Here is a 57671-nt window from a genome sequence, read left to right on the forward strand (position 1 = left end):
ACCGTCGTCATGGTCACCCACGACCCCGCCGCCGCCACCTGGGCCGACCGCGTCCTCTTCCTCGCCGACGGCACCTTCGCCGGCTCCCTGGAACATGGCTCGGCGCAGCAGATCGCGGCACGCATGGCCGCTCTTGCCTCCCGTACCGCCCACGTGGGCACCCTGGCAGGTGCGGCGGTATGAACCTCCCCAACGGTCTGGCCCGCGCGGCCGTCCGCTTCAAGCCCGCGTCGTTCGCCGGCACCTTCGTCGCGCTGATGATGTCCGCGCTGATCGTCACGGCGTGCGGCATCCTGCTCGAGACCAGCCTGCGCGCCTCGGTGCCGCCCGAGCGGTATGCGAAGGCGCCGGTCGTCGCGGCGGCGGACCAGTACGAGTACGTCGTGACAGGCAGCGGTGAGGACCGCGAGGAGGAGGCGGTCCCGCTGCCCGACACCGCACGGGTGGACGCCGGGCTGGCGGCCAAGGCCGCCGGCGCACCGGGCGCGGCCACCGCCGTCGCGGACTTCACCTTCCCGGTGCGCGCGGCACACGACCCCGCGGGCGCTGCCACCCGTGAACCGGCCGTTCCGGGCGGTGTCCTCACCGGGCACGGATGGGGCTCGCACACCTTCACAGGAACCGCCCTGACCACCGGCTCCGCACCCCACCGCGGCGAGGTCGTGCTCGACGCAGCTACCGCCCACGCCGCGAAGGCCGCCGTAGGCGACACCGTCGCGCTGCAGACCCTCGCCGGACAGCGAGACTTCCGCGTCGCGGGCATCGCCGAAGCCGGACCCGGGGACACCGCCCGGAACACAGGTGCCACAGACGCCATCGCCTGGTTCGCAGACACCCAGGCCCCCGCACTCGCCGGGCATCCCGGCAAGGCCGACGCCATCGCCGTCCTGGCGAAGCACGGCACAGATGCCGACACCCTCGCCGGCTCCGTGGCGAAGGCCCTGGCGGGCTCCGGCGCCCTGGTGCACACGGGCGACGACCGCGGAGCTGTCGAGGACCCGGGCCTCGGCTACGCCAAGGAGACGCTCTTCGGGATCGGCGGCTCCTTCGGCGGCATCGCCACCATCGTCGCGGTCTTCACCGCGGCCGGGACCGTGTCCCTGTCCGTCTCCCAGCGGGCCCGCGAATTCGCGCTGCTGCGCGCCATCGGCGCCACCCCGCGGCAGATCCGCCGCGCGGTCGCCTCCGAAGCACTGCTCGTCGCGCCGCTCGCCGGCATCATCGGCTGCCTGCCCGGCATCGGGCTCGCGCACTGGTGGTTCGGGCAGTTGCAGGACCGCGGCGCGGTCCCGGACGCGGTGCAGCTGAACGTCTCAGGGCTTCCCCTCCTCGCGGCCGTCGGCACCGGGCTGCTCACGGCGCTCGGCGCCGGCTGGACGGCCGGGCGCAGGCCCGCGAAAACCAAGCCGGGGCAGGCGCTGTCGGAGGCGTCGGTGGAGCGGCTGCGGCCCGGCGTGATCCGTACCGTGCTGGGCCTCGGTGCCCTTGTCGGTGGCGCGTTCCTCACCGGTGTGTCCGCCAACTCCGCGGGGGATGACGCGGCCGGCGCCGCCCTCGGCGTCGTCATGCTGTTCATGCTCGCAGTCGCCCTGCTCGGCCCACTGGTGGCGCGACTGTGTGCGGGCCTGTTCGGCCTCCCGCTGCGCGGCGCGGGACCGGCCGCCGGGCTGGCGGCCGCCAACTCCCGTACGAATGCCCGCCGGCTCGCCTCCGCGATCACCCCGATCGTGCTCGCCATGGCCTTCGCCTCGACGCTCGTCTTCATGCACACGAGCGAGAACCACATCGCCGACAAGCAGTTGCGCGCGGGCATCACCGCAGACCACGTCGTAACGGACCCTGCCGGGCTCCCGGTGGACGCAGCGGCGCAGGCCGCACGTGCGCCGGGCGTGGACACGGCCGTCGGCCTGCTGAACACGCAGGTGCTGGTGCCGGTCGGTTCGGGGGAGTTCAAGGCGCTGCAGGGCGCGGCGACCCAGGGTGTGACCGGCTCCGGCGCCGAGCTCGCGAGAGTGCAGGACCTGGACGTACGCGAAGGAAGCCTCGACCGGCTGGGCAAGGGGCGCATCGCCATCGACACGACCCTGGCGACGTCGGCGGACGCCGGAGTCGGCGACAGGCTCTCCCTCTACCTCCCGGACGGGACGAAGGCCCGCCCCGCGATCGTCGCGGTCTACGGCCGCGGCCTCGGCCTCGCCACAGTGACCATGGACCGGGCCTCCCTGGCCGGGCACGTCACCGCGGGCTTCGACAGCATGCTGCTGGTAGGCGGCGGCTCGGCGAAGTCGCTCACCGCTCTGGGCACGGTCACCGACGCCTCCGGCTACGCCACCGAGCAGAGCCTCGACGCGAAGCTGGGGGCCTGGTCCAACTACATGATGGCCGCGGTCCTAGGCGGCTTCGCCGCCATCGCCGCAGTCAACACCCTGGTGATGACGGTCCTCGACCGCCGCCGAGAGCTGGGCGCCCTGCGACTCGTCGGCGCCACCCGGCATCAGGTGATGCAGATGCTCCGGTGGGAGGGCCTGCTGGTCTCCGTGGCGGGCGTGGTCCTCGGCTCCGCGATCGCCGCGGCCACGCTGATTCCGATGATGCGCGGCATGACCGGCGAGGCGCCGTATGTGCCTTGGCTGGTGTACGGATCCTTCGCAGCGGCTGCCGGCGCACTGGCCCTGCTCGCGGTCACGGTGCCTGCGCGAGCGGCGCTGCGCCGCTGGTCGTAGTGACGCATACGGGGGCGGGGGCCGGCATCACACCGGCCCTCGCCCCTACGACCGCGCTGACCGAGGGCCTCGGTCAGCGCGTGCATCCTCCTCGGCCCGGGTGCAGCGTTCGGGAAGGGGAAGGAGACCGGGAGTACCACGGTGCCGGCGACATTTCTTTCCCGTGCTTCAACACACGGGGCGGGGCCTGCGTATCCCCTGATGAACGTTGTCTCCGGAGATGGGGAGCACCATGGAAGTCAGGCGCGGAAGGCATGCGAGGGGGCGTGACGGTGAGCGGTAGTCCTCTGCGATGGTTTCGCGGGCGGACTGCGGCGAACAGTCCGGAACCTGCCGGGCTGCGGAACGAGCGTCAGATGCAGGCTGCGTACGATCTCTATGGCGGTGAACTCTTCGGGTTCGCGTTCAAAGCGCTGGAAGACCGGCAGCTCGCCGAGGACGTGGTGCAGGAGACCTTCATCCGCGCCTGGCGGTCGCCTCGCGGCTTCGATCCGGATCAGGGAAGCCTGCGGACCTGGTTGTTCGCCATCGCCCGGAACGGGGTGGTCGACGCCGTGCGGCGTCGCAGGGTCCGGGAGGGGCCAGGCTTTTCGTCATGGGATGCGGTGTCCGAGTCGTCCTCGGCGCTCGATGGCGTTGACCAGCTTCTTGACCGGATCCAGCTCGGCGAGGCACTGGAGCGGTTGAGCCCGCAGCACCGGGAGGCGGTGGTCGAGGTGTATTTCGGCGGTCGAACCTGCGCCGAACTGGGTGCGGAGCAGGGTATTTCGGCGTCCACCATGCGCAGCCGCCTGTACTACGGCGTGCGATCGTTGCGGCTGGTCCTGGAGGAGAACGGGTGGCTGGCACCATGAACAAGAACTGCGTCCCCTTCCGCCCCCTCCTGACCGAGCATCTTCTGCTCGGAACGCCGCTTCCGGAGGAACTGTCCCGGCACCTCGGCCAGTGCCCGGACTGCACCCGCGAGGCTTCCGAAACCGATGACGTGGTCCGGACACTGCAGCGGGTGAACCCGCTCGCCGACTGGGCCCAACCACGAGCCTCGGAAACGCACGCATGGCCGTCGAACGATCTGGGCGACCGGATTCGCAGGGACATGGCCGGAGCGAAGACCGTCCGGACCGGTCGCGGGCGGCGGATCGTTGTGGGCGTCGCCGCTTCCCTCGTCACGGCAGCCGCAGTGATCATCCCCCTCAACATGGCGGACCGGAGCCAGCCACTCGGAACAGCCGTCGTGCTGGTACGCCAAGGTCAGATGGTTGATCAGGCATGGGGGACCGAGGTCCCGGTGGCCCTGTCGGGCATGGAGGCGGGGGAGACGTACCGCGTGATGGCCGTCAACGCCGATGGCACCCGCCTGTCCGGCGGCAGCGTACGGGCCGGCAGCGGCCAGCAGATCTCCTTCCGCATGGTGACAGCGATGCGGAAGAACACCATCACCGCTCTGATCGTGGAAGACGAGGAAGGGCGCGTCGTGAGCCGCGTTCCTGTGCGGCCCTCTCCGGCCTGAAAGCCGGGACCAGAACTTCCTGACGCCGGCTTCTTCGGCGCTCAGGCGATCCGTCACACCCAAAACACACTCTGGAGACAAGCATGCCTTCTGCACGTCGTGCCACATGGATGCTGGTTGCCACGCTGGGGGTGGGAGCCGGTGGGCTGGCTGCCACGTCCATGGCGCAGGCCGAGCCGGCCGCCATGACCGGCACCGTTCAAGCGGACGACGCGGCCCGGCACCGTCCGATTCCGGTCTCGGGCCGGGACCGCCTCTACACCGCCGATCAGTCGTCCAACACGGTGTCGGTGATCGACCCTTCCACGAACAGGACGCTGGGGACGATCGCGCTGGGCGACCAGCGGGTCGGCAGCGCCTTCAGCCCGCAGTACGGCGGCGACTCGGGGGTGCACGGGCTGGCGATCTCGCCGGACCAGCGGCGCCTGGCCGTGGTGAGCGTGTCGAGCAACACCGTCCACATGATCGACACGAGGACCAACAAGGTCCTCAGCACCACCGACGTCGGCCGGGCCGCGCATGAGGGCAGCTTCAGCGCCGACGGCAAGCAGTTCTGGGTCGCGAACCGTGGCCGGGACACGGTTTCGGTCGTCGACGCCGTGCACGGCGGTGTTGTCGCCGATGTGCGCGTGGGCGAGGGCCCGTCGAAGGTGCTCATGAGCCCGGACGGCAGGACGGCGTACGTCAACCACACCAGCAAGTCCGAGATCACTGTGATCGATGTGCGCTCCCGCAAGGTCGGCAAGCCCATCACAGGGCTCGGTGCCACGTTCTCCTCCGATCAGGCGATCTCCCCCGACGGCAAGCGGATCTGGGTCTCGCACAAGCGTGACGGCAAGACCACCGTGGTGGACCTGGACCGGAAGGAGGTCGTCACAGTCCTCCGTACCGGCCCCGACACCAATCACCCGCAGTTCGTCGACAACCGCCAGGGGAAGTTCGTCTACCTGACCATGGGCGGGCTGGACCAGACCTGGGTCTACAAGCGGACCGCCGGCGCCCCGGAGCTCGTCACCAAGGTCAGGAACGGTGGCCACGCACCGCACGGTGCCTGGGCCAGTGGTGACGGGTCGCGCCTGTACATCGGTCTGGAGAAGTCCGACGCGGTGGACGTCATCGACACGGCCACCCACACGGTCGTCGACACCATCGCGACGGGGCAGGAGCCCCAGGCCATCGTCTACGCCACCCGTGTCGCACACCCCGGCAGCGCATCCAACCTCGGCCGTCAGGGCCTTGGCCAGCAGGCACACAACGTTCCCACCCTCCTGCCGGACGGCACGGCCGGAGACACCCTCGACCCGGTCAAGGGCCGCGTCCTGGAAGCCACCGTCCGCCCGGTGAGCGGGCTCGACATGATTCAGCTGCAAGCACGCGGGCTGAAGCCGGACACCGTCTACCAGGCGTACGCCGTGACCGCCGACGGGGAGAAGACGCCCGTGCGCTCGTTCCCCACCGACAAGAACGGCACGACCCCCATGGCGCTCTCCTTCAGTGCCTTCGAAGGCGACAGCATCTCCATCGAGGTCAAGGGCGAGGCGACCCCGGTCCAGAAGGCTGCTTTCGCCGCTCAGGGGAGCATGCACGGTCACGATGTGAAGACCGCGGACCTCCTGTACTGCGACTGCTGCTGACCCCGACACCAAGTGAAAGGACTTTCCCATGCTCCGTCGCACTCGACGGCACATCTCCCCTCTGGCTACTGTCGCCGCCGGTGCGGCGGGCGCAGTCCTGCTCGCGGCCGGGACAGCCGCGGCGCATGTCAGGGTCATCGGCGATGTCATCCCCGGAAGGCCGGCCACCCTCCAGTTCCGTGTCCCCAGCGAGATGGCCGACGCCACCACGGTCCGTATCGCCGTCGCCGTCCCGCCGGATCTCACGGTCACGTCGGTGCCGGTACTCGACGGATGGACGGAGAAGACCGTCGCAGGGCCCGCCGGCCAGGGGGCTCACGTGGTGTGGACGGCAGAGTCGGGCCACGCGATCAAGCCGGCCGCCAGCCGGACGTTCACGGTGAAGGTCGGACCCGTACCGGACCGGTACTCCCTGAGCTTCGACACGGAGCAGACCTACTCCAACGGGACGAGTGTCGCGTGGAACGAGGAGCAGACCGGCTCCGAGGAGGTGGAGTTCCCCACGCCCGTACTCGTCATCAACCCCAGTGCCAGTTCCTCGCCCGCTGTCGCCGGTGACTCCCCGCGACCCACCGGGCCGACCGCTCCCGAGCCCTCCGTCGCAGCGAAGCCCGCCGCCTCGGCCGAAACCCAGGAGACGAAGTCATCCCTCAGCCTGTGGGCGACGATCGGTGCGGGACTCGTGGTCGCCGCGATCCTCGGAGCCGGGTTCCAGCGGCGCAGGAACAACGCAGCGTCACACTCATGACACTCGCTCCGGTGCCCTGTGCCCACGGACGGTCCGATACGGCGGTCCTGCTTGCCCTCGTCGGTGAAACCTGCCGCGCATCGACGTCATGGGCTTCGGGAGGCCGAACAGTGCCAGACATCCAAGAGCCCTAGGGTCTCTCGCTCGGCTCAGGCCGGACCGCCCGGATCGCCCGGTCCTCGCAGGTCGGTGCGAGGACCGGGCATGGCGCTGCGGAGAACTCCGGCGGCGCGGGCGTCGGCCAGCCAGCTGGGGAAATCACCCAGCAACTGGTCGTAGAGGGCCGTGTCGGAGAGAGCGCGCGGGTCGTGTCCCGCATGGAAGAAGCCCGCGTTGTCCACCACGCGCTTGCCGGGAACTGCGAGGTCATCAAGTTTGCGAAGGAAGGTGAACTCGTCGTGGTCCGGGTCGCCGAACCCCACGAACTGCCAGAACAGCGGGAGCTTCGCAGCCTTGCAGACGTAGCGTTCGGCAGCGAGCCGGCTCGTCGGCCCACCATCCGTCTGAAAGATCACCAACGCCGGGTCGCGACTGCCGGATGCCTGATAGTGGTCGATGACCTCATCCATGGCCCAGTGGTAGTTCGTACGTCCCATGTGGCCCAGGTTCTGGTGGAGCTTCTCGATCCGGCCCTCGTACCGGGCCAGACTCACGTCACTGATGCCGTCGACGTCGGTGGAGAAGAACACCACCGGTACGACACCGTCGTCGTCCAGATGAGCGGACAGCCCCAGTACGTGCTCCGCCAGGTGCTGTACGGTCCCGTCCCTGTAGTAGGGGCGCATCGAACCCGACCGGTCCAGCACCAGATACACCGCAGCCCGCACCCCTTCCAGGGCACGCTTCCGCAGACTCGCCGCCGCGCTCTTGTACAGGCTGACTATCCCGGGAGCCGTCGCCTCCACCTTGGCCAAGCTGATCGCGGAGCGGGACTCCGGCGCCGTACCCGTACCCGTACCCGATCTGCTCATTCGTGTCCCCTCAGTTCGGTGCGGGGTCCCGAGTGCCGCAGACACAGGACACCTAGGACGAGATCCCCTCTACCGCCGCGCCACCCGTTCACGCCGGCCCTGCCGTCTCGTCGTTGACGGCGATCCCCAGTTCGACGGCGACGGTGGTGAGGGCCGGTCCCAGAGGAAGCGCGATGCGGGCGACGGCGTGCCGGTCGCCCCGGGTCAGGTCCCGGTTCACAATCAGTACGGGCTTTCCGGCCTGGGCCGCGTAGCGGACGAAACGGAGCCCGGACATCACTGTCAGTGAGGAACCCAGAACCAGCAGCGAGACCGCGTCATGCACCAGTTCGCGGCAGTGCTGGACTCGCTCCGGGGGCACAGCCTCGCCGAAGAACACCACGTCCGGCTTGAGGATGCCGCCACAGACCGCGCAGGACACCACGTGGAAGTCGCCGACCTGCTCGTCCGTGAGATCGGCGTCACCGTCCGGGTTGATCGCGGCAGCCGCCGGCTCGAAGCCCGCATTGGCCTCTTCCAGTCGCCGAGCGAGTTCACGGCGCAGGCTGAGGGTGCCGCAGGAAAGGCAGACGACCCGTTCCAGGCCTCCGTGGAGTTCCACGACGTCCTCGCTGCCCGCGGCCTGGTGCAGACCGTCGACGTTCTGGGTGATCACACCCGAGAGCAGACCGTGCCGCTCGAACGCGGCCACGGCCCGGTGCCCGGCGTTGGGGCGGGCCCGTCCGAAGGTGCGCCAGCCGAGGTGGCTGCGCGCCCAGTACCTGCGACGGGCCTGGGCGTCGGCGGTGAAGTCCTGGTATGTCATCGGGGTGTGCCGGCTCAGGCTCCCGCCCTCGCCCCGGTAGTCGGGAATGCCGGACTCCGTGGAGATACCCGCCCCGCTGAGCACCAGCACGCCCCCGGTGCTCAAGGCATCGGCGACCGGCTCCAGATCCGTGATGGCGGGGGGAAGCTCCTCGGTGGGGGCCCAGCTGAGAGTGGGGCGCATGCGCATGCCTCCAGAGTACGGAACAGGTGGCCGTCACCCGCCCGCAGCCAGGCCCCGAAATCCGGGCCCGGACGCGGCGCGCCTCGGCCGCGGCGGCGGCCGCAGGTGGAGGATCGGTGGGGCGGTGGCCTCAGGACCGGCCGCCCGGCACAGCCCACCGCGTGGAAGAGGCCTGGTCATGAAACCGTTGAGCGACCCGCTGTTCCAGTCCCTCGCCGCCCGGGCGCCGGGACCCGTCAACGAGGACGTGCTCGGCGTTGCACCGGGTGCGGCGTGACCGCCGCTCCGCCCGGGGGCGCGCCCGGCGACGGCCGATACGGCCAGGCGTACTTCCGTCCCGAACAGGCGGGGGAGGGCGAGCGCATCGACTTCGGGGCCCTCGCCTACGACGACATCACCCTGGCACGGCTGCGGGAAATCGGTGCGGGCCCGGGCTGGCGCTGCCTCGACGTCGGTGCCGGCACCGGCACGGTCTCCTGTCGGCTGCTGGACGAGGCCGGGGTGGCGAGCGTGCTCGCCGTGGACCGCGACGTTCGGTTTCTCGCAGAGCGGTGCCTGCCCAGGCTCGACGTGCTGGAGGCCGACATCACCGCTCCCGGCTTCGTCTCCGGCCGCTTCCAGCTCGTCCACGCGCGCTTCGTCCTGATGCACCTGCCCGAGCGTGCCCGCCTGATCACGGCATTGGCCGAACGTGTGGCACCGGGCGGAGTGCTGGTGCTGAGCGACGCGGTCGACCTGACGAGCGACCAAGCGCCCAGCACGCCGTACACCGAGGTGATGCGGGCGATGTGGCAGGGGCTGCGGATCGCGATCGGCACCGATGTCTCCTGGGTGCCGTCGTATCCGCAACTGCTGCGCGGGGCGGGGCTCAAGTCCGTCGCCGCCGAGATCCACGTGCCGCCGCTGCTGCCGGGCAGCGCCATCAGCCGATTCTGGGCGGACACGTGGGAGCGCAGCAGAGCAGCGATGCTCGCCACCGGGCTGGTCGACGATGCGGCCATCGACATGGCGCTCCGGTATCTGGGGTCCGACGAATGCGCCGCGTTGTCGGCCGGCATGCTCACAGCGTGGGGACGGAAACCTGAGGAGCGTGCGGGATGAGCAGCCCCGACCGCGCCCGTCGCGTTCATCGGCCAGGGCCCGGGTGTGCTGCCCTTGGGCGCGGGTAGGCGAAACGACGTCCGGAGCCCAGATGCCCTGAAACAGGAGGATGGTCATGGCGGTGCCGAAGACGAGCGTGCTGGTGCTGGACAGTGCGGAGCCGAAGGAACTGGCTGACTTCTACGCCGTGTTGCTCAACGCGGAAGTCCATGTCGGCGACGAGCCCGATATCGTCGAGGTCGTCGGCCACAGAGGAGTGCATCTCGCGATCCGCCGGGACCACGGTTACGCGCCGCCGAGTTGGCCGCGACCCGATGACTCCCAACAGGCTCATCTGCACATTCTGGTGGCGCGTGAGGATATCGACGAGGCGGAGCGCGAGGCGGTCGGTCTGGGCGCGCGTCCTCTCGACACGAAGGACAACGGGGGCATCCGTGACGCGCGCCTCTATGCCGACCCCGCCGGACACCCCTTCACGTTGGCCACACCTGGCTGATCCGCCGGACAGGCCGTACCGGTTGGCGGATGCCAGGTACGGCAGGTGCCGACCGCCCGTCCGACGACCGTCATCGGGCGTCGGGCCGTCGGCACCCACCGCAGGCCCTAGTCCACCGCCGTCGGCCGGCGGGAGAGGCTCGTCGCGTTCCGCACGTCGGTGAGTGGACGCAGCCGGAACGTGTACGCGTAGTCCCGGTCGGCGAGCAGCTTGTACGCGTCGTGTGTATGCGCGCCCCAGCTGTTGTCGCCGCCGACGCCCATCTGCCGGTGGTTGACCCGCAGGATCACCTCGTCACGGGGGGTGAGCTGGTAGTCGTGGCGGGCCCCCAGGGACAAGTCCTCCGGTGTGAAGTGGGAGGCGTTCACTTCCAGGAGTCCGTCGCCGCTGACGAGCAGGCCGCGACCGTGCCGGTCCGTGAGCGCTGCCCAGCGTACGTCGGTCTTGTTCCCGTTCTCCTGCGGCCGCAGGTACGGGCTCCACTGCTCAGCAACGGTCCCGGACCAACGTCCCACGTCCGTACCGTCATTGCGGTCCCAGTGATTCTCCTCGGGGCCGCGGCCGTAGTAGTCGAGCCGCGCCAGGGCGGCGGGAAGGCGCAGGATCGTGCCGATCTCGGGGATGTAGGGGAGGGTCGCCGCGCCCGGAGAGAGGGTGTTGTCCACCTTGATCTCACCGTTGCCGAAGACGGTGAAGGTCGTGGTGTACGCCGAGGCGGTGCTCGTCGGCAGCGTCCCCTTGACCTCGACCTCGACCGCATGCCCGTCGAGCCCGCGCACCGACACACCGGTCACCGTGCGCCGTGAACCCGCGTCCCGCCAGGTCTGGTTGCGGGTGTGCTGGCCGTTGCCGTGGTCGTTGTCGGTCGGGGCACGCCAGAAGTTGGGGGCCGGACCTGAGACGAGGAGCTTCGTGCCGGCCGCCTCGTACGAGGTGATGAGCCCGGTCGACTTGTCGATGACGACCTCGAAGCCGGCGCCGGTGACGACGATTTCCGAGGAACCGCTCCGGTACGACACCTTCGGCACCTCGGCCGACGGAACCGGGGCGATCTCGGGGCTGCCCCCGTCGAGGGGCAGTTGCACCCGCGCCACCTCGAAGCCTTCGTCGGCCCACGGCGTGCGTTCCTTCGTGGTGAAGGAGAGCTGGAGGAAGTATTCAGTGCCGGGTGCGGCATGGGCGGGCAGTGCCACGGGCAGCGTGATGGTTCTGTCCGTCAGTGGTGCCACGTCCAGTTGATCGCGGCGGATCCTGCCGCGCCGCACCGTCTCACCGTCGGCGGAGAGTTCCCAGCTGCCGTCGTACGTACGCAGGTTGGTGAAGAGGTTCTCGTTCGTGAGGGTGATCTCGCCCGGCGCGGCGCCGTTTGCGCGGGTCGCCCGGATCGATTGGTAGATCCGTTTGACCTCGGCCGCCTTGCCGGTGTGGCGGCGGTCGGGAAGGACGATTCCGTCGCCGGCGAACGCGCCGTCGTTGGGGTTGTCACCCCAGTCGCCACCGTAGGCGTGGAAGGTCCTCGCTCGGGCCTTCTTCTGCTCGTACCGAGCTGTCCGTGCGTCGAACCAGAAGCGCACGCCGTCGTCGCCCGGGCTGCGCCCCTCGTCGGCGAGTTCGGCGGACTTCAGAGCGCGCGCGTACACCCGGGCCTGACGGATGGTGCCGCTGAACTCCCGAGTCGGGTTCTCGACCTCTCCAGCGAGTGACAGCGGCGCGGTGCTGCTGCTGGGCCTCTGGACGGTGCTCTTCGTGGCCTTGGCCTCGCCGTCGACGTACAGGGTCAGCGTTCCCGCGTCCGCGTCGAAGACTCCTGCGACGTGATGTTCCTCGCCGGTCCAGCCCTCGTCCGGGGTCGCCCAGGAGGCTGCGATCCACTGCCCGTTCGCGTAGATGTAGAACTCCAGGCCCTTGTCGGCCTGCTTCAGTGCGTAGTGCGTGTCGCCCTTCGCCAGGATCGGCTGGTGGAAGCCGCGGACGTGCGGGGTCAGCCAGGCCTCGAGGGTGAGCGACCCGGTCAGGTCGAGCCGGTCGTCACGCGCGAAGACGGTCGCGCCGCTCACGCCGTGCTCGTGGCTGAACGACCCCGACGGGTTGATGACCTCGCCCGTCAGGCCGACGGGTCCGGTCTCGGTGAGCAGCTTGCGCGTCGGTACCGGCCAGGTGAGCGCCTGGTCGACGAAGTCCCAGATCCAGCCGCCCTGCAGGACGTCGTAGCGGCGGATGACGTCCCAGTACTCCTTGAAGTTGCCGGTCGAGTTCCCCATCGAGTGGGCGTACTCGATCATCACGTAGGGCCGGGTGTCGGAGGTGTCTTTCGCGCGCGCCTCCACCCGGCTCGGCGACTCGTACATCCTGGACCGGATGTCGCTGGTGGCGGGGCCGTCGTCGCCCTCGTACTGGATGACGCGGGTCGGATCGTAGGAGCGGATCCAGTCGTGCATGGCGCGGAAGGAAGAACCGGAGCCGGCCTCGTTGCCCAGCGACCAGATGACGACTGCGGCGTGGTTCTTGTCGCGGTGGACCATGTTCTGGGCACGGTCCACGCACGCCTCCGTCCAGTCGGCGCGGTCGGTCGGGTACTGGTCGCGGATGCCGTGCGTCTCCAGATTGGTCTCGCCGACGAGATAGAGACCGTACTCGTCGGCGAGTTCGAGCCAGAGCGGGTTGTTGGGGTAGTGCGAGGTGCGGACCGAGTTGATGTTCAGCCGCTTGATGAGTGTGATGTCGTCGACCAGGTCGGCGCGGCTGAGAGCCGATCCACGTTCCGGGTGCATCTCGTGACGGTTGGTGCCGCGGAAGGTGACCGGCTGCCCGTTGATCCGCATCAGCCCGTCCTTGAGCGCGAACTCGCGCAGACCGACCCGGTGCGAGAGCACCTCCACGACCTTGCCCGAGGGGTCGCGGAGCTGGAGGACGGCGGTGTACAGATACGGGTCCTCGGCGGACCACAGGCGCGGAGAGGGAACGGACCTGGCGCCCTTGACGGTCACCTCACCGCCCGCAGGTGAAGCGTGTTGAGCCAGTGGTCGCGCCCACACCGCGTGCCCGTCGGCGTCGTACAGCTGGGTCTCGACCGTGTAGGCCGCTCCGTCGGTGTCGCCCGCGTAGTCACGTACCTGCGCGGTGACCGACAGTTCGGCAGTGGTGAATCCGTCGCCGAGCGGGGTTTCGAGCTTGAAGTCCCGCACGTGAACGCCGGGCGTCGCGTACAGGTACACCGACCGGAAGATGCCGCTCAGCCGGATCATGTCCTGGTCCTGGAGCCAGTCGCCGTCGGAGTAGCGGTAGACCTCGACGGCGATCTGGTTGGTGCCGTCCTTCAGGAACGGGGTGATGTCGTACTCGGCCGGAGTGTACGAGTCCTCGTGGTAGCCGGCCAAGTGGCCGTTGATCCATACGTAGTGGGCGGCCTTGACACCCTCGAAGTGCAGGAACGTGCGCCGGTCCGCCCAGCCCTTCGGCACGGTGAAGGTGCGCCGGTACTGGCCGACGGGGTTGTACAGGGTCGGTGCGGCCGGCGGCTGGGCGTCCTCCCCGAGGCCGTTGGGCCCCCACCACGGGTAGGTGATGTTGACGTAGATCGGGTAGTCGTGGCCGTGCAGCTGCCAGGCGGAGGGGACCGGGGTGTTCTCCCAGCCGGAGTCGTCGAGGTTGGTGCGGTAGAAGTCCGCCTTCTTGTCAGCGGGCCGGTCCACGTACGCGAACTTCCATGTCCCGTCGAGGCTCTGACGCCATGGGGACGTGGTGCGGTCGGCGGCGAGAGCCTGCTTGAGGTTCCCGTACGGCATCAGAGTCGTGTGCGGCGGCTCGGTGCCGAGCCGGAAGAGATCGATGTGCCCGTTCCACTCGTCGCCGCCGGCCGGGACGGCGCCGTCGGCGCCGAAGGCGCGGGATACCTGTGGGGCGCCGGACAGGACGAGGCCGCCGAGCACGGCGGCGCTCGCCTCGAGGAGACGGCGGCGGCTCACGTAGCCGCGATGAGCGTGCGAGTGGGGGGACGAGTTCGGGTGGGCCATGGCAGGGGCCTTCCTAGTGCGCCAGGATGTGCAACTGGTGTGGCGAGTGACACCTGTTGAGACGCGCCCACCCTAGAAAGGGAACACAACCGACACAATGATGACGTCAGATTCTGTTGCTTTCTGGCGGCGGATTTGGGCAAAACGGTCTAAGCGGGGATCCGGTCGAAGCGCACCTCCGGTGGGGCCTGGGTCAGGGCGATCGCGACGAGGCCGGGCCCACGGATCGCAACGATCCTCGGGGTCGGGCTACCCGGGCAGTGGCCTGTCCTGGACGTTCTTCATGACGAGGGTGGAGGCCAGGCAGTACGCCCCGGCCGCATCCCGGTTGCCGGGGTCGTAGCAAAGAAGACGCTGCCCAGGTCGCCCGCTCGGCCGGGGCATCGGCATAGAACACTTCCACGGCCGCTGCGGATTCCACGTGGGTCGGGCCGGCCCCGTCGCGTTCAGCTCCGGGCAATGGGCCGGCACGGCCTTGAGCCGCATCTGTTCGCTCTCTGCGAGGTTTTCGGCGGGTCGCAGAATCCATCCGGAGACTGTCCCAGCGGTCGGTGGCTGGGCAGAGACCGGTCCTGGTTGCTCGATTCCGTTCCCCGGCCGCGGGCGAGCTGTGAGGGGAACGCGCCAGGGTTCAGCGCCGGGCCCGGTAGGGCGGGAGCCTTGCCGAGTCGGCGAAGTCCTGGTCCGCGTCGGGCCAGCGATGGCGCAACACAGCGGCGATACGGCGGATCCAGGAGGTGAGGTGGGGCAGGGTCCTGTAGATCTGGGCTGTACGGGCGACCGCTTCCAGCGTTGCGATGAGCTGAAGTCGGCTGTGGTCACCCGGCGAGCGAGTGTCGAGCAGGGTGAACCTCTGGAGCCGGACCGGCATCCAGGACACGCAGGCGGCGGCGAGGCCGTCTCCATACCGCCGGCCGTCCTCGGCCTCCGGGATGCCACGGGCCAGGGCCCGGCGGTACCGGTCGGCGTGATCGGGGCGGGGTTGGGTGGGAGCGCCTGGGCCGGTGATCCGCTCCACGCCGCTGCTACGCCGCATCAGTCATGTGCCGAGGGCGGGGCGATCGGGCGCAGGTTTCCGCGTCGACCGGTCGCGGTGCCGTCCGGCGTCCAGGACGAGGCAATCACGAATGACCGCGGTGGAGCAGGCTGGGACTCCGGGTCCACCGCCTGCCGTGGCGGCCTGCGGTGCCAGGAATGGAGCACGCGCACGCCGTGCTCCTCAAAGCAGGTGGTCTTCCGGTGCCGACGCCGCGAGGACGCCTGGTGCTCAGTCGGTCGACTTCCGGTCCTCGGAATAGATCACCAGCGTCTGCTCCGGCTGCTCGGCCACGTGGAACGCGGTGTAGGCGAAATCGACCGCCCCGCGTCCCGGGAGCCGTAGCCGCTTCCGTCCGCCGCGCCGGACCTGCACGTCGTACTGCGGCCACCAGGCACGCACTTCTGGACTGCCCGCGCTCAACTCGTCGATGTGCCTGGTGAATCGGACGTCGGCCGGGTGGCGTCCGGCCAGCGTCCGCAACCGGGCGAGCAGGCCGCGCGCTTCAAGCTCCCAGTCGACCAGAACGTCCCGGGCCACAGGTTCGAGGAACACCCAGCGGGCGAAGTTCGCCGGCCGATCCGCTGCCGCCGTGAGACGCGGGAACAACTCGTCGGCCGCCTGGTTGTAGCTGAGCACGTCGTAGTTGCCGCCGATGATGTACGCCGGGTGTGGCTGGAGCAGCAGTGGGACGGCTGCCACCTCGGCCGCGAGCGCCTCGGGTTCTCCGGCTTCGGCCTCAGGCGTGTGACCGGCGAGCCGGAAGAGGTGAGCGCGCTCGGGCCGGTCGAGCCGCAGAGCCGAGGCGAGGGCGTCGAGCACCTGTTCCGAGGCGCGGACGTCCCGGCCCTGCTCAAGGTACGTGTACCAGGTTGCGCTCATCCCGGCGAGCAGCGCGACTTCCTCTCGGCGCAGGCCCGGCGTCCGGCGTCGGCCGGTGTGCGGCAGCCCGACCTGGTCAGGGGTGATCCGCGCTCGGCGACTGCGGAGGAAAGCCCCCAGCTCACGACGCTGGTCCGGCTGCTGCTGCATGGTGGATGGCACCTCTGGTTCCAGAATAAGCACGCTCTGGATACCAGGCTAAAGCCATCGCAGACTGGAGTCCGAGCAGGGGTGCGAAGCCCTCGCCGATGGCCCGTAAGAGGCCGGGCCTCCGCCGGGCGACCCGCCGGGCAGACGCGGTCCGGGCGATCAGCGGGAACCGGTACTGAGAAGGAAGAGGAAGACATCATGTCGGGAATCGAAGGCAAGGTCGTGGCGATCACGGGAGCCAGCAGCGGCATCGGCGAGGCGACCGCATTGCTGCTTGCCGAGCGAGGCGCGAGGCTGGTCCTGGGTGCGCGCCGCTCCGACCGCCTCGCGGAACTGGTGGAACGGATCGAGAAGGCGGGTGGCGCGGCCGTGCAGACCCGTACGGACGTGACCCGGCGTGACGACCTGCACCACCTGATTGCCTTGGCCGGCGAGCGATTCGGCAGGCTCGACGTGCTGGTCAGCAACGCCGGGGCCGGAACGATCTCGCCTCTGGACGATCTGCGGGTCGACGAGTGGGACCAGATGGTCGACGTCAACGTCAAGGGCGTGCTGCATGGAATCGGCGCCGCGCTGCCGGTCTTCCGCGCCCAGGGCACAGGCCAATTCATCACCATCGCCTCCACGGCGGCATTCCGCATCGCGCCGACCATGGCGGTCTACGCCGGAACGAAGTTCGCCGTCCGCGCCATCTGTGAAGGCTTGCGCCAGGAAGCCGGCGGCTCCCTGCGCGTGACCACGGTCTCGCCCGGCGCAGTCGGGACCGATTTCGCTGAGGCATCAACGAATCCGCAGGTCCGAACGCAGATCACGGAGATGCGCGACCGGATCGCGATCCCGCCCGCCGCGATCGCCCAAGCCATCGCGTTCGCAATCGAACAGCCTGCGACCGTCGACGTGAACGAGATCGTCGTCCGGCCCACCGCTCAGAACTGACCCCGCTCCATTTCGCATGGGAGCTCAAACACAGGTGGGCCCCTGTAGCGAGCGCCTGGACGGTCGGACACAGGCCGGCCGAGGCCGAGCTCGCCGGAGACCGGCTGCTCCGCACCATGGCCCCGGACAGCAGCGTGACGGCCCCCCAGCCCGGCAGTCGGCAACGCCCACCGGGACGGAGCCCGAGCTACCCGTCGTCGGGTCTCGCCCCTTACGCTCGTGATCATGACAAACGGATTCAGCGACCAGTTCCTGCTCGAGGCGGAACGGCACTCCGTCTGGGGCGCCGCTCAGCTCGAGGCGCTCATGGACTTCCTTCCCGAGGCGCCGTGGAGCGCGGACCTGCCGACATGTTCGTACCAGCAAGGGGAGGTGCACCTACGGGTCGGTGTCCTTGGGACGTACGACATGGAGCGTGGGTCCTGGCTGTGGGGTTGGGTAAATCCGGGACTCGGCGGGAGTGAGGTCGTGGCGATGTCCGCTGCCGTGGCACGGTACGGGCAAGCGCACGGGATTCATGAGTTCACCACTGAGGAACTCGATCTGTCCGGGTTCGACGATCCTCGGCGGGCCGCCGAGATGCTGGCCTTCGCGGGGATGGGGGTAGCCAACGCTCCCGGGTACATCGGGCAGTCCGCCGGGCCCGGCACCCAGGTGTACTTTCTGCCCGACGACCCGAAGGTGCCGAGCGCCGAGCTCGATCCGGTCGCCCTGCCGCGCGTGCTCATGGCCGGGGTCTCACTCATCGGGCGTTCGCCGCGACAGGCCGTTACGGGGTATTTCGAGCACCACGGGGTGCCGCAGCGCGTGGAAGGCGACAGGCTGATCGCCGATCTGCCGACCGGGAACGCCGTCGTTGTCTCCTTCGACAGGATGGGGCGGATCGGCAACATCCAGCTCACGGTCAGCGGCTGACCCGGAGGCAGTACCCTCGAACGCTTCCTCGGGACGCCGGCAGCACGGTCGCCCTCAACCGCCGCGGCGACCGTCAGGCAGGTGCCGCGCGCCATCCCAAGGCACTCGACAGCCGCGCGCATCACGCCGCCACGGCCGCCGCCGGATCTAGGAGCGGTCGAGGCAGTCGGTGCGCTCGTCGTGTCGGTGACGGATGACTCATGGCCATCGATTATCGGCGAAGAGCAAGGACAGGGGAACGAGCGGCACTTCGCCGGGTGCTGGGTGGGATCACCGCGTCGCCGGGGACCGGGACACATGCAAGACGCTGACCGAGACCTTCAGCGTTCTCAGCAGGCAGCCGATCGATGAAGGCTCGAAGTGCTAGATGGTCGATTCCCAGGGGCGGTTGCGGCTGCGGGCTCCAGCGAGCCTGCCCCATTCCTGTGTTCGGCGACCTGTGTGGGATCAGTCAGATTCTGTTGACGGCCCTCGTATGGGGACAGTCGACGGGATTGGATACTGGCCCTCAATGCAGGCACGGATGAGGAGCACGATCAATGACCAGCGACAATCGCATAGGACCGCCCAGTTTTGGCAGCGAACGCGACATGCTGCGGGCTTTCCTCGACTACCACCGCGCAACGCTCGCCATGAAGTGTGACGGGCTCACCGACGAGGAGCTGCGGCAGCAGTCGATGCCGCCGTCCACGCTGTCGCTGCTCGGTCTGGTGCGGCACATGGCGGAGGTGGAGCGTGCTTGGTTCCGTCGAGCGTTTGAGGACAACGATGCGCCCATGGTCTGGTCCGACAAGATCGACTTTCAGGCAGCGTACGACGCGAGTGCGTCGACCAGGGACGAGGCGTTCGTGGCCTGGGATGCCGAGGTGGAGAACTCGCGCCGTATCGAGCGGGAGGCTGAGTCCCTGGACCACGCCGGGTATCAGCCACGCTGGGGCGAGGAGGTGTCGCTGCGGATGGTGATGGTGCACGTGCTTCTGGAGTACGGCCGCCACAACGGGCACGCGGACTTTCTGCGTGAAGGTGTCGATGGGACTGTGGGCGCCTGAGTCCGCGGGAGCCATCGATCTCCACATGCTGATCCGTTACGGACAATCGCCCACAGGGTTGGAAGGAGGGAGCCCAACGTCAGTGCATGAAGACAGAGTTGGACTTCCTCGCCACCGCACTCCATGTGAAGAACGACGACCTGCTGAAGGACTCATCGCACCTGGCGCCCTGGCGTCCGGCGGTCGGGATCGCCTCGCAACTGGCCGATGGGGGCGTCCGCTGCTCTCTGCGGGGCCACCCCGTGGGTACCGACCGTTATCAGCACAGGCCTGAAGAGCCTCAGCGGACCACGCGCCACCAGGCGACGTCCAGGGGCCGTACCCGCGGGCGCGGGGAGCATGAGCTCGCCAGCATCGAGTACGGGTGCAGCCTACCGACGACGTAGCACGCCGAGTCGCGCTGAGCACTGTGTGCCGTCGGCCCTTGACGCACTCCAGGAGATCAGCGTTCATGGCAGCATGATGATCTACTGCATGGAGTGACCATGCGGCCTGGCCGGTCTGTATACGAGCTTCCGGCGGCGAGCGAATGAGGCTGCGATGAGTGAACTGACGAAGCCCGAGATCGATCTTCCGGAGGGCGAGGCTCCCACCGAGCTGACAACCCGCGACCTCGTCGTAGGGAACGGGCTTGAGGCGAAGCCGGGCAGGGTTGTCCAGGTTCACTACGTCGGGGTCGCCTTCGAGTCGGGAAAGGAATTCGACACGTCCTGGGACCGGGGCCGGACGTTCAAGTTCGCCGTGGGCGGCGGCAAGGTCATCAAGGGCTGGGACCGCGGGGTCAGAGGGATGAAGGTCGGCGGCCGGCGCGAGATCATCGTTCCCCCGCGGCTCGGCTACGGCAACCAGTCACCCTCGCCATTGATCCCGGCGGGCTCGACACTCGTCTTCGTGGTGGACCTGCTCTCCGTCGCAGTCTGAGGCCTTCTGCTACCTGGCCCCCTCTCCGCCCGCAAGCAGGGCGGGCAAGACCTGTGGGTTGACCGCGACACCACACCCGTGCACCCATCACCCGCAGCCACGGACAGAGGCACGCGCCGGCGACAACTCGCCTCGGCGCCCCAGAGCGGCAAACACCTCGATAGCGGGCCACAACCCCGGCCCGGACCGACGGCCGACGGCCGGGGTGCCGACGGCCGTGAACCCCGCGAAACGATTCATCCGCGCGGCGACCTCACCCTCCCCCTTCCCGTGGTCGCAAGGCCCCCTCGATCGCAGTCATGACTGCTTGTTTGCTCCAGCCGACGGTCTCGGACCGACGATGCCGTTCGCTTGACGGGTGGTCACGAGGTCGGGCTGCCCGACTCGTACGCTCACCTCGTAGCTTTCACGCATGAATGATGATCCGTTCCAGTCCCGCTGCGACCTCTGCCATGACTGCGGACGCAACTCCGCTTCGGGCAGTGATCCTGTCGTGATCGTCGGACGACCACGTTCGTCGAACGGGAGATCACGGGGACGTGTTGCGTTCCCCTCTCTGCGCGGGGCGAAGGTCTCAGGCGGGCCGCCGCGGGAGTACTGCTGGGTTGGTTAATCGGTTGCGGACCCTCGGGCTGGGGTGTCTGATCCCGGCTATGACGATTGTGCTGGGAACGCCGGCGGTCGACGGGGTGCGCGAGGCCATGGCCGCGCTGGGGGAATGGCAGTCCGACGAAGCGCCGATGCAACTGCATGCGGGGGACATTGGCTGGAACTACCGGTTCGGAAGGGCCGAGACGGCCGCGGTGGTCCGGACCTGGAGGCGGGACGGGAGGATTCTTGCGGTCGGGATGCTGGACTCGCCGATGGTGATGCGGATGACGGTCGCCCCGGACGCTTTCCAGGATGAGGAATTGGCGCGGCGGCTCGTCGAGGACTTCTCGCTGTCTGAGCGCGGCGTGCTGCCGGAAGGAGCGGTGTCGATCGAGGCGCCGCTGGGTCTGCTGTTTCACGACCTGTTGACCAAGGAGGGCTGGGGCGTCGACGAGCCGTGGACGCCGCTCTTCCGTGGTCTCGCGGAGCGGGTGGAGGACCCTGGTGTGCGGATCAGGGCGATCGGCCCGGAGCAGGCGCAGGATTTCGCCGACGTCCTGCGGTCGGCTTTCAACACCTCGAGGCCTACGCGCGAGTACTGGCACGCGATGTCGGCGGGACCGTTCTACGCTGACGCCCGCTGCCTGGGCGCCTATGACGACCAGGGCAACGTGGCGGCGGTGGTGACGGTGTGGTCGGCCGGGCCGGGGAGGCCGGGACTGGTCGAGCCGATGGGCGTACACGAGGACCACCGTGGTCGCGGCTTCGGCCGGGCGATCACCGTGGCCGGGGCGGCCGCGCTGCGGGGGATGGGCTCGTCGAGCGTGCGCGTTTGCACGCCGAGTTCCAACGCCGGTGGGATCGCCACGTACAAGGCGGCCGGGTTCCAGGTGCGGCCGGAGGTACGGGACCGGATCCGGACGGCCTGACACCGTAGCTGCCCGGCAAAGCGGGCACGGTTCCCGGCATTCGCCGAAATGCGGGACCGGACTCGGGCCGCCTGACGTCGGACCACGCGAGAGTGTGTGATTCAACTGCTGGGTGCTCGTGCTGGTCGTGGGCGGCAGCCTGGGGCGTAACTCAATGGTCGGATGCGGCGGCTTCGAGGTTCGCCAGAACGAGCAGGGTCCGCAGCAGGTGGGTGGCGCGGGTGGGGTCGGTGCGGAGCTTCTTGGCGCCCCTCCAGTTCTTCCGGTGGACGAAGCCGTGTCCGACGGGGGCGCGTGCGGCGGCCAGGACCGGGACCGTATTCGCTGTTGATACCCGACGGTGAGGAGCCCGGTGATCACTCAAGGAGTAAAGGTTACGGCGCGGTGCGACGACTGCGGTGGCGTGCTGAAACTCGACGTTGGCCAGTACATCGACCAAGGGCAGTTGTGGTGGGGGACCGAAGGCGCATGCACTGCCTGCCCCAACGGGTGGTGCGAGCAGGACACGGTCGGAGAGACTCCTGCGAAAATCAGGAATGCCCTACTGGAAGAGCACGGGCCAGCACGACTTCGCCTCGCGGGCGACAGGTCGAGCCTCGTCCCCGTCCTGCGAGCCCTGCGCGAGCTATTCAGCCTGCCCCTGGGCCAGGCACGGGTGATGGCCAGCACGCTCCAGGAGACCGGCCTGGTTGGCACACTGGTCGAGATGGAGTTCATCGCCAACGGGCTGCAACGCCGATCAGTCGCTACAAAGATCGAGAGGCGCGAGAAACCGGCCGAGTAACCCCCCACGCCCCCAACCAGAACGGCCGGACAAACGGCCCTGGGGGTCGCGGCAGTGCAACGTCGGCCTCCTCGATGACCAGAAGTCGATCACGAGGGGAGGCACGACCTGCGCGTCCAGCCCGAGGCCGGTCCACAGGGCATGAGCACTGCTCCGCCCGGTGCGACATGCCGGGCTACGGGGGTACCTGCCACCAACTGCCCGCCTCGGCCCGGCCACTTCGCCATCGTACTGACTCGCGTCGAACGGAGTTCCGGCGGCGTGTGAGGCACCGGGGTGTGCGCTTTCCGCGGAACCCTCCCAGTTGGACCGCTGCACGATCACTGCCAGGAAGCCTCAGCAGCCACCGCGCGGCTTGGACGTACATCGCCGATGCGGCCCTGTACCGGCACTCCCGCTGGCCCACCGTTCCCCGGAAGGCTGCCGGGCCCCGACCTCGTACCAGCTCACGTACACCGCCGACTTCGACCGGGCGGACCGCTGGGAGATTGCCGGAACCGACGGCGATCCACCGCGCGAGTCGAGCGGGGACGAGCGAGCGATGCTCATCAACAGGCCGCGATGCCCGACGAGCACCTGGAGGGCCGTACGACCGACCCCACGACGTGGCTGCACGCACCACAGAACCTCAGCCGGCCGGCCGCCCTCACGAAGACCACCGAAGTCTGTGGCCGCACGCTCCACTCATTGAGTCGCCGTGACCTGGAGGGCGTGAGCAGAAGCGGTGCTGACAGAATCGATGCCATGACGGACGGCATCGAAGAGGTCTTCGGGCGGGCTGGCTGCGAGGGCGCGTTGTGTGTCCAGTCACTCGCCGACGGCACCACGTTCTGCCTGCGTGCCGGCGAGCCGGTGGTTCCGGCTTCGGTGGTCAAGGTGCAGATCGCCCTTGAGGTGGAGAGCTGGTTCGCCGATGGCCGGTTGGACCCGCGTGAGCGCGTGGCGTTGCGCGCCGCCGACCGGACACCTGGCCCTGTTGGGGTCTCGCTGTTCGAGGACGATGCTGTGCTCTCTTGGCGGGACATGGTTGTCATGGCCCTTACTGTCAGCGACAACCACACCACCGACGCACTGCTGCGACGAGTCGGCGTCGACGCGGTCAATGCGACGGCGGCACGGCTCGGGCTGACTCGCACTGTGCTCGTGTCCGACCTTCGAACCATGCTCGACTCCATCGGTCAGGACATCGGCTGCACCGGCTGGAACGACTCGGTTACCTGGGCTGCCGGCGCGTCCGCAGACGCGCTGGCGCGGGCCGACGAGCAACTGCTTGCCTCCCGCGCCCTGGACCCATTGCAGGGGACCCGCACCACCCCGCGCGACATGGCAAATCTGCTGCGGTTGATCTGGACCGACCAGGCGGGCCCGGCGGCCGCATGCGAACGGGTGCGCACGGTGATGGCCAAGCAGTTGACCAGGCACCGGATCGCGAGCGGCTTCCGGCTGCCGGTGCGGGTCGCGGTCAAGAGCGGGAGCCTGGTCGGTGTGGTCCGCAACGAGATCGGTGTGATCTCCCATCCCGACGGCCGTCGATATGCCGCCGCCGTCTTCACCCGATCCCCACCAGGCTCGGACGATGTCGCGATCAGCAGCGCCATCGGCGCTGCCACCGCACTGGCCGTCGCCGCGCTTCGGGAGGATGGCGGGTGACACCCCAACCGGCCACCCGGCTACGGCCGGTTCGTCGGCTAGTGCGCTGGTGCTGGTGAGGCGGTAGACGCCTCACGGGGCCAGGGCCTGTCCGGAGTCGTGATCAATGCGGTCTGTTTCAGGCCCGAGGGCCGTGCTGATCCGGTAGAACTCTGCGGTGACGCGACGTGAGCCGAGCGACGGTGAGTGGGCACCGATAGAGCCGTTCCTGTCGTTCGGGTGGTACGGACCCTTGTCGCAGCGACGACGCGAACAGATCGAGGGGGTTGTCCGGAGGTTCCGCACCGATCCAGGTCTCATGCTTTGTCGCGGAGCGACTCCTCGTCCAGCGAGGCGAGTCTGCTGAGGATGTCGACGGCCATGGCCCGTTCACCCGCGGGTAGTGATCTGAGGAGGAGTTCGTTGATTCGTTCTGCTGGAGCGATCAGGGAGTCGAGCAGTTCGGCACCTTCGTCGGTGAGGCTCAGCAGGGTTCGTCTGAGGTCTTCCTCGTCGCGCACCTGGCTCACTAGTGCTGGTCGGTCAGGCGGCGGATCATATGGTTCGACATCTGTGGCGATGACGTGGGCGCCCTCGCGGGCGAGGGCGGCGGCCTCGGCGGCGCCCTGGCCGCGGGCTGCGCCGGTGACGACGATGACCTTGCCGAGCAGTCTCATGGAGGGTTGGTCGGTCACGGCCGCTCCCGGTTGCGGCGACGGCCGGCCGGCAGGGGAAGGGGTTCTGCACCGGGGACCACGGTGTTGGTGAGCGTGCCGATGCCCTCGACGGTCAGGCTGACGGTGTCACCGATGGCGCCCGTCTCATGGGCCCGGGACCAGAACGGCTCGTACGCGGGGTCGGACAGTTCCCGGCCTGGAGTATGGCTGGAGATCTCAACGCCGAGCAGCCCCTGTTCCAGGGCGTGTTCGAGGGCGCGCACCGTCTGGCCCGGATGCTGGAGAGGTACGAGCCCGAGACCGAACAGCCTGTCGGCGGCGGCCGAGCAGTGTGCGGCCGTCGCCTCGTTGGCGGTCCGGTACACCTTCTCGGCCGTCTCCTCGTCGGCCCAGTAGTGGTAGTGCGACGGGGAGGGGCTGACGAGCTGGACTTCCACGCCCTGGGCGTCCATGGCGGCCAGGCGTACGGGGGTGTCGGTCAGCCTCGGGATCCGGTCGCGCACCATGGGCCCGCTGACGGCGAGCGCCGCGGGGCCGTTCCTGCGGGCGTCGAGCTCCCCGGCCTCGGCCAGGCCGGGCAGGCCGGACACGAGGGCCTCGATCTCGGGGAGCAGGACGTGGGCGTGCACGTCCACGGTCGGCGAGGTCACGGCAGCTCCCGGAGCATCGTCATGGTGCGGCCCATCAGGCCGGGTACGTCGGCGTCGCGTACCCCGTCCAGCTGCCACTGCCCGATCTCGACGGACGCCTCGACCACCGGGCGTACCCGGGTGATCCGACGTTCGTAGTACTCCTGGAACAGTGCGCCGTCCCAGGTGTCCGCCCCGGTCAGCAGCTGTGCGAGGACCCAGGCGTCCTCCAGGGACAGTGCGGCGCCCTGGGCGAGGGTGGGCGGGCAGCAGTGTGCCGCGTCGCCGATGAGCACGACGCGTCCGCGGTGCCAGGAGCCCTCGTCCAGCATCCGGTCGAACCAGGTGTAGTTGACCTGGGCCGGGTCGGTGATGTGCTCCGTGATCTCCGGCCAGAAGCCGCCGTAGGAGGAGGCCAGGCGGCGCATTTCGTCGGCGTACGACTCCGGCGGGATCGAGGCGCGGTCGCGGTTGGCCTCGACGACGTAGGCGTACAGGGTGCTGTCGCTGGTGGGGCAGTAGCCGGCGATGTAGGCCGGTCCGCCGTAGGCGAGGTCGGTGCGTGTCACGCCGGCCGGGCGCGGGGCGGCGACGCGCCAGATGGCCATGCCGGTCGGTTCGGGCTTCGCCGTGATGCCGATGGCCGCACGGGTGGTGGAGCCGAGGCCGTCGGCGGCGATCACCACGTCGTAGCGGCCCTCGGAGCCGTCGCTGAAGCGGGCGCGGACCCCGTCGGCGTCCTGGTCCAGGATCTCGGCGGTGACGCCCAGGCGGACGGATGCGCCACTGGCGCGCACCGCGTCGATCAGGATGCCTGGAGCTGGGGCCGCTGCATGCTGACGGTGGCGGGAAGGTCGTCGCCGCCGCTGCGGATGTCGTCCTGTACATGCAGCACGGTGCCGTCGGGGGCGGTGATGCCGACCGATCCGAAGCCGTAGCCGGACGCCTCGACCTGCTCCCACACACCCAGCTCGCGCAGCACGCGCAGGGCGTTGCCCTGGAGGGTGATGCCGGAGCCGGCGGTGGCGTTCCAGTCGTCCTTGGCCTCGATCAGGTGTACGTCGATTCCGGCGCGACGCAGAAGGAGCGTCGCGGCGTTCCCGGCCGCGCCGCCACCGATCACCAGGACCGTTCGGGCCTCGTTGTGGGCTTCGTTCATGGTGGAGCTCCCTTGTTCCTATGTCTACTTGACGGCGATCGGGTTGACGGGGGATCCGACCGCGCCGGTGATGGGGAGGCGTGCGGCGGTGAGCAGGAACTTGTATGCGCCGTCGGCCGCGCAGTCCTCGGCCAGCTCCTCCAGGTCCCACATCTCGCCGATCAGCAGGCCGATGTTGGGGATGGCGACCTGGTGCAGCGGCTGGAAAGCCACGTCGAACTCGTTGGGGCGGACCTCGAAGCCCCAGGTGTCGGTGGCGATGGCGGCGATCTCGCTGCCGTGAAGCCAGCCGGCGGTGGTGAACGACAGCCCGGGGGCCGGGCCGCCGGCGTAGTCGCCCCAGCCGTCACGCCGGGCGCGGGCGAGCTGTCCGGTGCGCACGAGGACGATGTCGCCGCGGCCGACAGCCACGCCCTGCGCCTGGGCGGTTGCCGTCAGGTGGTCCTCGGTGATCGCGAAGCCCTCGGGCAGCTCACCGTCCTCACCGATCGTGCGGCCGACGTCCAGGAGCACGCCGCGTCCGGCGACGTGAGGGGCCATGTGCTCGATGCCGGTGGCCAGGTCGCCTTCGGAGGTGACGGTCTTCGCCGCGTCCCGGCCGTTCCACGCCTTGCCTGGTGACCGGCAGGCGGCCGGTTATGCACTGGGACGTCGACGGCCTGCTCGGGAAGGATCAGCGCCGCGTGTGGTCAGGCGCAGTTCTTCTTCCAGGACGACCACAGCGACTCCATGGTCTGGGCCCTCGCCGTCGACGGGGAGGTGCGTCGCAGGTACTGGCGCTACGGGGAGCCGGAATGGCAGGGCGAGCCGCTGGACTGGGAGGAGCCCCTCGGCGCGGACTCGGACTTCGACCCCGATGACGACCACGAGCCGAACGCCACACAGGCGTCCACCGTCGACAGTGCCGCTTTATGGCTTTCCCTCAACCCGACCGGGGTCGGCGAGCACACACCCAAGCGCGGCCACGGCTGGCTGGCGGTCACGGAAGAGGGTGTGGGGCACGGCCCGTTCACCGGAGCGCTGCGCATCTAGGGCGTGTTTCGAAAGTCCCGCCTGCCGGGCGGCGTCTGGCACTTCCCCGAGCTCTCCGCTTCGCTCGAGCAGGGGAGACCCCATTGCTCGCGGCGTTGCCGAAAAGCCCTGGTAGCTCCGCTACGAGGACTTCCCGGCGCCTTGCGATCGCACGCACCAGACGCCGCCCGGCCCGCCCTCCGGGCGGACGGCGCTACTTTCGAAACACGCCCTAGCGCTGTGGACGAGCTGTGTCGTCAGGTTGCCAGGGGAACAGGATGGACCTCGTCCGCCCGGTGGCCGGCGCGTCCATGTATGCGCTGGACCGCTTCGGCCGAAGGCGCTTCGGAGAGGCAGTACACGGTGCCGGATGCCGGATCCGCCCATGCCTTCTCGAAGTGGACACCTTCTTCCTTCTCGATCGCGAGGTCGGCCTGATGGGCCTGCATCAGTTGGTCGGCCGTGATGTCCTTCATCCCGTGATGGACGTCCATGAACTGAGGCATGGTGTCGCACCCCTTTCGGTATACGGGGTGGGAAGTCAGAGCTGCCAAGGTGCTGTTCCGCCCTGGTCCCGCTGTCTCCAGCCTGCGCCTCTGCAGCTGTGAGAGCGACTGCGGCAGTAGCACGGTCCGCTTCGGGCGTCGGCACCGGCGCCTGCGTCCGGTCCGGATGCGGGCGCAGGCCCCTGGCGTGAGGACCGGAGTACGGGCGGTGGGCCCGGCCGCGCCCGGCCCCGACCAGGTGTCTCCCTGACCGCGGTCGGACCGTCTCCCGGCAGACCCCGGGCAGCCCGGGGCCGGGGCCATCAATCCGGCCTGGTCACTTCTCTGAACGTTGGGGGCAGAGGGATCACATCGGCATGTTCCGGAGAGCGAGAAATGTCCGCCTGCCGGTCAGTACTGTGGCTTCGTATGACCGACACCGAGATCACCGCAGACCTGGTCCGCGACCTGCTGCAGGAGCAGCATCCAGACCTCGCCGGGCTGGCCATCCGCGAGGTGGCGGGCGGCTGGGGCAACCAGATGTGGCGCCTCGGGGACGATCTGGCCGTGCGTATGCAGCGAATGGACCCCACCCCGGAGTTCCAGTTCAAGGAGCGGCGGTGGCTCCCCGTGCTGGCCCCGCGCCTGCCGCTCCCGGTGCCGCTCCCCGTGCGGTTCGGCGAACCGTCCGAGCGCTTCTCCAAGCACTGGACCGTGATGACGTGGGTTCCCGGCGAGCCGCTGGACCACGGCTCGATCAGCCGTGGCGACCACGCGGCCGACACGCTGGCGGGCTTCCTCCGGGCGCTCCATGTGGAGGCGCCCGCCGAGGCGCCGATCGCTACGGACCGCGGTGCCCATCCCGGGAACTGCACGGACGGCTTCGAGAACCTCTTCCGGGCCGTTGCCCCCGACGACATCGCTGCCGAAGTCCGGGCCGTCTGGGACGACGCCGTTGCGGCCCACGCGTGGGAGGGCCCGCCGGTGTGGGCACACGGCGACCTCCATCCCGCGAACGTCGTCGTCTCGGAGGGAACGCTTTCGGGCATCGTCGACTTCGGCGACATGTTCGCCGGCGATCCGGCGTGGGACCTCGCCGCCGCATGGGTGCTGCTGCCCGCCGGCACGGCTTCACGGTTCTTCGGCACATACGCGCATGCCGACGAGGCGGCGATCCGGCGCGCCCGCGGGCTGGCCGCTATGAAGAGCCTCTTCCTGATGCTCATGGGGCAGAACGGAGACCGGGGCCTTCCCGGTGGCAAGCCGCACTGGGGACCTGCAGGCCGGGCGGCACTTGATCGTGTGCTGAAGGGTGCTTGACACACGCTTCTTCGCACGTGTTGTCGATCTTGACTGAGGGCCATGCGGCAGCCCAGTAGATCGACAAGGGCTACGAGCTCACCCCGTACCACGCTGATCCACGTGTGGGCTGGTTCGAGTGCGGCGTCGCCATCGAGCAGTCGTTCCGGTTGCCCGGCAGTGGCTGTCCGACGACAACGGCCACGCGGGTGTCGGCATCGATGACGACCTGGAGGTGGGTGGAGAACCGATGTCTCTGTCAACGCCCTGGCCGACGTCCCGAATGAGCCGCCCGCGATCAATGCCGCCAGCCGAGGAAACCGGACGGCCGAGAGTCGGAACGCCGGTGAGCGTGGGGTCTTCCGGGGGAGTCCGGTGCCCGCTCCAAAGGAGTCCGGTTGCCCGCCCCGGGGAAGTCCGGTGGCCGCCCCGAGGCGGCCCCAACTCGGCCAATATGTCCGTATTTTCGTCATGTGCAACCGGGGGTTGACCGTTCCCGTAAGTGGCTCTAAGTTTCTCGCAGCCCACTGGTACATCGATTAACCACATGGTTAACGTCCTGGTTGGAGACATCCCGCTGTGCGCTCATCCCTGAGCCGGCGCGGTTTCCTCGCAGCAGGCTCCGGCCTTGCCGCCGCTACCGCTCTGTCCGGCTGCTCCACACTCGCCTCGGCCGATTCCGACCCCGGCACCCTGCTCGTGCACACCCAGCTCGGCACCACCGCGCCCGGTTCGCCCACCTACAAGGCCGTCGTCAAGACGTTCCACGAGGAGAATCCGGACATCCGGATCAAGAACCTCGTCAACGGGGACGACCTTCCCCAGGTGTACGAGACCTCCCGTCTGGCCCGCAAGGAGCCGGACGTGGTCATGGTCAACCTCTACGACAAGACCCTGGCCTGGACCGATGTCGGGGCCACCGTCGACGTGAAGGGCTATCTCGACGACTGGGGGCTGCGCGAGCGCGTGCTGCCCGCCGCCCTCGAGGAATGGACCGACGCCAAGGGCAGGCTCCGTGCCTTCCCGTACTTCGCCACCAACTGGCCCGTCGCCTTCAATACCGCCCTGCTCGGGCGGGCCGGCGTCGACTCCGTTCCCACCACCGGTGACCAGCTGATCGGGGCCGCGCGCAGACTGCGCGCCAAGGGGATCGCCCCGGTCACCGTCGGCGGCAACGACTGGACCGGGCAGAAGCTGCTGGCCCAGATCATCCAGACCTTCCTCACGCCCGACGAGGCGAGGAAGGTCTACACGAGCGGCGACTTCAGCGGCAGCAGGGGAGCGCGCGAGGGCATCGACTACTTCGTCCAACTGCGCGACGCCGGCGTCTTCGCCGACAAGGCGCAGGGGCTGACCTCGGACATCATGACCACGCAGTACAACACCGAGGCGGCGGCCATCCAGTCCGCGATGTCCTCGGCGCTGGCGAAGGTCTCACCGAAGGCGGCCGGACACACGGAGATCGGTGGCTGGCCACTGGCCCCCGGAGCCTCGCACAGCAAGCCGACCATCCTGCGCTCGCACACCCTCATCGGGTTCTGGATCAGCCCCAACGGCGTCAAGAAGCTGTCCTCGGTCGAGAAGTTCCTGCGCTTCATGTACCGCCCCGAGACGGTCTCACGCTTCATCACCGAGAGCGGCCGGGACATGGCGCTCGTCACCGACACCGTCAGCAAGGACTTCCCCCTGGTGGCCAAGGCCCAGCAACTCGGCGACGGGGTCGGCCAGGTCCTCCTGCCCGACCTGTACGTCCCCCCGACGGCCACCCAGCCGCTGATCACGGCGACCAGCACCGCCTTCACCCGGGGGACGAGCGCGGCCGCCGTGCGCTCCGCCCTCGAATCCGCCTACCGCACGGCCTGAACCGCGCGCCCGAGCCCTCTGCGAGTCCCTTCATGACGTTGCTCTCGTCCGCCCCGGGCGGCGCCTCGGTCCGCCGGCCGGCCCCGCCCTCGCCCCCTCCCGCCCGGCCCGGCCGCCGAAAGCAGGCCGGGGTCGTCCTCGCCGTGCCGGCGCTGGTCTGGTACCTCGTCTTCATGGTCGGCCCCCTGGTCGCCATCTTCGTCATCGCCGCACTGCACTGGCCGGGCATGCTCCAGCCGGTCTCCTTCGCCGGCCTCGACAACGTCCGTACGGTCCTGGACGACCCGGTCTTCTGGGACTCGGTGGGCAACACCGCCACCCAACTGGTCGTCGCCCTGCCCGTGATGATCGTGTGCGCGTACATGCTCGGGTACTACGTCGCGCAGAAGCCGCCGGGCCACCGCGCCCTGCGCTACCTGCTCTTCATCCCCGGCCTCATCTCCACCCCGGCCAAGGCGATGGTCTTCTACGCGGTCCTCTCGCCGGACGGAATGCTCAACGGCGCACTGGACAAGGCCGGTCTGGGCTCGCTCACCGACGCCTGGCTCGCCTCCCCGTCCACCGCCCTGTACTGCCTCATCGTCCTCGACGTGTGGAGCGGCATCGGCTTCACCGCCGTGCTCTTCGCCGCCCGGCTCGGCAGTGTGCCGGACGAGATCGGCGAGGCCGCCCAGCTCGACGGCGCCGGTCACTGGCGCGCCATGTGGCGCATCCACTTCCCCGTCATCCGCGACTTCGTCGGCGTCGTGACCATGCTCCAGTTCCTGTGGACGCTGTTCGGCTCCGCGCAGAACGTACTGCTGCTCACGCAGGGCGGCCCCGGAAGCTCCTCGACAACGTTGTCCTTCCTCGTCTACCAGAAGGCGTTCATCGCGGCCGACCTCGGCTACAGCCAGACCGTCGGCGTGGTCCTGTTCCTGGTCGGTCTCGCCGGGCTGCTGACGATCCGTCGCGTCTTCCGCCAGAACTACTGATCGGAGCGGTTCCATGAAGTTCGGAAGGTCCTGGCTGCCGGCCCACATCCTGGCGTGGCTGTACGCGGCGCTGCTGGTGGTGCCCCTGTACTACCTGCTGGTCTCGGCGTTCAAGACGAACGACCAGATCTTCGGGAGCCCGTTCTCCCTGCCCACCTCGTTCTCCCCGCACAACTTCGGGGAGGCCTTCTCCTCCGCGGACCTCGGGCCGGCCATCGTCAACTCGGTGCTCGTCACCGCGCTCGCGCTGGTGCTCACCCTGGCCCTGGCCATTCCGGCGGCCTTCGCCATCGCCCGTACCGAGGGACGCCTCGGCGCCTTCGTGGAGCGGGTGTTCTCACTGGGGTTCCTGGTCCCCACGTTCGCCGCGCTCTTCCCCACGTTCCTGCTCGCCGCGGCGACCGGACTCTTCCACACCCGCGCCTTCATGGTCCTCTTCCTGCCGGCCACGGCGATGCCGCTGTCCGTCGTGATCCTCGTCCAGTTCATGCGGACGATCCCGCGCGAGATGGAGGAGGCGGCGCGGATGGACGGTGCGTCCACCTTCGCCGTCCTGCGGCACATCTACACCCCGATGTGCATGCCCGGGATCGCGACGATCCTCCTGCTGAACTTCCTGACGTTCTGGAACGAGTACCTGTACTCCCTCGTCATCATCGGCCCCGACCCCGAACAGCGCACCGTGCAGGTGGCACTGCCCACCCTCAAGTCCCTGACCGGCACCGACTACGGCATCCTGACCGCGGGCACGGTCCTGACACTGGTCCCTGCCTGGGTGGTGTACACCGTGCTCCAGAAGCGCATGCAACAGGCACTCGTCAGCGGGGCGGTGAAGATGTGAAGGAACGTCTCGAGGGGCGTACTCAGGGACAGGAATCGGACGGCACGGCGGGCACGCCACCGGCCCAGACCACCGCCCGGCCCACGATCAAGGCGGTGGCCGCCGCGGCCGGGGTCTCCACCGCCGCGGTCTCCCAGGCCGTCAACGGCACCGGACGGATCTCCGAGGCCACCCGTCGCCGGGTCCTGGACGCGGCCGCCGAACTGGGCTGGTCGCCCAGCGCGTCCGCGTCGGCCCTGCGCCGGGCCCGTACGCGCACGATCGCGCTCGTCGTCAGGCGCCCCACGGACGTGCTCGGCGCCGACCCGCACTTCAGCGAACTGATCACCGGCCTGGAGGGCGAACTTGCCCCCCGGGGCTACGGTCTGCTGCTCCACCTGGTCGCCGGCATCGCCCAGGAGAGCGCACTGTACGAACGGCTGGTCGCCGAAGGGCGCATCGACGGAGCCGTACTGACCGACGCACGCGCCGACGACCCACGCCCGCACCTGCTGCGGGACCTCGGACTGCCCGCCGTCCTGCTGGGCGCGCCCGACTCCGAATCACCGGTGCCCGGCGTCGGCCTCGGGCAGCAGGACGCCGGGGTCCGCGAGGCCGTCGCCCACCTGCTGGAACTCGGCCACCGACGCCTCGCGTACGTCGCGGGACCGGCCGAACTGGTGCACACCCAACTGCGCCGCGCAGCCTTCGAGGACGCGCTCGCCGGGGCAGGGCTGAGCCCCGTGGCCGTACGCCACACCGACTTCACCGAACAGGCGGCCGTCGCCGTGACCGAGGAACTGCTCGCCCTGCCCGACCGGCCCACCGCGCTGGTGTTCCCCAACGACTCGATGGCGGTCTGCGGCATCGGCACGGCGCAGCGCCGCGGGCTCCGGGTGCCGGACGACGTGTCGGTGGTGGGGTACGACAACCTCCCGCTCGGCCGCTGGCTGCACCCCCGGCTGACCACCGTGGACCAGCAGGTGCAGCGGGTCGGTGCGGCCGCCGCCCGCGCGCTGCTCCTCAGGTGCGGCGAGGACGTGACACCGCCGGTCCTCGACGGACGCCCGAGCCTGGTCGTCCGGGAATCGACCGGCCCGCTTCCCGCCGGGTTCTGAGCCATGAGTTCCCCACCGCCCATCGCCCGCGGCCCGCCTCTCGCGGCCCGCTCCGTCCCGCGGCTCCGGCCCGGCCCGCTCCGGCCGTTCACCTGCCGCACCGATCCACCCCCGCACATCGAAGAGGTCAGGACCCGACCATGCGACGCCACAGCGCCCAGCTCACCCACGACTCCGCCGTTCTTCCCTGGCTCGGCGCCAACTTCTGGTCCCGCACCGGCGGGCCGCTGATGTGGCGGAACTACGACCCGAAGACCGTCCGCGAGGAACTGGCCGTCCTGCGCGACCACGGACTGAACATGACCCGGTCCTTCTTCTACTGGCCCGACTTCCACCCGGAGCCCGGCCGGATCGACGAGGAGCTGTGCGAGCGGTTCCGCGACTTCCTGGACGCCCACACGGAGGCGGGAATGGGGACGGTCCCCACCTTCATCGTCGGCCACATGTCGGGCGAGAACTGGGACCCGGCCTGGCGGGGGAACCGCGACCTGTACGAGGACGTGTGGCTCGTCGGGCGACAGGCATGGTTCGTCTCCCAGATGACCCGCCGCTTCAAGGACCACCCCGCGGTCACCGGCTGGCTGATCACCAACGAGATGCCGGGCTACGGCCGGATCTACCAGGTCGACCCGCCCTCCAGCGACGTCGTCACCGCCTGGGCGCAGTTCATGTGCGACGCGGTGCGCGCGGCGGGCGGCACCCAGCCCGTCTCGCTGGGCGACGGTGCCTGGGGCATCGAGGTCACGGGCCGGGACAACGGCTTCTCACTGCGGGACACCGCCGAGTACGTGGACTTCGTCGGGCCGCACGTCTACCGCTCCGACACGGACCGGCCGCGCCAGCACTACCGCGCCGCGTTCGAGTGCGAACTCGCCGCCGTGACCGGCCAGCCGGTCGTGCTGGAGGAGTTCGGGCTGTCGACCGACGTGGTCTCCGCGGCCAACGCCGGCGTGTTCTACCGGCAGACCCTGCACAACTCGCTCCTCGGCGGGGCCACCGGCTGGATCGCCTGGAACAACACCGACTACGACGACCTGTGGGACCATTCCCCGTACGACCACCACCCCTTCGAGATGCACTTCGGCATCACCGACCACACCGGCCGGCCGAAGGAACCGCTGCGGGAACTGGCCGCCTTCGCCGAAATCCTGAAGCAGGTCGACTTCGCCCGGTGCCGCCGCACGGACGCCGACGCCGCCCTGGTAGTCCCCGCCTTCCTGGAACGCGGCTACCCCTACAGCCGGCCCGCCGACCGCCCGCTGATCTTCACCTCCCTCCACCAGGCATACGTGGCCGCGCGCGGCGCGGACCTGCCCGTGGCGTTCGCCCGGGAGGCCGACGGACTGCCCGACGACGCCGCGCTGTACCTGCTCCCCTCGACCCGGCAGCTGACCACCCGCACCCGTCGGGCGCTGGAGCGCCGGGCCCGCGAGGGCGCCACGGTCTACCTGTCGTTCTGCTCGGGCGAACACCCGGCGACACGTGGCCCGTGGTTCCACGATCTGGACGGACTGTTCGGCGTGGAGCTCCAGCTCTCCTACGGTGTCGCGGAGCCGATCGAGGACGACGTGCTGGAGATGACGTTCACGGAGGACTTCGGCTCCATAGCCGCAGGTGAGACCCTGACGTTCCCCGTAGCCGGGAACGAGGACAGCCGCGCCTACCTGCCGGTCGTCCCGGCCGGTGCGCGCGTCGTCGCCACCGACGGGCACGGCCGCCCGGCCCTGCTGTGCCACGAGACGGGCGAGGGCCGCACGGTCCTGGCCACCTACCCGTTGGAGCACATGGCCGCCCGGACGGCGCGGGCCAACCCGGAGCAGACACACCGCCTGTACGCGGCGCTCGCCGAACTCGCCGGGGCCGCAAGGCCGGTGACGGCCGGCTCGCCGTACGTCGCCGCCGACACGCTGGTCCGGGAGGACGGCACCCGCTTCGTCTGGATGGTGAGCCAGTCCGCCGAGGAACTGACCGTCCGCCCGACGGCGGACGGCGAACTGCGCGAGCTGACGGGCGGCGACCCGGTGGTGGATGTGGTGATCGCCCCGTACGGAGTGCGCGTCCTCGAAGTGCGCTGACCGCCCGGCTCCGCCGCCCCGAACGCGCCGCCTGCCCTACCGCCCGTGAAAGTGAGCCACCCATGTCCCAGCCGCTCTTCCGCGACCCCGAGGCACCCACAGCCGTCCGGGTGCGCGACCTCCTGGATCGGATGACCCTCACGGAGAAGGTGGGGCAGGTCAACCAGCGGATGTACGGCTGGGACGCGTACGAGCGCAACGCCTCGGGCCATCACCTGACCGACGCCTTCCGCGCCGAGGTGGCCGCCTTCGACGGGATGGGCGCGCTCTACGGGCTGCAGCGTGCCGACCCCTGGTCGGGCGTGACCGCGGCCACGGGCATCGGTGCGGCCGACGGTGCGCGTGTCTCCGACGCCGTGCAGCGGCACGTCGTGGAGACCACCCGGCTCGGGATCCCCGTTCTGCTGGTCGAGGAGATGCCGCACGGTCTCCAGGCGCTGGACGGCACGCTGCTGCCCGTCAACCTGGCGGTCGGCGCCACCTGGAACCCGGACCTGTACGAGGAGGCCGCCGCGCTCGCCGCCGCGCAGCTGCGGTCACGCGGCGGCCACGTCGCGCTGGTGTCCGCGCTCGACCTGGTGCGCGATCCACGCTGGGGCCGCGCAGAGGAGTGCTTCGGCGAGGACCCCTACCTCGCGGCGCGGTTCACGGAGTCGCTGGTGCGTGGTGTCCAGGGGCCGCCCGGAGAGTTCATCGGGCCGGACCGGGCGGCCGTCGTCCTCAAGCACTTCGCCGGGCAGGGCGCCACGGTCGGCGGCCGCAACAGCGCGGCCACCGAACTGGGAGCCCGCGAACTCCACGAGATCCATCTGGAGGCCGCCCTGGCGGGAGTCAGGGCCGGGGCGGCCGGTGTCATGGCCGCGTACAACGAGTTCGACGGCATCCCGTGCGCCGCAAACCGGGAGCTGCTCACCGGCGTTCTGCGCGAACAGTGGGGATTCACCGGTCTGGTGATGGCGGACGGGCTGGCGCTCGACCGCCTGGTGCGGCTGGCCGGCGACCCGGTGGCGGCCGGTGCCGTGGCGTTGGAGGCGGGGACGGACCTGAGTCTGTGGGACGAAAGTTTCCCCCGCCTGGAGGAGGCCGTGCGACGGGGCCTCGTGGACGAGAGTGCTCTGGACACCGCGGTCGGCCGGGTGCTCGCGCTGAAGTTCCGGCTCGGGCTGTTCGAGAATCCGTACACCGGGGAGCGCGCCCCCGCGCCGGGGCCCGAGCAACTGAGCGAGCGCATCGCCCGGGAGTCGATCACGCTGCTCACGCATGACGGTGTGACACTCCCACTCGGCGAACGCGCACGGCGGATCGCGGTCATCGGCCCGAACGCCGACTCCGTGCCGCAGCAGATCGGCGACTACACCGCGCCCCAGCGGCCGGGCACGGGCATCAGCGTCCTCGACGGACTCAAGGTGGCGGCACCCCGAGGCACGGAGATCGTGCACGCCCGGGGGACCGGTCTCGTGGGCGGCGACCAGTCGGGCCTGCCCGTCGCCGTCGCGCTCACCGCCGGGGCCGATGTCGCGGTCGTGGTGCTCGGCGGATCGAGCGCCCGTGAGTCGGGAACCCGCTTCGACGCCAACGGGGCAGCGGTCGTCACCTCCGGCAACCCGGTCGAGATGACCTGCGGCGAGGGCGTGGACCTGGCGGAACTCGCCCTTCCGGAAGGCCAGTCGGCACTGCTCGAAGCCCTGACCGCGACAGGGACCCCCGTCGTCGTGGTGCTGGTCCAGGGCCGTCCCCACGCGCTGACGGACCTCGCCGGCCGGGCCGCCGCGGTGCTGAGCGCCTGGTATCCCGGCCCCTGGGGCGGGCGGGCAGTGGCGGACGTCCTGTTCGGCACGGCGGAGCCCGTCGGGCGGCTGCCCGTCTCGGTGCCCCGCTCGGCGGCTCAGCTGCCCGTCCACTACAACGGGAAGGACCACGGCTACCGCGGCTATGTCGACCAGCCCGCGACCGCCCGCCACGCGTTCGGCCACGGGCTGAGCTACACGACGGTCGAGTACGGCACCCCCCGTCTGTCCCGGACGTCCGTCTCGACAGCGGAACTCACCGCCGGCGCACCGAACACGACGCATGCCACACCGCGGCCGCTGGTGTGCACGGTCGACATCACCAACACCGGCGACCGGCCGGTGCGGGAAACGGTCCAGCTCTACGTACGCCGGGTGACAGGCGGCACTTCGTGGCCCCGGGTCCGGGAGCTGCGCGGCTTCGCCCGGGTCGCTCTCGAACCCGGGGAACGGGCCGAGGTCTGCTTCCCCGTGGAGGCACGGACCCTGGCCTCGGTCACCCGCGATCTGGAACGGGCCGTGGAGCCGGGGGAGTTCGAGATGGAGACGGGCCCTTCCGCCGACCGGACCTGCGGCACCCGGCTGACCGTCCTGGCCGGCCGGCTCGACTGACGGCTGAAGCCGGCGCCTCGCCCCCGCTCCCCGCCGTGGGGAAGACGGCCCCGGCCCAGAGCACTTCGTACGGCCGGTCCAGGGTCCGGACGGCCCGCGCACCGTGTCCGTCGGCGAGGTTCGTCAGCGTGAACGGATTGCCGACCGGGGCCGGGCAGCCTGCGGGGTCCTGTTCGTCCGCTGCCTGTGCAGCCTCAGCTCGCGCCATGGGTGGGAACGGCCGCGCGACGGCGGCGACGTCTTGTCGGCAGGACAGGGCGATTGACTACCGCGTCGGCACGGCCGTTCCCTATAGGAGGCCAGCCATCCATGCGCGACGGCTCGATCAACGCCCACTGCTCGTCGGACAAGCCACTCTGATACGGCTTGCGTTCACTCATCCCACCGATCCCAACAGGCCACCGGCACCGGACCGGAACGTTCTTCGCTCACACCATCAGGCGACACCAGAACCACCTATAGGCTCACGAACCGCCCACTGAAAGTGATGGAAGCGAGAGGCCGGCGGCACGTGCGCTGCGTTCCCTCCGCCCAGCCGACGTGAGGTGTGCGCCGGCCGGGGAGAGGCCCCACGCCGCCCTGGTCATGCTCCGAGTCGAACACGGCTGCGCGAGGGCGCGGCGCCGTGAGAGCGCCGCACCCCGGCACCGCGCCTTGCGCTTCGGGCGTCAGCCTGTGGTGCACGACACCGTCGGCCAGTTCCAGGAACCGTTGGTCTGCAGTGTCACCCCCCATGTGTTTCCGCTTCCGTTGGGCTTCGCGGTCAGGACCTGAGCGCTGGGGTAGGCGGCACTGATGTTCCAGGTGGAGAGGATCTTCTCGGGGGAGGGGACGTTCATGGTGACCGTCCAGTTGCTGGCGCCGGTGACGGAGACGTTGAGGTTGTAGCGGTCGCCCCACTGCTGCCCGGAGGACAGCGTCGCGGTGCAGCCGCCGGTGCCTCCGCCGCCACCGGTCCCGCCTCCGCCGGCGCTGCCGTCGGGCGCGACGGCCCGTCCGGTCTGCGGCGAGATCATGCCGGAGCAGAGGCCGCGGGACGCGAGCGACTGAGCGATACGCGGGATCGCGGCGAGTGTGTTGGCCGGCCACTCGTGCAAAAGGATGACCTGACCGTTGGTGAGTCGTCCTACGGCCTGCACGATCGCGTCGGTACTGGCGCCGTTCCAGTCCTGCGAATCGACGTCCCAGATCACCTCCGTCAGTCCGTACTTGGCCTCGACGCCCTTGAGGGTGGAGTTGGTCTCGCCGTACGGCGGCCGGAACAGCTTCGGCGTGCCTCCGCCCGCGTTGGCGATGGCCTGCTGGGTCCGGGAGACCTCCGAGTCGATCTCGGCCTGGCTCATCTGAATGAGATGCGGGTGTGTGTAGCTGTGGTTGCCGACCCACATACCGGCGTTGATCTCGGCCTGCACCTGGCCCGGGTAGGAGGCGGCGTACTGGCCCTCGTTGAACATGGTGGCTCTCAGGCCGTTCTGCTTGAGAGCGTTGAGCAGGGCGGGGGTGTGGTCGTTGGACGGGCCGTCGTCGAAGGTGAGGCCCACGTAGCCGTTGCAGGTGGCGGCCTGCGCGGGGGCCGCGGCAGTGGCGGTCAGGCCCAGGGAGGTCGTCGCGGCGAGAGCGAGTCCGGCGGCCAGAGCGGCCGGGCGACGGCGGGGAAGGAGATGCATGGAGGTCCTCCTGGTGGCGGAGGTCCGGCCACGCCGAGGAGCGCGGCCGGACGCGTGGCAAAGGTGAGGGTCACTGCGGACCCGGGAAGATCAGCCGGTGCTGCAGGTGACCGTGGGCCAGGTCCAGGAGCCGTTGGTCTGGATGGTCGCTCCCCAGCTGTTGCCGTTGCCGTTGGACTTGGCCACGAGGGTCTGGCTGTCCGGGTAGTTGGTGCTCACGTTCCAGGTGGACAGGACCTTCTCGGGCGAGGGGACCTTCATGGTGACGGTCCAGTTGCTGGAGCCGGAGACCGAGACGTTCAGGTTGTAGCGATCGCTCCACTTGTCGCCTGCTGAGAGCGTCGCGGTGCAGCCGCCGGAGCCGCCGCCGCCCGTGCCTCCGCCGCCACCGCCCGTACCGCCACCGGAGCTTCCCTCACTGACGGTGATGTTGGAGCTGCCGCTGCTCTGGTAGCCCTCGGTCGCCATGATCATGTAGTTGAAGGAACCCATGCTCATACCGTGGCTTGCCCAGGCGTCGAAGTGGTTGCCCGTGGTGATGGTGCCTCCCGTCCGCTTCGACTGGCGGACGCTCCAGTACTGCTTGAAGGTCTTCGTGCCCTCGATCGAGGGCTGATTCACCCGGGTCGTCTCATAGATGTCGTAGGTGCCTCCGTCGCTGGTGACCGTGCCCTTGAAGGTGCCGGTGGGGCGATAGGTGCCGAAGTTCTCGACGACGTAGTACTCGACCAGCGGGTTGGTGGTCCAGCCGTAGAGCGCGAGGTACGCGTTGCCCGACGGGTTGAAACTGCCGGAGTAGTTCACGGACTTGCGCCCGCCGGTGCTCCAGCCCTTGCCGCCGACGAAGTTGCCGACGTTGCTCCACTGGTAGCCGTAGTTGCCGCCCGAGCCCAGCGTCATCGACACCGAGCCGCCGCCATCGCTCCAGTGGGAGTAGTAGTAGCCGTTGTTGGTGCCGGTCTGGTTCGAGTTGATGACCGTGTCGGCGCTGGCGGCGTTGGGCAGCAGTAGCACGGCGACTGCGGCCAGGGCGAGCGCCCAGGAGCTTCTCAGCAGGGACATGAAGCGGGCGGGTCTGCGTCTGCGAGGTGATGGCGCGGGTGAGGTCATGTCGGTTCCTCCAGAGCCTGTGACGTACGGGTGATGCCGGATGCGCCCTACTGATCTCCCTCAACGCAGCGGCCACGCCGCATGGTTGGGCTTGCGCGGCTGCAGTCGGCGGTGGCGGTCCGGCCCGATCACGGAGTCTTGGTCTGCCCCTGACGCCTGTCAATAGTTTCGGCAAATATTTCGAAACCTTCGGGCTTGGTGGAAGGGCACCTTCTACGGAACACTCCCAGGTACAGGCGTGATTCAAGCAGGCGGGGTCCGATGTGGATCGGTCCCGGCGAGGTGGATGATCCACTGGGCGTCATGAGCTGCTTCGAAACTTTCGGACTTCTTTGCATCTGGTGTCGCGGCCAGCGGTATCAGACGGTCCGGCGAAGGACTCGCGCGTTGGTGACACGACCGCCAACGCGGCCGCTACTTGGCGAACCGTCAGGCTGCCAACAACGGCCGGCGCCAGGAGAAGAAGGCGGCCACCCTCTTCCATCAGGCCGAGGGGCTGCCTCGGTCGCTTCCGAGCTGGAGAGTCGGCCGAGGGCGTTCCAGGTGTAGTCGCGGAAGCCGTCGGATGTGAGCTGGCCGTCCGCGTCGTAGCTGAACGGGCGGCCGGCGAAGGTGGTGATGCGGTTGTCCTTGCCGAAGACCCGTTCCCGACGGCAGGGCGCCGGCCGCCCTTGCTGCCGGCTTCGCGGAATGTCCGGTTTCATTGGACACGTCGGTCGTCTGTCGGAAAGCGATGGCGAGGTCAAGTAGTCAACGCACCACCACTGTTCAAGAGGTCGGCGTAGACCTTGCCGGAGTGTGGTAGCCGTGGGTCTTGCGTGGACGGTGGTTGAGTTCGTGGGCGATGGCGTGCAGGTCGGCCCGGCTGAACGTGCGGAGGTCCGCGTGCTTGGGGAGGTACTGCCGATAGAAGGACTGGAGCCGAATTCAGGCGTAGGCGTCCTCGACGGCGACTTGTCGCACGGTGCGAAGCGTCGACCGGAGACTGTCCAGATCGGTCGATCCCAGGGCGAGGCGGATCGCCTGTGGTGTGTGCGTCGTGGTGGTGAACGGCTCCGCCGTGGTGACCGAGATGTGTCGGCGCGCGAGGGTGGCGGTCAGGCGGTCGGCGCGTGCGTCGTCGGGCAGTGGCAGCCAGGTGAAGTAGGACGAGGGGTGGCCGATGAGCGGGAGGCCCGCAAGCTCCTGCCTGACGAGTGCCTGGCGCGTCTTGGCGTCGTCTCGTTTCTGCGCTTCCAGGTGGTTCACTGTGCCGTCGTCGAGCCAGCGGCACGCGATGGCGGTGGTGAGGGCGGGGGTGTTCCAGGTGGTCGCCCGAATGGCGCGTTCGAGCGAGGGAACCACAGATGGCGGGGCGAGCACGAAGCCGACCCGCAGGCCGGTGGCGATGCTCTTGGACAGCCCCGAGACGTAGACGGTGATGTCCGGCGCGGTCGCGGCCAGAGGCGGTGGAGGGTCCTCGGCCAGGTAGGCGTACGAGGCATCCTCGATGATGAGCAGACGGTGCTGTCGAGCGATTCTGATCAGGCGGATCCGGTCGGTTGCCGGCATGACCCAGCCCAGAGGGTTGTGCAGGGTGGGCATGGTGTAGATCGCGCGCACCGGGCGGGTCGCGCACAGTCTCTGCAGGGCATCGAGATCCGGTCCGTCGGCGGTGGTGGGGATGGGCTCCACGTCGAGGTGGAAGGCGTGTGCGAGCACCTTGAAACCCGGGTAGGTGAGTGCGTCGACCGCGACGACGTCGCCCGCGCTCAGCGTGGCCATGACGGTGATGGCCAGGCCGTGCTGGGCACCGTTGGCGATGAGGATCTGATCCGCGTCGGCGGTGATTCCCCGGCGTTTGAGGTGTCGTGCGATGGAGGCTCTGTCCTGCGGGCGCCCTCGGTGTGGTTGGTAGCGCAGCAGCGAGTCGAGATCGCCGGAGGTGGCCACTTCTCGCAGGGCCTGCCGCAGGAGATCGGCCTGGCCGGGCAGGGACGGGTAGTTGAAGTTGAGGTCGACCGCATCTGTGGCGACTGCTTGCTGATCGATGCCGTGACCGGCGGGGACGGCGATGTCACGCACGAACGTGCCGCGGCCCTGTTCCCGGCTCACCAGGCCCATCGCTTCCAGCTCGGCGTACACCCGGGTCGCGGTCACCACGGCGATGCCCTCGCGGGCGGCGAGAGCGCGGTGGGTCGGCAGCCGCACCCCCGGGGCGAGGCGTCCGGTCCGGATGTCGGATGCGAGCGCGTCGACCAGCTTCTTGTATCGCGAGGCTGCCATGCACCGGATTGTATCCATGACAATTCTTTGACTGTCCTGCTCGCGGGTCCTTACCGTCGAGTCCCACTCATCCGGAAAGGACAGCCGTCGTGCACATCGCGATCCTCACTTTCGAGGGCTACAACGAGCTCGACTCCCTGATCGCGCTCGGTGTGCTCAACCGCATCAAGACCGATGGCTGGCGCGTCACCATCGCGACCCCCACCCCCAAGGTGGCGTCGATGAACGGGGTGGTCATCGAGCAGATGTCCACGCTGGAGGAGGCGTGCGCCGCTGACGCCGTCATCGTCGGCAGCGGTATCGCCACCCGCGAGGTCACCGAAGACCCGGCGATCATGACCATCCTGCGAGGCCTGGACCCCTCGCGCCAGCTCATCGCGGCACAGTGCTCCGGCGCGCTCGTGCTGGCCAGGCTCGGCCTGCTCAACGACATCCCCGCCTGCACCGACCTCATCACCAAGCCGTGGGTCGTCGCCGCCGGCGTCGAGGTCCTCAACCAGCCCTTCTACGCCAAGGACAACATCGCCACCGCCGGCGGCTGCCTGGCCTCGCACTACCTCGCGGCCTGGACCATCGCCCGCCTTGCGGGACACGACGCCGCCGAAGGCGCGCTGCACTATGTCGCCCCGGTCGGTGAGAAGGAGGAATACGTCGAGCGCGCCTGGCGCAACATCACCCCCTACCTGCCCGCTCCCGCACAGGCGCTCGTCCGACCCAACCAGTCGCAAGCGAGGTAGGCCAGGAACCCGCGACGACATCCGGACGGCGCAGGCTCTTCGGGGCGACCGCAGCGGCGACGTGAACCTCCCTCGCCAACTCCGCGGCCTCCGTCTCCCACGCGGTCAGGCCGCTTCGGTGAAGCCGGTGCTGGTCAGATCCTGCTCTCGCGGTTGTAGTTTGCCCGGCGCCGTCGGCGGGGCTCGCGGTCGGGGTCCATGTGCATGCCTCCGCGGTCGGTCCACTGCCGGCCCGGGTGCGGCAACAGATTGAGGGGCCCGAACTCGACCATGCAGCACATGACGTCGGGTTCGCCGCCCTTGCCGCCGGCGATCGCATAGAGGTGCTCGACGCGGCCCTTCTTGGCCGCGTAGTCCGGATCGCGGGAGGTATTCCAGGTCTTCAGGCGTTGAAAGGAGACGCCTCCCGCACGGAGGAGGGTGCGCAGGCCCTCGTGGCTGATGCCGTCGACCACCCCCGGCGACCGGGAGGTCTTCGGACGGCCATCCTCGTACTTCGGATACAGCGAGTCGAAGCCATCCGTATTGAGGTGGTGGATCACGTCGCGGACCCGGTCCACATCAGGGGGATTTACCTCGCGGTGGGCTGGCCCAGGTTCATTGGTCCGCCGAGCTGTACGGCGCCGATCTGGCTGATCTTGGAGTCTGCGCCGGCCAGGCTGAGGGGAGCAGGCGACGCAGGCTCATCCGAACCACCCAGTGCACGGACCGACGGGGTCGATCACGGGGGAGTTGCTAAATGGAGTGGTAACAATCTCGGCGTCCGGGAGTATGCGGGGGTGTCGCGCCGCCCACTCCTGTCTGGTCGCCGGCGTCGATCAGTCTTCGGCTCGAACCATGAACACCGCGTTCCCAACTCAGTCGGCCTCCAGGGCGTCTGCCTGCATCGTCAGGTCTGCCGCGACGCGATCCCAGTCCGGTCCGTGCAGCCACAAGTTCTCGGCAGCCTCGCGCATCAGCGCTGGCTCATCGGGTCGCTGGAGGAGCACCAACCGGTAGGAGAGGTTGCGAACCCAGACCGGCAAACGACCGTCGACCACGTGCGGGCTGAGCTCACGGAGCATGGCGAGGATCGAATCCGCGTCAGCAAAAGTGAGTTCCTCGACGAAGTAGTGCTCCCGGTGGTCAAAGTCGCACTCAGGCGTCGGTTTGAACTCGTCTCCGTAGAGACACCGGGCGTGCTCCGTCAAGGTGTTGTGCATGTCCTGGAGCCTATGACGCCTTGATCCGCGGGAACGAAGCTGGGGCCTGTCCCGCCGATCAGCTGGAGGGCGCCGCAGCGGTACTTTGGCCGGAAACTTCGAGAGGGGCGGGTCGGCGGGTGGACAGAGACCGGCGGCATGCAGCTGTCGTGGTGCCACGTGAACTCGGGCGAAGCCACGACTTCCGTGACCGGGCGGATGCCGGTCATGGTCTGGCAGGTTTCGCCGAGATGCCGGAGGCCTTCGGGCCGCTGCTGGAGCTTGTGCTTGACGCAGGTGACACCTTCGTCACCCGGGTGACCGCGGAAGCCGTGCTTCGGCGGAAGGGCAGGATCGGGTTGGCGGTAGTCGCCTCCGCACTGGCAGTCGCCGACTCGAATCACAGCGATTGGATCCATACCGCACTTCACGATGTGTTCAGTATTCTCTCCGAGGACCGGGACAACGCGATGCAGTTGTGCGAGGAGATGTTGCGGGACAATGACGACCGGGTTGCCCTGGGAGCTCGTTCGAAGCCGGAGGGGCGAATGCTGCTGGTCACGGCGATGGATCGGCGTTCGCAGGCGGCGTCGATGATCCGGTAGAACGCCTCTGCGGCGTGTTCCCCGACAGGCAGCAGCCCGATGTCGTCGATGACGATGAGGTCCGCGCGACAGATCCGGGCGACGGTCCGGGCGGTGAATCCGTCGACCTTTCACTTCCCGACCGCGGCGCGAGTGGTTCCAGGCTGAACCAGGAAACCCGCGAGTCGTCTCGATCGAGGCCTGGGCCAGGCCCTTGGTGAAATGGCTCTTGCCCGTACCCGAGGTCCGACGCCCGCCGATCCGCAGGCCCTCGCCCCAGTCGCACTGCAGCCACCGGCCCGGCTCGGCACCGGCGGCAGCGGCCGCACCACCACGCACTCCGCGTCCATCATGTCGCTCGGATACCGACGCTCTCGCAGACGATTGTCGGCTGCGTTTCCGAACCGGTGAGCCAGACAGTCACACTCCCGAGTGCCCGCGAGGGACTGCATGGGCATCGGCACGCAAGACTGCGGCACCAGGGCCTCCTGATGCTCGGTGATTCGACACCAGCGAGCTGCTCAGGAGGCCCTCCTCCCAAGCTCCGAGCCCCCGACGACCACCCGACCGGGACGGCGGTTCGAGCACCAAGTCCCCAGAGTATTACGACAAAAGCTACTTATACGTCGGGGTGCTGCGGCAGGGCGAGCCAGTCCGACCAGGAGATCTCGCGGCCGAGGAAGCGTGGCTGCTCGAACGGCCAGTCGGCGGAGATCCACTGCGGCACCAGCTCGTCGAGGGACTGCTCGACCTTGCTGCCCGCCAGCTCGTCCACCACCCACCAGGAGATCTCGCCGTCCGCGCCGGCCCTCTCCGGCGGGTCGATGTAGACGCAGCCGAGCAGAGCTGTCTCCACCGTGTTGAACAGCGCGTAGTTGAAAGACTGGTGTGCGGCGATCTCCTTCTCGTGCCGCAACAGGTCGGCTTGGCCGGCCTCGTATGTGATGGTGGCCGCGGGCCAGCCCCAGGCTGGGCCGAAGATGGTCCACAGCCGCTCGCGCGAACCCATCACAGCCGGATAGTCGAGCGGGGCATCCGCCTCCCGGATCGGCCGCAGATGATGATCACCGCCCGGCAGCGGTACCAGGACGGGATGGACGAAATCATCGGGGAGCCAGCTCATAGCGCCCGACCGTAGCAGTGCGCGGCCGTCCGGCCCCTTGGATTTTCCCGCATACCGTCACACTTCCGGGGCACCTTGAAGCGGACACCGGTGAACGCTGCGGCGATCGCCGCGCACCTCGCGGGCAGCACCGGCCTCCTGGGCGCCACCGCCGTCCGGGTTGCCACTCTGTGGTGGTGGCCGCTCCCACGGATCAACAGCCACTCTCACGGCACCCCTCCCGCATGACCAGCCGCTGTTCCCCTGGCCAGCCCCGACGAGTCGGAACGGCACACGGTCCCGCGAACGCTTTGGAGTGGGCCGTCAGGGAACCGGAGAGGACACGTCTGCTCCCCGACGCCCGCGAACCGGCTTCTGAAACGATCAGTCAGTCAGCGCCGCTGCCGCCGTCCGGTCTCGGACCGGCAGATGGCCAGTTGCGAGCGGGTGCCCAGAGAATCAGGGTGGTCGGCGCCCAGGACGCGCACGCGACCGGAGAGGGTCTGCTCCAGTATCTCGGCGGCTTCCACGTGTTCGCCCAGTCGGTGCAGGGCGTCCGCGAGATTGTTTCCGCTGGTCAAGGTATGCGGGTGGTCCGGGCCGAGGATGCGCGTGCGATCTGCGAACACTGCCCGGTGCAGCTCTGCGGCGCGGGTCGGATCGCCGCGATGGTTGACCGTGGCGGCGAGGTTGTCGCGGCTGGTGAGGGTGAGGGGGTGATCTGGGCCCAGTACGCGGGCGCATTCGGCGATGTTCTGGGTGTGGAGCGTGGCCGCCGCGGTGTGGTCACCGAGCTGGTCGAATGACTTGGCCAGATTGTCACGGCTGGTCAGAGTCAGGAGGTGGTCGACGCCCAGGATTCTGGTGCGGTCTGCGAGTACCAACGCGTGCAGGGTGGCGGCCTCGGCGTACTGACCGCGGAGTTGCAGGACGTACCCGACATTGTTGCGGCTCGTGAGCGTATCGGGATGCTCCGGCCCCAGAACCCGCATCCGGTCGGCCAGATTCTGCCGGTGGATCCCTTCGGACCGTTCGTACCCGCCGAGGCAGTGGAGGCTGTTGGCGAAGTGGTTGCGTGCGGTGAAGGTGTCTGGGTGTTGGTCGCCGAGCAACTCGACGCGGTGATCGAGCACGGTCTGCCGCAGGCTGAGCTGCAGGGCATAGCTTCCCGCGTCGCCCAGCACATCCGCCAGTATGTTGAGGGCGGCGCAGGCGTCCTCGGACGGGACGAGACCCGGGTAGTTGAGCAGAAGAGGTAGATGCGGGGCGAGTAACCGTGCGGCGGCCCAGCCCGCCGATCCGACGGTCCGGAGAGGAGTCACCTCACCGCGCAGGGCGTTGACCGTTGCTTGCTCGTAGTCGTGGAGACGGTCCGGTTCATCTGTGGTCAGAGTCAGTGCGGTGATCTCGCGGACTAGTGGGTGCAGGGTGACACTGCCCCCTGCGCGAGGCCCGGTTCCGGGCACGTACGGTTGCTCCGCCGGCACGCCGAGCAAGCCGTAGCGTTCGAGGCCGGCCAGGGCTTGGTCCAGAGCGGCCCGGTCGACGGGCCGGCGGACTGCCGTCGTCAGCAAGTCCGGTGTGATGAAGGCCAGAGGCACTGGTGCCTCGGCGAACAACGCCAGTTGGCGTAGCAGTGGACGGGCCAGTGGGATGCCTTCGCGGTCGAGTTGATCGAGTGAGACCTCCCAAGTGCGCCGGACGGTGGACCTGGCCACGTTCGGATCCGCAGGACGTGGATTGTCAGCTCCTACCAACGCGGTCAACTCCTCTTCCAGTGCGCTTTGATACGCAGCGAAGTCACGGTGTCTGCTGGTGGACCCCGTCACATAGCGTCCGGCTGCCTGCAAGGCGAGGGGCAGTCCGCCGAGCCGGGAAGACAGAGCCTCAGCCTCAACCAGTGTGCCGCCATCGGGAGCGCTATCCAGCAGGACCATGCCGCCTGCCGCCGCTCGAAGCGGCTCGAGCCGTATCAATTCCGCGGCGTTTCCCCAGGTGGCGGCTGCCGTGTCCCGGCTGGTCACCAGGAACAGGCCGCGCCCGTAGGGGCGGATCCAGCCGCGGTAGTCGGCAACACGCTCGCCCTCCGGACTGATCCGCTCAGCTTCGTCGGCGTTGTCAACAACCAGCAACCACTTCTTCGTACTGGCAAGTTGCCGCCACACGGCATCGGGCAGGTTGTCATTGCCGGATTGCGCGGCGCTGACCGCGCTGCGCGGCAGACCGCAGCCAACGGCCGCCTGGACGAAGTCGTCCGAGAGGGTTTCCGGGCTGCGCCAGCGAATCCAGAACACCGCGTATCCGTCGCGGCGGGCATACTCCGCAAGTGCTGCCGCGAGCGTTGTCTTGCCCATGCCTCCGGCCGCGCACACCACAGCGAACCGGCCGCCGGGCCTCCTGAGCAGAGACATGAGGCGGGCGAGTTCCCGGTCGCGGCCGCGCACACGGTCAAGGACCACGTGTGGCGGGTGCAGCGAGCCTGGCCGGGCACCGGAAACCAGCCCACCGGCGTCGTCGGCCGGCTCGTCCAGTCGGCGGCTCGCGGTGGCCAGACCCGCGCTCAAGACGCTGAGTACACCGAACGCCGCCCAGACCACCCAGGGCCGGTCGGCCCATTCCGGTGCCACCGCACTCGCGCGCTCGGCAACGGTCCCCAGCACCGCCGCGATAAGGGCCCCCAGCCCGGCAATGGCGGCACCCGCTCCGGCACGTGTCCGCACCGCTTGACTGCGCCGCACGCCGACCCCCTCTGAGAGCAATGGCTGTCCGGACGACTCAGCGCATCCGTAGAGCGAACGGTTCCACGGCCCCGCCGACCTGTCGAGGCCCCCACGAGCGGGGGCCTCAGGCAGACGAGGACCGAATCGTGCGCGTACGCCAGGAAATCCACTTCGCGTCCAACCCCGACATCCAAGCCACGCTCAGGCTCACCGATTTCGACATCACCGTTTCGGTGAGCACGCCCGTCGCACGGTAAGCGCCAGCCAGGGTGCGGCGCGGGTTACCGCCACACGCAACTGGCAAAGGGTGGGGCAATCGGCGCACGCTACGGTGCCGATGCCCGGCATCGTTCGATGTGATGCCGCCACGAGATCCACGCACCTCATGTGCCGCATACAACCCGTCACATAACCTCGAGCGGGGAGACTCACATGATGAGGTGCGTCTCTACTTCGAGGAGGTGAAGGTGACCGGAACCGGCGTGCGGTGGCTCGCAGGTGCGCTGATTGCGGCGTGCCTGCTCCTTGTCGGCCCCAGCGCACCGAACGATGCCTACGTCGCCAAGCCGCTGCCGGCCGACGCCCCCGAGGAGGTCGTGCCGAACCGCGTCATGACGTGGAACATCTGCAATCCCTGCAAGGGGAGCGGCCAGAACGTCGGCCGGGCGGCGGAAATCGCCACGTACGCGCCTCAGGTCATCGGCCTGCAAGAAGCGTGTGTGGGTGATGTCGAGAGAATCCGGGATCATCTGCGGTATCTGTACGGGCTGGTCTATCACGTCGCGTACGGATCGGTTCTGCGGAGTTGGAGCCGCTGCGGGGGAGTGCCATGGAGCCCGGGGGGCTTCGGTCAGGCGATCCTCTCGGCGGCTCCGATGACCGACCGTGTGAACGTGGAGTACCCCGAAGGCGGTTCCGAGGACCGCGGGTACATGGCCGTCACCACCCTCGTGGACGGCCGGCCCGCCCGGGTCTTCAACACCCACCTGGCCCAGCGGAGGCAGGAATCTGTCCGTGCGAAGCAGACCGGCGTACTGGCGAAGGCGGTCGCCCAGTATGACCGCACGATCGTTCTCGGTGACTTCAATGCGGTGCCGGATACCGTCGAACTTGCGGAAATGTGGGGCTTGTTCACGGATTCGGACCCCGGGTGCGGTCCCTCGGCGGCCGGTGCGTGCGAGCCGACCACCGATTGGCGCAGCAAGTTCGACTACATCTTCCTGCGTGGCTTCGCCCCGATCGAGCACGGTGCGCATGGCACCCCGCACTCGGACCACGATCTGGTGCAGGCTGATCTGAAGCGGGCGTAGCGAGGTCCGGCGCTGCCAGCCGGCGGCTGGGAAGGCGCTGCCGTCGCCGACCTCGATCAGGATCCGTGCTCCGGTCCTGAGGCCGATGCCCGGCATCGGCCTCAGCACCTTGGAAAGAGGGGGCCTCCAGAGTTCCTCGATCCGCCCGGGCAGAGGAACTTTCGGGCCTCCACTTCCAGAGGTTCCCTTAGTCGGACCGTCCCGGAGTGTCGCGCCGTCGACCTGGGGATTCCCCTTCGGGGGTCTGCAGTCGAGTCAGGGGTCACGGCGAGATCTGAAGGTGATCTTCCGGCCCTCCGCGTCCAAGTCCGCCGGGGTAGACCCGATGCCGGCGATAGTGCCCAACGACCGGGAGAGAAGGCCGGCCTTTTCTCCCTGCTGCAAGAGAGTTCACCGTGTAACCGCACGTCTCGTCCCGCTCGTCCACTGGGCGCGAGCTTCTCGGGGGAGGGCACTGATGTTGCGGTTTCACCTCACAGCCGACGACCTGACCAGGCTGCGCCTGGCCACACGACCGAATCCGCTCTACGAGGTCTACCGCAGCCTCTTGCTGCTGCAGAGCCGCGAGGCAGCTGTGCACTTCGACCCATGGCGTCTGCGGGTTCGACGACGGCTCGCGAAGGCGAACCTGACCGGCGTCGTCCACCACCTGACCCGCTTGTACCCGCTGCAGGCCTACTCTCCGGATTTCCTCGTCCCCGACGCTGAACCCGTCGAGATGGAGGCCGGTCTGGATCTGCTCATGTCGACACCGCGCAGCACACTCCAAGCCCAGATGGCATGTGCACCACCCACGGCTCGCCCGCGCCGTGCAACTGCGCACCAGATCCTCGGCGCACATCGACTTCCCCGCCCCGGGACTTGCCGCCATGGCCCAGAAGCGCGCGCCGCCCGTCCGGGGAGAGTCGGCGAGCACAGCCCGGCTGGTCGTCGGAGGTCAGCGGCACACCCCACAGCGTGTCGTCTGATGAGCCCCGCCCCGGCGGGGAACTGTGGGGGTATGACGACACAGCTCGGACTTCCCGAGGACATCCAGGCCTGCCTCTTCGACCTCGACGGTGTGGTCACCAGGACGGCGGTGGTGCATGCCGCCGCCTGGAAGGCGACCTTCGACGCCTTCCTGCGCGAGCGGGACGGAGCGGACTTCCGCCCCTTCACGGACTCCGACTACGATCAGTACGTCGACGGCCGCCCCCGAGCCGACGGCGTCCGCTCCTTCCTCGCCTCCCGCGGCATCGAGTTGCCCGAGGGCACCCCCGGCGATTCGCCGGACACGCAGAGTGTCAACGGCGTCGGCAACCGCAAGAACGAACTCCTCCTGGAGAAGATCCGCACCGACGGCGTGGAGCCCTACGAGGGCACGCTGCACTACATCGACGCGGTCCGCGCCGCCGGACTCGCCACCGCGATCGTCTCCTCCAGCGCCAACACCCGCGACGTACTGCACTCCATCGACGCCGAGCGGCTGTTCGACGTACGGATCGACGGTGTGGTGGCCAGGGAACGGAAACTGCCGGGCAAACCACACCCCGACACCTTCCTGGCCGCTGCCAGCGACCTCGGCGTCGAGCCGTCCCGCGCCGCCGTCTTCGAGGACGCGCTGGCCGGCATGGACGCGGGCCGATCCGGGCACTTCGGCTTCGTCGTCGGCGTCGACCGCGTCGGGCAGACCGACGCCCTCTACGCCCACGGCGCCGACCGTGTCGTCAAGGACCTCGCCGAACTCGGAGGCCGCGCGTGATCACCAACCGGACGTACACCGTGGAGCCCTGGCGCGTGCGCGAGACGGCTCTCGACCTCGACCTCCTGGCGCAGAGCGAGTCCGTCTTCGCCCTGTCCAACGGGCATGTCGGCTGGCGCGGCAACCTTGACGAGGGCGAACCGCACGGGTTGCCCGGCAGCTACCTCAACGGCGTATACGAACTGCACCCGCTGCCCTACGCCGAAGCGGGCTACGGCTACCCCGAGTCGGGCCAGACCGTCATCAACGTCACCAACGGCAAGCTACTGCGGCTACTTGTCGACGACGAGCCCTTCGACCTGCGCTACGGGCGGCTCGGCAAGCACGAACGCACCCTGGACTTCAGGCGCGGCGTGCTGGAGCGGAGCTGCGAGTGGACCTCCCCGGCCGGTACGACCGTCCGGGTGCGTTCCACTCGCCTAGTCTCCCTCACCCAGCGCGCCATCGCCGCCGTGGAGTACGAGGTCGAACCCGTCGACAGCAGGACCAGGGTGGTCATCCAGTCGGAGCTGGTCACCAACGAGAGTCTGCCCTCCTCCGACGGCGACCCGCGGACGGCCAAGGCGCTGCAGTCCCCGCTGGAGCCGGAGGAGGACCAGGCCATCGGGTCGAGGTTGCGTCTGGTCCACCGCACCCGGCGCAGCGGCCTCAGGGTCGCCGTGGCCGCCGACCACGTCGTGGACGCCCCCGGGGAGATCACCACCAGCAGCGAGAGCAACACGGACGTCGCCCGCCTGACCATCACCTCCGTCCTGGACCCGGGACAGCGGCTGCGGGTGCAGAAGACCGTCGCCCACGGCTGGTCGGGCGCCCGCTCCCGGCCCGCTATGAGCGACCAGGTCGAGGCCGCGCTGGCCGCCGCCGCACATGGCGGATGGGACGAACTGATGGCCCAGCAACGGGCTTACCTCGACGACTTCTGGGCCCGCGCCGACGTCGAGGTGCACGGCGACGAGGAGATCCAGCAGGCCGTCCGCTTCGCCCTGTTCCATGTGCTGCAAGCCGGCGCCCGCGCCGAACAGCGCGCGATTCCGGCCAAGGGGCTGACCGGTTCCGGATACGACGGCCATGCCTTCTGGGACACCGAGATGTTCGTGCTGCCCCTCCTCACCTACACCGCGCCCAAGGCGGTCGCCGAGGCGCTGCGCTGGCGGCAGGCCACTTTGCCCGCCGCCCGGGACCGCGCCACCCAGCTCGGGCTGCGCGGCGCCGCGTTCCCGTGGCGGACCATTGACGGTTCGGAGGGCTCCGCGTACTGGCCGGCCGGCACCGCCGCCTTCCACGTGGCCGCCGACATCGCGCACGCCGCGGTGCGTTACACAGCAGTGACCGGCGACACCGACTTCGAACGCGAGACCGCCCTGGAACTCCTGGTGGAGACGGCCCGGCTGTGGCGCTCGCTGGGCCATCACGACCACCACGGCGTGTTCCACATCGACGGCATCACGGGGCCGGACGAGTACAGCGCCGTCGTCGACGACAACACGTACACCAACCTCATGGCCCGCTCCAACCTCCTCGCCGCGGCCGACGTGTGCGAACGCCATCCGGAGGAGGCGGCCCGGCTCGGCGTGGACGAGGAGGAGAGCGCCGCCTGGAGAGACGCCGCCGAGGCCGTGCACATCCCCTACAACGAGGAGATCGGCGTCCACGAACAGCACGCCGGCTCCACCCACCACCAGCGCTGGGATTTCGCTGGCACGGGCGCCGACCAGTATCCGCTGATGCTGCACTTCCCCTACTTCGACATCTATCGCAAGCAGGTGGTCAAGCAGTCCGACCTCGTGCTGGCCATGTACACCTGCGGCAACTGGTTCGACGCCCACTGCGACGACGATCAGATGGCCGCGAACTTCGCCTACTACGAGCCACTGACCGTACGGGACTCCTCCCTGTCCGCGTGCTGCCAGGCCGTCGTCGCCGCCCGGACCGGGCATCTGCGGCTGGCCTACGACTACGCCACTGAGGCCGCCCTGATGGACCTGGCCGACTTGGAGCACAACACCCGCGACGGACTGCACATCGCCTCGCTGGCCGGTACGTGGATGGCACTGGTCGCCGGATTCGGCGGCACCAGCAGGGACGGCGACAGCCTGCGCTTCACTCCCCGCCTGCCTGAGAAGTTCAGCCGCCTCGCCTTCCGGCTCCAGTTCCGCGGCCGGTGCCTGCAGGTGGAGGTCGGGCCCGACAGGGCGACGTACTCGCTGCTGTTCGGCGATCCCCTGACGATCCACCACCACGGGACGGAGGCGCACGTGAACGGGGAGGGGCCCGTCACCCTCGCCATCTCCGCGCCGAAGCGGCGGCCCACCCCTGAACAGCCACCGCACCGCCGTCCGGGCGTCGCCGACCGGTGGGGCCCGGAGCAGGGATGAGACGGCGTGACTGGGCGAGCTCTGCCCTGTGTATCGGTGGCACGCCAAGTAGTGCTTGGTCATGTTGGTGCGAGGTCTGGCATGTTGCGGTGACAGGTGGGGCAGGCGCCGGTCCAGGTCAGGGCCTCGCCCACGCCCGTGCATGTATGCGGATCAGGCCGCGGGTTTCGCCACCTCCGCTTCTGCGGCACGGGCGAGACGTTCGACCCAGTCCTGGTGATAGCGGTAGACCGCGCCGGGATGCTTGTGGCCGAGTTCCTCGAGGAAGAAGGAGCCCTGTTGTGTTTCTTCGGTCAGCACGTGACAACCACTTTTCGTGGGCGTGATTACCCAGCCGTGGTACGCGCTCGAACCGGATTCGTCGCCGTCGACCGTCGTCTCCCACGAGAGCCTGGTGAAGGGCTCATACTCCGTCACGTTGAGAGTCATGGGAAAACCCACCGTCACTCGGCTGTACGTGATTCCGAGCTCCAGTACTGTCTCATGGCCCAGGATCTTGACCTGATCTTCGGGAGGAAAGTAGCTCGACCAGTTCTCGGCATCGACGAGCAGCTTCCACACCACTTCAGGCGGCGCCTTCACGTCGATATCGTTGAGCGCGTAGAGAGCCGACGTTTTCGGGTCATACCGTTGGGGCCAATTCACCTTGTCGTACATTCGCTGTCTTTCCTGTCCGAGCGTTTTGGAGAGAACGCTTCAATTCGCCAACTGCTGTCCGAGGCGTTTGGACGGAAAGTCCGTTCACCCGGCAGAGCTCAAGTCGCTTCGAGGAGTTGGTCGCTGTGGTTCGATGTGAGGCTGTGGGCGGTCCGCGGCGGGGGCACCCCTGGAGCTGTCGCGGGAGGACCGCATCCCGCTGGTGCTGCGTACTGACTCCAGCCTTCGGCAGTCCGCTGTACCCACGAGTCAGCCGGCGCGATTGTTAGGCTCGGCCGCTACCTTGGCGAGTGCCGCGAGAAGGTTCTCGTGTGTGCGCCAGAAGACTTCAGGATCCTGCTTCGCCAATTCGATCCAGAGCGGGCCTTGCATCGTCTCCTCGGTCCAGAGGTGGCTCCCTCTCGGCGTGGGTGTGATGATCCAAGCGTGGTAGGCCTTGGATGCTTCCGACGCCTTGGGGTAACCACCCCAGGCGATACGCGTTACAGGTTGAAACTCCTGTACGGATGCGAAAACGTCCTGGCCGGCCAGGTTGGTTGCGAATCGAGTTCCGAGGTGCAGCGATTCGTGGCCGTCAAGCAGCTGGACATGTTCGACGCCGGGGTAGAAGGTGGGCCAGGTCCGGGGGTCCACGAGCAGGGACCAGATCGTTTCAGGAGAAGCTTCGACCTCGAGCTCGTCGGTGAAGTGGATCGGGGAGCGACTTGGGGCCAGGGCTTCCGGCCAATTTATCGCTTCAAACACAGAAATCTCCAGATGGCTCCTGACGTATGCCGGTTGAACGTGGACGGCGCTTCACGCGCGGGCGACGGCCACCGAGTTCCTGACGGCCTCCAGGGCGGCGGCGTGCGAGACGATGGGCTTGTACCCGAGTTCGGCTACGGCCTTGTCGGTCCGCAGGGTGCACGTCTGCCCGAGGAACCAGCGAACAGGCACGGGGATCGCACGGGCGGCAGTCACGGCGTCCAGTTCGGCGGTCGGCTTGTCGACGCCATGAATCTCGAACAGGGTCTCCCAGAAGTCGCGGAAGGTGACGCGGTGTTGGTCGGTGACGAAATATGCCTGGCCCGGCCGGCCGTGCTGCCATCCGAGCACGAGGCCCTCGACGCAGTTGTCGACGAACGTGATCTCAGTCGTGTGGCGACCGCCCTCGATCCAGGCGAACTGCCCCGCCTTCACCATCTCGATCAGCATGTCGATGAGGATGCTGTCGGGACCCCATACCATCCTGGGCCGGATCGACACCGTGGCGAATCCCGGCGCGTTCGCGTCGAGCACGATCGCCTCGGCCTCAGCCTTCACCGCAGAGTAGACGGCTTCCGAGTCCGGCCGCAGCGGTGCGGTTTCGTCGACGTCCACGAGGGGGTCGCCGGCAAGGAGCGCGGCTTCGGTTCCGCAGTGAACGAACCGGGGAACCTTGGCATAGCGGGCCGCGTCCACTGCTGCCTGAGTGCCGCCGACCGTCACCACCTCCTGACGTGCACGGTTGCTGGAGATCTCGGTTTCGGCAGCGAGGTGAAAGAGCACTTCGCTGCCCTTCACCGCGTCCCGCCACGTGGCCGAGTCGGTCAGCTCGCCCCGCACGGGTTCCGCGCCCAGCGCTGCCACCTTGGTGGCCGACTCCTCGCTTCGGACCAGAGCTCGGACCGTATGCCCCTCACTGACAAGCCGACGGACCAGCACTTGGCCGATGAACCCCGAACCGCC

Annotated in this window: 42 protein-coding genes and 10 pseudogenes (1 of these 52 running past the window's edge); 28 read left to right on the forward strand and 24 right to left on the reverse strand. The window is 68.9% G+C overall.

Annotated features, from left to right (window positions below; genetic code table 11):
- From ACIBJG_RS36030 to ACIBJG_RS36055, 6 genes and pseudogenes are all read left to right on the forward strand, one after another.
- Positions 1–183, forward strand: a pseudogene (locus ACIBJG_RS36030) (ABC transporter ATP-binding protein); the annotation flags it as partial.
- Positions 180–2723, forward strand: a complete 2544-nt coding sequence (locus ACIBJG_RS36035) for an ABC transporter permease (protein WP_399314190.1) — start codon at positions 180–182, stop codon at positions 2721–2723. The pseudogene ACIBJG_RS36030 and the gene ACIBJG_RS36035, both read left to right, overlap by 4 nt.
- A 356-nt stretch (positions 2724–3079) precedes the next feature.
- Positions 3080–3577, forward strand: coding sequence for a sigma-70 family RNA polymerase sigma factor (locus tag ACIBJG_RS36040; RefSeq protein WP_399314192.1), 498 nt, complete (start codon positions 3080–3082; stop codon positions 3575–3577).
- Positions 3562–4233: a hypothetical protein gene (locus tag ACIBJG_RS36045; RefSeq protein WP_399314193.1), complete on the forward strand. Its 672-nt coding sequence runs from the start codon at positions 3562–3564 to the stop codon at positions 4231–4233. The genes ACIBJG_RS36040 and ACIBJG_RS36045 overlap by 16 nt, the downstream gene beginning before the upstream one ends.
- Before the next feature lie 83 nt (positions 4234–4316).
- On the forward strand, positions 4317–5867 hold the full coding sequence (locus ACIBJG_RS36050; protein ID WP_399314195.1) for a YncE family protein: 1551 nt from the start codon (positions 4317–4319) through the stop codon (positions 5865–5867).
- Between the two features lie 28 nt (positions 5868–5895).
- On the forward strand, positions 5896–6615 hold the full coding sequence (locus tag ACIBJG_RS36055) for a DUF1775 domain-containing protein (protein ID WP_399314196.1): 720 nt from the start codon (positions 5896–5898) through the stop codon (positions 6613–6615).
- A 149-nt stretch (positions 6616–6764) separates the two neighbouring features.
- Here ACIBJG_RS36055 and ACIBJG_RS36060 read toward each other — a convergent pair whose 3' ends face one another.
- Positions 6765–7586 carry a vWA domain-containing protein gene (locus ACIBJG_RS36060; RefSeq protein ID WP_399314198.1) on the reverse strand — a complete coding sequence of 274 codons (822 nt, stop codon included), beginning with the start codon at positions 7584–7586 and terminating at the stop codon, positions 6765–6767.
- 88 nt (positions 7587–7674) lie between these two features.
- On the reverse strand, positions 7675–8580 hold the full coding sequence (locus ACIBJG_RS36065; RefSeq protein WP_399314200.1) for an NAD-dependent protein deacetylase: 906 nt from the start codon (positions 8578–8580) through the stop codon (positions 7675–7677).
- Between the two features lie 267 nt (positions 8581–8847).
- Here ACIBJG_RS36065 and ACIBJG_RS36070 point away from each other — a divergent pair, with 267 nt between their 5' ends.
- Together ACIBJG_RS36070 and ACIBJG_RS36075 are read left to right on the forward strand one after the other, a co-directional pair.
- Positions 8848–9675: a class I SAM-dependent methyltransferase gene (locus tag ACIBJG_RS36070; RefSeq protein WP_399314202.1), complete on the forward strand. Its 828-nt coding sequence runs from the start codon at positions 8848–8850 to the stop codon at positions 9673–9675.
- A gap of 115 nt (positions 9676–9790) precedes the next feature.
- A complete protein-coding gene (locus tag ACIBJG_RS36075) occupies positions 9791–10171 on the forward strand; it encodes a VOC family protein (RefSeq protein WP_399314204.1) in 381 nt (126 codons plus the stop codon).
- A 107-nt stretch (positions 10172–10278) separates the two neighbouring features.
- On the opposite strand, the gene ACIBJG_RS36080 is transcribed toward ACIBJG_RS36075, so the two are convergent.
- From ACIBJG_RS36080 to ACIBJG_RS36090, 3 genes are all read right to left on the reverse strand, one after another.
- Positions 10279–14184: a glycoside hydrolase family 2 TIM barrel-domain containing protein gene (locus ACIBJG_RS36080; RefSeq protein ID WP_399314205.1), complete on the reverse strand. Its 3906-nt coding sequence runs from the start codon at positions 14182–14184 to the stop codon at positions 10279–10281.
- 631 nt (positions 14185–14815) lie between these two features.
- Positions 14816–15220: a hypothetical protein gene (locus ACIBJG_RS36085; RefSeq protein ID WP_399314206.1), complete on the reverse strand. Its 405-nt coding sequence runs from the start codon at positions 15218–15220 to the stop codon at positions 14816–14818.
- A gap of 231 nt (positions 15221–15451) precedes the next feature.
- The gene (locus ACIBJG_RS36090; protein ID WP_399314208.1) at positions 15452–16252 is read right to left on the reverse strand and encodes a helix-turn-helix transcriptional regulator; all 801 of its coding nucleotides are present in this window, start codon (positions 16250–16252) and stop codon (positions 15452–15454) included.
- Positions 16253–16450: 198 nt separating this feature from the next.
- Between ACIBJG_RS36090 and ACIBJG_RS36095 the strand changes: the two genes are divergently transcribed.
- From ACIBJG_RS36095 to ACIBJG_RS36125, 7 genes are all read left to right on the forward strand, one after another.
- Positions 16451–17188, forward strand: coding sequence for an SDR family oxidoreductase (locus ACIBJG_RS36095; protein ID WP_399314210.1), 738 nt, complete (start codon positions 16451–16453; stop codon positions 17186–17188).
- 225 nt (positions 17189–17413) lie between these two features.
- A complete protein-coding gene (locus ACIBJG_RS36100) occupies positions 17414–18103 on the forward strand; it encodes a DUF6882 domain-containing protein (RefSeq protein ID WP_399314212.1) in 690 nt (229 codons plus the stop codon).
- Between the two features lie 539 nt (positions 18104–18642).
- On the forward strand, positions 18643–19152 hold the full coding sequence (locus ACIBJG_RS36105) for a DinB family protein (protein WP_399314214.1): 510 nt from the start codon (positions 18643–18645) through the stop codon (positions 19150–19152).
- Positions 19153–19692: 540 nt separating this feature from the next.
- Complete coding sequence (locus tag ACIBJG_RS36110) at positions 19693–20073, forward strand: FKBP-type peptidyl-prolyl cis-trans isomerase (RefSeq protein ID WP_399314215.1); 381 nt, start codon at positions 19693–19695, stop codon at positions 20071–20073.
- A gap of 653 nt (positions 20074–20726) precedes the next feature.
- Positions 20727–21593: a GNAT family N-acetyltransferase gene (locus tag ACIBJG_RS36115; protein ID WP_399314217.1), complete on the forward strand. Its 867-nt coding sequence runs from the start codon at positions 20727–20729 to the stop codon at positions 21591–21593.
- 403 nt (positions 21594–21996) lie between these two features.
- Positions 21997–22377: a hypothetical protein gene (locus ACIBJG_RS36120; protein WP_399314219.1), complete on the forward strand. Its 381-nt coding sequence runs from the start codon at positions 21997–21999 to the stop codon at positions 22375–22377.
- Between the two features lie 744 nt (positions 22378–23121).
- Positions 23122–24027 carry a serine hydrolase gene (locus ACIBJG_RS36125; RefSeq protein WP_399314221.1) on the forward strand — a complete coding sequence of 302 codons (906 nt, stop codon included), beginning with the start codon at positions 23122–23124 and terminating at the stop codon, positions 24025–24027.
- Positions 24028–24572: 545 nt separating this feature from the next.
- Here the strand turns inward: ACIBJG_RS36125 and ACIBJG_RS36130 are convergent.
- The 5 pseudogenes from ACIBJG_RS36130 to ACIBJG_RS36150 all read right to left on the reverse strand — a co-directional run.
- Positions 24573–24683: pseudogene (locus ACIBJG_RS36130) on the reverse strand (3-oxoacyl-ACP reductase); the annotation flags it as partial.
- A gap of 14 nt (positions 24684–24697) precedes the next feature.
- A pseudogene (locus tag ACIBJG_RS36135) lies at positions 24698–24814 on the reverse strand (hydroxylase); the annotation flags it as partial.
- Positions 24815–25333 (reverse strand): annotated as a pseudogene (locus ACIBJG_RS36140) (amidohydrolase family protein); the annotation flags it as partial.
- Positions 25330–26471: pseudogene (locus tag ACIBJG_RS36145) on the reverse strand (FAD-dependent oxidoreductase). The pseudogenes ACIBJG_RS36140 and ACIBJG_RS36145, both read right to left, overlap by 4 nt.
- 24 nt (positions 26472–26495) lie before the next feature.
- Positions 26496–27086, reverse strand: a pseudogene (locus ACIBJG_RS36150) (cyclase family protein); the annotation flags it as partial.
- 114 nt (positions 27087–27200) lie between these two features.
- Between ACIBJG_RS36150 and ACIBJG_RS36155 the strand changes: the two are divergent.
- Entirely contained in the window at positions 27201–27503 is a 303-nt protein-coding gene (locus ACIBJG_RS36155; protein WP_399314223.1) for a hypothetical protein, read from the forward strand.
- 236 nt (positions 27504–27739) lie between these two features.
- Here ACIBJG_RS36155 and ACIBJG_RS36160 read toward each other — a convergent pair whose 3' ends face one another.
- Positions 27740–27988, reverse strand: coding sequence for an SCO4226 family nickel-binding protein (locus ACIBJG_RS36160; protein WP_399314224.1), 249 nt, complete (start codon positions 27986–27988; stop codon positions 27740–27742).
- 408 nt (positions 27989–28396) lie between these two features.
- Here ACIBJG_RS36160 and ACIBJG_RS36165 point away from each other — a divergent pair, with 408 nt between their 5' ends.
- Complete coding sequence (locus ACIBJG_RS36165; protein ID WP_399314226.1) at positions 28397–29287, forward strand: phosphotransferase; 891 nt, start codon at positions 28397–28399, stop codon at positions 29285–29287.
- Positions 29288–29426: 139 nt separating this feature from the next.
- Here the strand turns inward: ACIBJG_RS36165 and ACIBJG_RS36170 are convergent.
- Positions 29427–29525 (reverse strand): annotated as a pseudogene (locus ACIBJG_RS36170) (IS5/IS1182 family transposase); the annotation flags it as partial.
- Positions 29526–29845: 320 nt separating this feature from the next.
- On the opposite strand from ACIBJG_RS36170, the gene ACIBJG_RS36175 reads away from it, so the two are divergent.
- From ACIBJG_RS36175 to ACIBJG_RS36200, 6 genes are all read left to right on the forward strand, one after another.
- Positions 29846–31129 (forward strand): ABC transporter substrate-binding protein, encoded by a 1284-nt coding sequence (locus ACIBJG_RS36175; RefSeq protein WP_399314228.1) that lies wholly within the window; start codon positions 29846–29848, stop codon positions 31127–31129.
- A 32-nt stretch (positions 31130–31161) separates the two neighbouring features.
- Positions 31162–32103, forward strand: coding sequence for a carbohydrate ABC transporter permease (locus ACIBJG_RS36180; protein WP_399314230.1), 942 nt, complete (start codon positions 31162–31164; stop codon positions 32101–32103).
- A gap of 13 nt (positions 32104–32116) precedes the next feature.
- Positions 32117–32944 (forward strand): carbohydrate ABC transporter permease, encoded by an 828-nt coding sequence (locus ACIBJG_RS36185; protein WP_399314232.1) that lies wholly within the window; start codon positions 32117–32119, stop codon positions 32942–32944.
- Positions 32945–33039: 95 nt separating this feature from the next.
- Positions 33040–34041 carry a LacI family DNA-binding transcriptional regulator gene (locus tag ACIBJG_RS36190; protein WP_399314273.1) on the forward strand — a complete coding sequence of 334 codons (1002 nt, stop codon included), beginning with the start codon at positions 33040–33042 and terminating at the stop codon, positions 34039–34041.
- Positions 34042–34181: 140 nt separating this feature from the next.
- Positions 34182–36116, forward strand: a complete 1935-nt coding sequence (locus tag ACIBJG_RS36195) for a cellulase family glycosylhydrolase (RefSeq protein WP_399314233.1) — start codon at positions 34182–34184, stop codon at positions 36114–36116.
- 62 nt (positions 36117–36178) lie between these two features.
- Complete coding sequence (locus ACIBJG_RS36200) at positions 36179–38515, forward strand: glycoside hydrolase family 3 N-terminal domain-containing protein (RefSeq protein ID WP_399314236.1); 2337 nt, start codon at positions 36179–36181, stop codon at positions 38513–38515.
- Positions 38516–39183: 668 nt separating this feature from the next.
- On the opposite strand, the gene ACIBJG_RS36205 is transcribed toward ACIBJG_RS36200, so the two are convergent.
- From ACIBJG_RS36205 to ACIBJG_RS36215, 3 genes are all read right to left on the reverse strand, one after another.
- On the reverse strand, positions 39184–40182 hold the full coding sequence (locus tag ACIBJG_RS36205) for a polysaccharide deacetylase family protein (RefSeq protein ID WP_399314238.1): 999 nt from the start codon (positions 40180–40182) through the stop codon (positions 39184–39186).
- Positions 40183–40272: 90 nt separating this feature from the next.
- A complete protein-coding gene (locus tag ACIBJG_RS36210) occupies positions 40273–41292 on the reverse strand; it encodes a glycoside hydrolase family 11 protein (RefSeq protein WP_399314240.1) in 1020 nt (339 codons plus the stop codon).
- A gap of 927 nt (positions 41293–42219) precedes the next feature.
- Entirely contained in the window at positions 42220–43557 is a 1338-nt protein-coding gene (locus ACIBJG_RS36215) for a PLP-dependent aminotransferase family protein (protein ID WP_399314242.1), read from the reverse strand.
- An 89-nt stretch (positions 43558–43646) separates the two neighbouring features.
- On the opposite strand from ACIBJG_RS36215, the gene ACIBJG_RS36220 reads away from it, so the two are divergent.
- Positions 43647–44294 (forward strand): DJ-1/PfpI family protein, encoded by a 648-nt coding sequence (locus ACIBJG_RS36220; RefSeq protein ID WP_399314244.1) that lies wholly within the window; start codon positions 43647–43649, stop codon positions 44292–44294.
- 149 nt (positions 44295–44443) lie between these two features.
- Here the strand turns inward: ACIBJG_RS36220 and ACIBJG_RS36225 are convergent.
- Together ACIBJG_RS36225 and ACIBJG_RS36230 are read right to left on the reverse strand one after the other, a co-directional pair.
- Positions 44444–44854, reverse strand: a pseudogene (locus ACIBJG_RS36225) (IS630 family transposase); the annotation flags it as partial.
- Positions 44855–45151: 297 nt separating this feature from the next.
- On the reverse strand, positions 45152–45496 hold the full coding sequence (locus tag ACIBJG_RS36230) for a hypothetical protein (RefSeq protein ID WP_399314245.1): 345 nt from the start codon (positions 45494–45496) through the stop codon (positions 45152–45154).
- 149 nt (positions 45497–45645) lie between these two features.
- On the opposite strand from ACIBJG_RS36230, the gene ACIBJG_RS36235 reads away from it, so the two are divergent.
- Positions 45646–46080 (forward strand): hypothetical protein, encoded by a 435-nt coding sequence (locus ACIBJG_RS36235; protein ID WP_399314247.1) that lies wholly within the window; start codon positions 45646–45648, stop codon positions 46078–46080.
- Positions 46081–46085: 5 nt separating this feature from the next.
- Here the strand turns inward: ACIBJG_RS36235 and ACIBJG_RS36240 are convergent.
- From ACIBJG_RS36240 to ACIBJG_RS36250, 3 genes and pseudogenes are all read right to left on the reverse strand, one after another.
- Positions 46086–46154: pseudogene (locus ACIBJG_RS36240) on the reverse strand (hypothetical protein); the annotation flags it as partial.
- Positions 46155–46678: 524 nt separating this feature from the next.
- Positions 46679–47182 carry a GNAT family N-acetyltransferase gene (locus ACIBJG_RS36245; RefSeq protein WP_399314249.1) on the reverse strand — a complete coding sequence of 168 codons (504 nt, stop codon included), beginning with the start codon at positions 47180–47182 and terminating at the stop codon, positions 46679–46681.
- 371 nt (positions 47183–47553) lie between these two features.
- Positions 47554–49899 carry a tetratricopeptide repeat protein gene (locus ACIBJG_RS36250; protein ID WP_399314251.1) on the reverse strand — a complete coding sequence of 782 codons (2346 nt, stop codon included), beginning with the start codon at positions 49897–49899 and terminating at the stop codon, positions 47554–47556.
- Between the two features lie 449 nt (positions 49900–50348).
- On the opposite strand from ACIBJG_RS36250, the gene ACIBJG_RS36255 reads away from it, so the two are divergent.
- Positions 50349–51191 carry an endonuclease/exonuclease/phosphatase family protein gene (locus ACIBJG_RS36255; RefSeq protein WP_399314253.1) on the forward strand — a complete coding sequence of 281 codons (843 nt, stop codon included), beginning with the start codon at positions 50349–50351 and terminating at the stop codon, positions 51189–51191.
- Between the two features lie 21 nt (positions 51192–51212).
- Here ACIBJG_RS36255 and ACIBJG_RS36260 read toward each other — a convergent pair.
- A pseudogene (locus tag ACIBJG_RS36260) lies at positions 51213–51311 on the reverse strand (transposase); the annotation flags it as partial.
- 880 nt (positions 51312–52191) lie between these two features.
- Here ACIBJG_RS36260 and ACIBJG_RS36265 point away from each other — a divergent pair.
- Together ACIBJG_RS36265 and ACIBJG_RS36270 are read left to right on the forward strand one after the other, a co-directional pair.
- Positions 52192–52932, forward strand: coding sequence for a beta-phosphoglucomutase family hydrolase (locus ACIBJG_RS36265; protein WP_399314255.1), 741 nt, complete (start codon positions 52192–52194; stop codon positions 52930–52932).
- Positions 52929–55307: a glycoside hydrolase family 65 protein gene (locus ACIBJG_RS36270; protein ID WP_399314257.1), complete on the forward strand. Its 2379-nt coding sequence runs from the start codon at positions 52929–52931 to the stop codon at positions 55305–55307. The genes ACIBJG_RS36265 and ACIBJG_RS36270 overlap by 4 nt, the downstream gene beginning before the upstream one ends.
- A 153-nt stretch (positions 55308–55460) precedes the next feature.
- On the opposite strand, the gene ACIBJG_RS36275 is transcribed toward ACIBJG_RS36270, so the two are convergent.
- The 3 genes from ACIBJG_RS36275 to ACIBJG_RS36285 form a co-directional block, all read right to left on the reverse strand.
- Positions 55461–55964, reverse strand: coding sequence for an SRPBCC domain-containing protein (locus ACIBJG_RS36275; RefSeq protein ID WP_399314259.1), 504 nt, complete (start codon positions 55962–55964; stop codon positions 55461–55463).
- Between the two features lie 249 nt (positions 55965–56213).
- Positions 56214–56708, reverse strand: coding sequence for an SRPBCC domain-containing protein (locus ACIBJG_RS36280; RefSeq protein WP_399314260.1), 495 nt, complete (start codon positions 56706–56708; stop codon positions 56214–56216).
- A 51-nt stretch (positions 56709–56759) separates the two neighbouring features.
- Positions 56760–57671, reverse strand: the 3' portion of a protein-coding gene (locus tag ACIBJG_RS36285; protein ID WP_399314275.1) for an NAD-dependent epimerase/dehydratase family protein. It continues 36 nt past the right edge of the window; the window shows 912 of its 948 coding nt (coding positions 37–948); its start codon lies off the right edge, out of view; its stop codon occupies positions 56760–56762.

Source organism: Streptomyces sp. NPDC050422 (assembly GCF_044458665.1).
Lineage (GTDB): Bacteria > Actinomycetota > Actinomycetes > Streptomycetales > Streptomycetaceae > Streptomyces.

Coding starts and splice junctions, on each gene's coding strand:
- ACIBJG_RS36245 (WP_399314249.1), bottom strand. CDS start 47,182: ATGAGCTGGCTCCCCGATGATTTCGTCCATCCCGTCCTGGTACCGCTG.
- ACIBJG_RS36080 (WP_399314205.1), bottom strand. CDS start 14,184: ATGGCCCACCCGAACTCGTCCCCCCACTCGCACGCTCATCGCGGCTAC.
- ACIBJG_RS36180 (WP_399314230.1), top strand. CDS start 31,162: ATGACGTTGCTCTCGTCCGCCCCGGGCGGCGCCTCGGTCCGCCGGCCG.
- ACIBJG_RS36110 (WP_399314215.1), top strand. CDS start 19,693: ATGAGTGAACTGACGAAGCCCGAGATCGATCTTCCGGAGGGCGAGGCT.
- ACIBJG_RS36200 (WP_399314236.1), top strand. CDS start 36,179: ATGTCCCAGCCGCTCTTCCGCGACCCCGAGGCACCCACAGCCGTCCGG.
- ACIBJG_RS36215 (WP_399314242.1), bottom strand. CDS start 43,557: ATGGCAGCCTCGCGATACAAGAAGCTGGTCGACGCGCTCGCATCCGAC.
- ACIBJG_RS36075 (WP_399314204.1), top strand. CDS start 9,791: ATGGCGGTGCCGAAGACGAGCGTGCTGGTGCTGGACAGTGCGGAGCCG.
- ACIBJG_RS36125 (WP_399314221.1), top strand. CDS start 23,122: ATGACGGACGGCATCGAAGAGGTCTTCGGGCGGGCTGGCTGCGAGGGC.
- ACIBJG_RS36155 (WP_399314223.1), top strand. CDS start 27,201: ATGGTCTGGGCCCTCGCCGTCGACGGGGAGGTGCGTCGCAGGTACTGG.
- ACIBJG_RS36265 (WP_399314255.1), top strand. CDS start 52,192: ATGACGACACAGCTCGGACTTCCCGAGGACATCCAGGCCTGCCTCTTC.
- ACIBJG_RS36115 (WP_399314217.1), top strand. CDS start 20,727: ATGACGATTGTGCTGGGAACGCCGGCGGTCGACGGGGTGCGCGAGGCC.
- ACIBJG_RS36230 (WP_399314245.1), bottom strand. CDS start 45,496: ATGCACAACACCTTGACGGAGCACGCCCGGTGTCTCTACGGAGACGAG.
- ACIBJG_RS36055 (WP_399314196.1), top strand. CDS start 5,896: ATGCTCCGTCGCACTCGACGGCACATCTCCCCTCTGGCTACTGTCGCC.
- ACIBJG_RS36195 (WP_399314233.1), top strand. CDS start 34,182: ATGCGACGCCACAGCGCCCAGCTCACCCACGACTCCGCCGTTCTTCCC.
- ACIBJG_RS36060 (WP_399314198.1), bottom strand. CDS start 7,586: ATGAGCAGATCGGGTACGGGTACGGGTACGGCGCCGGAGTCCCGCTCC.
- ACIBJG_RS36095 (WP_399314210.1), top strand. CDS start 16,451: ATGTCGGGAATCGAAGGCAAGGTCGTGGCGATCACGGGAGCCAGCAGC.
- ACIBJG_RS36165 (WP_399314226.1), top strand. CDS start 28,397: ATGACCGACACCGAGATCACCGCAGACCTGGTCCGCGACCTGCTGCAG.
- ACIBJG_RS36085 (WP_399314206.1), bottom strand. CDS start 15,220: ATGCGGCGTAGCAGCGGCGTGGAGCGGATCACCGGCCCAGGCGCTCCC.
- ACIBJG_RS36275 (WP_399314259.1), bottom strand. CDS start 55,964: ATGTACGACAAGGTGAATTGGCCCCAACGGTATGACCCGAAAACGTCG.
- ACIBJG_RS36100 (WP_399314212.1), top strand. CDS start 17,414: ATGACAAACGGATTCAGCGACCAGTTCCTGCTCGAGGCGGAACGGCAC.
- ACIBJG_RS36185 (WP_399314232.1), top strand. CDS start 32,117: ATGAAGTTCGGAAGGTCCTGGCTGCCGGCCCACATCCTGGCGTGGCTG.
- ACIBJG_RS36065 (WP_399314200.1), bottom strand. CDS start 8,580: ATGCGCATGCGCCCCACTCTCAGCTGGGCCCCCACCGAGGAGCTTCCC.
- ACIBJG_RS36160 (WP_399314224.1), bottom strand. CDS start 27,988: ATGCCTCAGTTCATGGACGTCCATCACGGGATGAAGGACATCACGGCC.
- ACIBJG_RS36105 (WP_399314214.1), top strand. CDS start 18,643: ATGACCAGCGACAATCGCATAGGACCGCCCAGTTTTGGCAGCGAACGC.
- ACIBJG_RS36090 (WP_399314208.1), bottom strand. CDS start 16,252: ATGCAGCAGCAGCCGGACCAGCGTCGTGAGCTGGGGGCTTTCCTCCGC.
- ACIBJG_RS36205 (WP_399314238.1), bottom strand. CDS start 40,182: ATGCATCTCCTTCCCCGCCGTCGCCCGGCCGCTCTGGCCGCCGGACTC.
- ACIBJG_RS36210 (WP_399314240.1), bottom strand. CDS start 41,292: ATGACCTCACCCGCGCCATCACCTCGCAGACGCAGACCCGCCCGCTTC.
- ACIBJG_RS36035 (WP_399314190.1), top strand. CDS start 180: ATGAACCTCCCCAACGGTCTGGCCCGCGCGGCCGTCCGCTTCAAGCCC.
- ACIBJG_RS36050 (WP_399314195.1), top strand. CDS start 4,317: ATGCCTTCTGCACGTCGTGCCACATGGATGCTGGTTGCCACGCTGGGG.
- ACIBJG_RS36040 (WP_399314192.1), top strand. CDS start 3,080: ATGCAGGCTGCGTACGATCTCTATGGCGGTGAACTCTTCGGGTTCGCG.